Source organism: Streptomyces sp. NPDC006923, assembly GCF_040635655.1.
Lineage (GTDB): Bacteria > Actinomycetota > Actinomycetes > Streptomycetales > Streptomycetaceae > Streptomyces.
Genome location: NZ_JBEYIF010000015.1, coordinates 113,356 through 157,975, shown reverse-complemented (window position 1 = coordinate 157,975; position 44,620 = coordinate 113,356). Strand labels below are relative to the sequence as shown.

Here is a 44,620-nt window from a genome sequence, read left to right as displayed (position 1 = left end):
TCCCATAGTTCGTCCGGCACGAGCCGACGCGACAGATCAACCCTCACGGTGCAACATCATGCCGCACCAGCACACGACCACGTGAGACATCCTCTAAGGAGAGCGAAAGGTGAATTGGCGCGCGGAGGCACGTTGCCGAGACAGTGACCCCGACCTGTTCTTCCCGATAGGGAACAACTCCAGCGGTCCGACACTGGCACAGATAGGCGAGGCGAAAGCCGTGTGTGATCAGTGCCCTGTGGCGCGGCAATGCCTTGCCCGGGCCATGGATTCCCACCCCGCCGTCGAGGGGATCTGGGGCGGAACCACGGAAAGTGAGCGGCGCACCATGAGGCGCCGCCTCATGCACTGGCTCCGGGATGCGGCAGAAGGCCCGCCCGAACCGCTCAATGGATCGTCAAACGGTGCAGGAAGAGGAGAGCCGGCAGCCGAGGTCTCCCTTCTGGTCTCAGGCTGAACGTCGACGGCCCCGCCCCGCTGTCGCAACCAGCGGACGGAAGGTCAAGTGACGTACCGGACCCGGCGCGGGTTTCCGGCCCTGAGAGCAGTCCCGTAATCCCTGGTGGGCTCGCGACAACGCGGCCACGGCACGTGGCCGCGTTGTCGGGACGCCCCCATACGCCAGTATGAGGACGCCCCTCCGCCGTGCGACCCACCGCATCCGGCGCCGCTCGCCGATCCACCACGGATGACGGGAGAGTCCTTACCGCTGTTGTGCGCTCCAGTCAGCGAAGTGAGTGTCACCGATCTGCGCGTCGGAGCCGGGAAGCAGGTCGGACTCCTGGAGCGTGGCACCCCAGTACTGTCCGTCCGGGTCCGTGACGACCTTGCGGGGATCGTTCTTGACGGCAAGACCCTTGCGGATGAACTCCTCGAGCTGGAAGGTGTCGGGACCGGCGACCTCCACCGTTCCGCCGACGGGCGCGCCGACAGCGGTGCGGCCCACGGCGGCTGCGACGTCGCCGGAGAAAATGGGCTGAATCTTGATGGGCGCCACGTGCACCGTGTCACCCTCGGTTGCTGAGTCCGCAAGGCTCTTCGCGAACTCGAAGAACTGCGTCGCGTGAACGATCGAGTACGGAATCCCAGAGCCCTTGATCATGTCTTCCTGGGCCTGCTTGGCGCGGAAGTAGCCGCTCTCCTGGAGACGGTCCGTGCCCACGACGGACAGCGCCACGTGGTGAGTCACGCCGGCGTCCGCCTCTGCCTTGAGCAGGTTGGTCGTGGAGGCACGGAAGAACTCCATGACGGCGTTGTCGTCGAACGAGGGGGAGTTCGAGACATCGACGACGACCGAGGCTCCCTGCAGAACCGCTGCCAGCCCTTCGCCGGTCAGTGTGTTGACTCCGGTGTTGGGCGAAGCCGCGACAGCCTCGTGGTCGTGCTCATTGAGTCTGGCGACCACCTGCGAACCGATGAGCCCGGTTCCACCGATCACTACAACCTTCATTGTGGTTCCTTTCGAATGTCTCAGTGCGGCGCGCGTCCTGGTGAGCCGGTCACCCGCACCGATCGCATGGGCTGCGTACCAATAGAGACAGGACAGCGGTCCAACGTGTGACGTGCGATCCGGGAGCGGGCGAAAACTGTCCGGGTGACTCCCGGGCACCGAGCCCACGACCGGGCGAAGGGACCGTCATTCGACCAGTTTTCCGTCGGTGGTGACCTCTTCCATCAGGGATGTGATCTCCTGAGGAATTGCCGGAATGCTCTCGCGGGTGATGCCCGTCGTCGGGGACCACACGAGGTTGACCCGCAGGGATGGGTCCATGTCCGGATAGTCACTGCGGTTGTGGCAGCCGCGGGTCTCACGACGCTCGAGTGCCGCTTCGAGGGTCGCACGGGACGCCAGGGCAGCGGATTTGAGATCGAAGGCATGGGCGAGATCCTGGTAGCCGGCGATGTCGGGATGGACGCCGACGTTCTCCATCCTTTTCTCGATGCCTTCGAGTTCCTCCAGGCCGGCGCGCAGCCCCGCTTCGTCGCGTACCACCCCGGCGTGTTCCGTCATGGTGGTGCGGATCGCGCGCTGCAGGGCGCGGACATTCTCCGGACCGTCGGCGGTGAGGAGTGCGTCGACCTCCTCACGTGCCCGCGCTGTCGCCGAAGCCGACCGCACCTGTGCGGTAAGTCCTTGCGCGTACGCGGCGGCCGCCTGACCGGTGATGCGGCCGAAAACCAGGAGTTCGATGAGGCTGTTGCCTCCGAGGCGGTTGGCGCCGTGCAGTCCGCTGGAGGCCTCTCCGATGGCGTACAGACCACGTACGTCGGTGCTGTGGTCCTCCGGCCGCACCCAGACCCCTCCCATCGAATAGTGCGCTGTAGGCGCGATCTCGATCGGCTCGCGGGTGATGTCGAGCATTTGCAGGTCCAGCAGTGTCTGGTAGACGCGGGGGAGCCGGTTCATGATTGTCTGCCGGGGCAGATGGGAGACGTCCAGCCAGACCCCACCCTTGGGGGTTCCGCGACCTTCCTTGATCTCCGTGTACGAGGCCAGCGCCACACGATCGCGGGTGGACAGCTCCATCCGCACGGGGTCGTAGCGGTTCATGAACCGCTCACCGAGCGCATTGCGCAGGACTCCGCCTTCTCCGCGCGCGGCCTCGCTGACCAGTGTGCCGGCCGCGTTTTCAGGCTCGATGATCCCGGAGGGGTGGAACTGGACCAGCTCGGGGTCGCGCAGGCGAGCGCCGGCCTCCACGGCCAGGCGGAAGGAGTCACCGGTGTTCTCGTCGCGCCTCGAAGACGTGCGCCGCCAAATCCGCGTGTGACCACCGGCGGCAAGGATGACGGCGTCGGCGTGGATGAGATGGCGCATACCGCTGTTGACGTCGAAACCATAGGCCCCGAAGACGGCACCGTCGTGCACCAGGAGGCGGGTGATGTAGACGCTGTCCAGTACGGAGATGTCCAACTGGTTCGCTCGCCTGATGAGCGTGCGCTGGATCTCCAGGCCGGTGTAATCCCCGGCGAAAGCGGTGCGCCGAAACTTGTGGGCGCCGAAGAACCGCTGGGAGATCCGGCCGTCTTCTTCCCTGGCGAAAGCCATGCCGTAGCGCTCCAGGTCGTCGATGCCCTGAGCGGCGCCCTGAGTGACGATCTGCGCGGTGCGGGGGTCGGCGAGCAGGTAACTCTCCTTGAGCGTGTCAGCCGCGTGCTGTTGCCAGCTGTCCTCGGGATCCATCGTGGCCAGGGCGGCATTGATCCCTCCCGCCGCGAGAGCGGTGTGCGTGTCCTCCTTCGGGCGTTTGCCGACCGCGAGAACGGCGGTGCCCGCTTCAGCCAGTTCGATCGATGCCCGCAGACCGGCACCGCCGGTACCGATCACCAGCACCGTGGTGGAAAGACGTTGTTCAGTGATAGCCACGACTGCTCCGATCGCTGGGTGTGTCGCTCACTACGACCAGCCGGTACTGGGATCTGTGACACGGCAGTCGCCACGGAGCGGATCGTGATCGTCCTGCCCCGGCAGCCGTTCCGAGCGGACCGCCGACTGCCTTCGCGGCGGCAGGGTGGTGGGTGCCGGCTCGAACAGCAGGTCACCACGAACGACGTGCCGGTGCAGGCGGGCAGTGCCTGGAAGGGGCCTCACCACTCGCCTTGACAACACGCCCCAGCGGGACGGAGCGCCCTGTCACAGATCTGCCACTCGCTCGGTCATGTTGAGTAAACGGTCTTCAAGGCTGACTACGCAACCACGTGTACCGGACGGTGTGCCGCCCGAGGCCGTGGACTCATGAAAGGTGTTTTTCAGTGTCGGAGAACTCACAGCACGGTCACGGACACGGCGGGCATGGTCATGGGACCGGTGGCGAGGACGGCCCGAGCTGGACCAGGGCGGCGAAGCTGCTTCAGGACGCCGCGCCGATCACCATCCCCGAGGGTGCCTCGGCCATGACCATTCACGTTCGCTGGGAGCCCGGCGACCCCGGTACGCCGCCGCACCGCCACTCCGGCCCGGCGTTCGGTTACGTCACCAAGGGAGCGGTCCGCTTCGAACTCGAGGGCGAGCCCGAGCGGATCGTCGAGGCCGGCGGCACATTCTGGGAGCCGGGCGGCGACGCCATCCACTACCAGGACGGCAACGCCCTCACCGATGACACGACCGAGTTCGTGGTCACCATGATGTGCGCGCCCGGCAAGCCCATGCTCGAACTTGTCGACGAGGAGGAGCTCAAGCAGCGCGCCCACCTGCGCGCCCCGCGATCCACCACCTGACCCACGACGCGCCGGCCACGAACGCGGCCGGCAACCCCGGATGAGAGCGCGATCACGCATGAGTGCCTCTACCGCTGTGTACTGCATGCTGACCGCGTTGTTCGCGGCGTCCGCGGTTCACGGGCTGCGCGGAGCGGTGATGCCACGTGGCACAGGATGGCGCCGGCGCGGTGACCACCTACTGCACACCGCCATGGCCTTGGCCATGGCGGTGATGCCCTGGCACTGGGGTGCGTGGCTCCACCACCCCGTACAAGTGGCATTCTTCGGGTCGGCCGCCCTGTGGTTTCCGCTCACCGCCCTCTGCCGCCATCAGGAATCCCGGCGCGCCGCACTCGTCAGAGGACTTCCCTCCACGGTTGGCATGGCCGCGATGGCATGGATGCTATGGGCGGCACACCCGGCTTCAGGGCCTTCGCACGAGAACTTTGCCGCCCCACCGGCGGATTCACGGCACACCGTCAATCCCGGCCATGCCACGCATCCCGCGTCGGTCACCCAGACGGTCAGCGCCGTCCTGGCCCTCTACCTCCTGGCGTGTGCCCTGTGGTCGTTGCTTCGCGTCATGCCCACCTCGCGTCCACACGCGAACTCTGAGACACCGTACGACGGGCACGAAAGCTACAGACGCTTCTGGGACGGCTCGATGATGCTGGGCACGGTCATCATGTTGCTCTTTCCCCACCAGGGCGTGTTGTGAGAATCCCCCCGCCCCGCGGGCGGACGACGCTACTTCTCACACACGCCCCAGGACGTGTCCCGTCATCGCGGTCGGCGTGTGACGACAGCCCTTACTCGACGAAGTACGAATCGTGCTTGTCGAAGAACGCAGCACGCTCCTCCTCGGTGGCATGCGCAAGCTGCGACACCTGCTCGAAGTACTCCTCCCGCGGCGCGCCCGGTGTGAACAGCAGCAGCATGTCGGCCGGTTCGTCGGAGTCATTGCGGAAGGCGTGCAGCCCGCCCTGCGGCACATGCAGGAAATCGCCCTTGCGCGCGTCGACCCACCGCTCACCGTCGAACACACGCACCGTGCCGTCGAGGATGTAGAAGGACTCCGAGATGGTCTTGTGGAAGTGCGTCTTCGGGCCGCCCGCCCTGGGCTTCATCTCGACTCGGTACAGCCCGAACTCACCCCGCGTGGTGGAGGTGGTCGCCAGGTAGTGGATGGCGTCCTGACCGCTGTCGCCCTGCCCCAGGTCGGCCGGCGTGGTGGCCGGCCGGAAGGTGGCGCTGACCTCGCCGTTCTCGCCCCAGTACTTCGGCTCCGGATAAGACATGTTCACCATTCCTCTGTCGGTGGATCACTCAATCGTGGGGCGGTTCGTGGACTGGCGGATGTGCCACATACCGTGGTGTCGATGCCGCCGGCCAAGGCTGCTCCGCCATCCGTGGTGGATCAGCGAGCGGCGTCGGATGCGGTGGGTCGCACGACGGAAGGGCGCCGATCAGTGTCCGGCGCGGCGGATCCGAAGTCTCAGCCGAACATGCCGGGCTTGTAGTCCCCGGCAGGCTGCTGGTTGATGACGTTGATGCGGTTGTAGGCGTTGATGACCGCGATCAGCGAGATCAGCGCGGCGAGCTGGTCCTCGTCATAGTGCTTCGCGGCGTTCGCCCACGCCTCGTCCGACACGCCGCCGGCGGCGTCCGCGATACGGGTGCCCTGCTCGGCCAGTTCCAGCGCCGCACGCTCGGCGTCGGTGAAAGACTTGGCCTCACGCCACGCGGCCACCAGGTTCAGACGCTGCTGTTCCTCGCCCGCGGCGATCGCGTCCTTGGTGTGCATGTCGGTGCAGAAGCCGCAGCCGTTGATCTGGCTGGCACGAATCTTCACCAGCTCCTGCGTGGCCACCGGCAGAGTCGAGTCGTGCAGCACCTTGTTGGCAGAGTTCAGGTGCTTCATGACCTTGCCTGCGAGGGCATTGCCGAAGTAGTTGATACGCGCATCCATGGTGGGGTCTCCTTGCCCGTGGGTCCATTACATGTAAATGACCGTGGACCTCCCCGACCTGTGACATCGGCAGGAGGTGACGCGCGTCTCCCCGATACCGCCGTTGACCGCGTCGCGCGATGTCACGCCTTGGCCCCGTCCCCTGTCCTGTGACAGCACCCGCTCCGGTTCCGCCGATGATGACGACCTTCACGTCGGTCAATCCCTCTCGGGGCTCTCTGGTGTTGCCATCAGCACTGACAGGACAGCGGCGGCAGGTGTGACATGGCACCTTTCCGTACCCTCCCCAAGGATCGGCAGGGCCGCACGGCCCTTCGAACCTTTCGTCCAGGGGCTGCGGTACGCGGGTCCGGTCGTGGCGCCTCGGTGCTCACTCGCATGAGCGGGGGCTTCGGCTCCTGACGAGCGTCATCAGGTGCGGCCGATAGCATCAGAAGAGTAGGTGTGGCCCGTCGGTCGAGCCGCACGTCGTCATTGTGAGTCCGCAGGCCACGGGCACGGCGTGCGCACAGTCAGAGAACCAATCAAGGTGATCACCATGGCAACCGAAAGTGTCCTGCATCCCAGCCTGATCGTCCCGATCGGACACGTCGAGCCTGTACCTCGGCGCATCCGTGGAATGATCGGCGGTGGTGTCGCCTTCGACACGCGTCGCGCGCTGTATGTGTGGGAACGGCAGGCCTACCCTCAGTACAGCATCCCCGTTGAGGACCTTGTGGACGGTGTGCTCCACGACGACAACCATGTGGAGCAACTGGGCGCCGGCCCCGCGCACCGACACACCCTGCGGGTCGGTTCCGAGGTACGCGCGGGGGCGGCATGGGTCTGGGGCGAGAGCGCCCCGGGGCCCTTGCACAACACTGTGCGCTTCGTGTGGGGTGCCCTGGACGCATGGTTTGAGGAGGACGAGCCCGTCTTCGTTCATCCCAGGAGCCCCTACACCCGCGTGGACGCGCTGCGTTCCACCAGCAGCGTCCGAGTGGAGCTGGACGGTGTCGTGCTGGCAGAGGCCCCCAACTGCGTGAAACTGTTCGAAACCGGCCTCCCCACCCGCTACTACCTCGATCGTGCCTACGTCGACTGGACCCGGCTGCGGCACTCGGACACGGTGACCCGCTGCCCCTACAAGGGGACGACGAGCGGCTATTGGTCCTTCGACGGCCACACGGCATCTCACGAAGACATTGCCTGGGCCTACGACTTTCCGACCATCCACGCCAATCGCATCGCCGGTATGACCGCGTTCTACAACGAGCATGTCGACCTGTACGTCGACGGCGACCTGCTGCCGAGGCGCACCAGCGGCTAAGAGGTGTCCCGCAGGGCGTGTTGCGAAAGTGGCCGAAAGTGGCGTTGTCCGCCCGCAGGGCGGGGCCGGTGTGTTCCGGCCGGTGCGGTTCCCCTCAGATGTTTCCCCGGTGGCTCGACAAGTCCAGTGCCCATTCCCGTCGAAACACCCGACGGGGATCGGCCGTCCGCCTTCCCGGGCTTCGTCCGGACGGCCATGTCACCGGAGCGTCACGCGGCGCGACGCCTGTCAGGATGCGGAGCGTCGCACGGCGGAGGGGTGTCCTCATACTGGGCGTACGGGCGCCGGGAGGACCGGGCCGCCGACGTCTCGGATCAGGGAAGGAACCAGCGAGAGCATGGCTCACGAGGAACCCGTACTGCTCAGCAGGGCGGGCCGCACGGCCCGGATCACGCTGAACCGCCCGCGCGCGCTCAACGCCCTCACCCATGCCATGGTGCGCACGATCGACAGGGCCCTGGGTGAGTGGGAGGACGACGAGAGCGTGGCGGCCGTGGTCATCTCGGGCGCCGGGGAGCGCGGGCTGTGCGCCGGTGGGGACATCCGCGCGATCCACGAGGACGCGCGCACCGGTGGCGGTGCCTCCGCCGCCTTCTGGCGTGACGAGTACCGGCTCAACGCCCGTATCGCCCGCTACCCGAAGCCCTATGTCGCGCTGATGGACGGCATCGTGATGGGCGGCGGGGTCGGTGTCTCGGCGCACGGCAGCATACGGATCGTCACCGAGAGGTCCGCCGTCGCCATGCCCGAGACCGGTATCGGTCTGGTCCCCGATGTGGGAGGGACCTATCTGCTGTCCCGCGCGCCGGGCGAACTGGGCACGCATCTCGCCCTCACCGGACGGGCAGTGGGCGCGGCGGACGCGCTGCTGTGCGGGCTCGCGGACCACTTCGTACCCTCGGACCGGCTGCCCGAGCTGAGCGCCGCGCTCGCGGACACGGACGCGGGTGAGATCGCGCACCGCTACGCGGCGGCTCCGCCGGAGGCTCAACTCGCCGCGGACCGTGCGTGGATCGACACCTGTTACGCGGCCGATTCGGTGGAGGAGATCGTCGCCCGGCTGCTCGACCACGGCGGCCCTGCCGCGAAGGAGGCCGCCGCGACGATCCTGACCCGGTCGCCCACCGCGCTCAAGGCCACCCTCGCGGCGCTGCGTCTGGCCCGCCGGACGAGCACCCTGGAGCGGGTGCTCGACCAGGAGTACCGCGCCTCGTGCGCCGCGCTCACCACGGCCGATCTGGTGGAGGGCATCCGCGCCCAGGTCATCGACAAGGACCGTACGCCCCGCTGGTCCCCGAAGGAGCTGGCGCTGGTCACGGACGCGGAGGTGGCGCGGTTCTCCGCCCGTCCGCCCGGCGGAGACCTCGGCCTCGGGGACGGGGACCGGGTCTGACGGTCGGGGACGGGGACCGGGTCTGACGGGTGGTCAGTGGCCGCCGAGGCGGTGGCGCTTGCGCCAGGCGACCACCGCCGCGCCCAGCCCCGTGACCACGATGAATCCCATCGCGAGCAGGAACGTCGGCGACGTCGGGGAGGTCGCCCGGCTGCCCGCGACCACATAGGCCGCGGTGTTGGGAATCGACCCGATCCCCGTCGCCAGCAGGAAGGGCACCCACCGCATGTGCGAGACGGCGGCGCAGTAGTTGGCCGCCGCGAACGGCACGCCGGGGAAGAGCCGTACCGCCAGCATCGACCGGAAACCGTGTCTGCTGAGCTGGATGTCGGCGGACTTCAGCCAGCGTCCGCGCAGCAGCGGTCGCAGCGCCTCCTGGCCGAGGAAGCGGCCGAGCCCGAAGGAGATCCCGGCCGCCAGCACCGTCCCCGCGAGGGCGGCGGGCAGGCCGAGCCGGGAACCGAAGAGCGCGCCCGCGGCGAGATTGAGCAGCGGCCGGGGTACGAACGCGACCGCGCACAGCCCGTACGCCACGGCGAACAGCACCACCGCCGCACCGCCGCTGACCTGCGGCGGCCAGCCGTCCGCCAGCAGTCTCTGCGGCTCGTACAGCAGCACCGCCGTGCCCGCCGCGGCCAGCAGGGCCACGAGCAGGGCCAGCCGCGACCAGGGTGACAGCAGCGCCCTGGAACAACGGACGGCACGGGCCGGGGAGGGTGGGGGGACGGTGTCGAGCACGTGGCGAGACTAACCGACAAGCGTGTGTGATCGCCGTACGGGGAAAGGCGGGGACCGCGCACGGGGTGCCGAAAACCGTTCGACGCGACGGCGGCGGTCGGCGATGATCGGTGACATGTCCCGGTACGCCTTCCTCGCAGCGCCGTCCGCAGTCGCGGACGCGCCGAAGGCTGCCGCGTCCTTCGCGCCGCACGCGACGGCGGTACGCGCAGCGGTCGCACCCGCCGCGGCGGCGCCCTTCGGCGGCGCCCGAAGCTGACCCTTCCCGGATCGTCCGGCGGACCCCACAGGGGGAGGGTCGGCAAGGCCCAGGGGTCCACCTCACGCTTCGAGTTCCTGGAAGGAACCATGCCCAAGACGGCATACGTGCGCACCAAGCCGCATGTGAACATCGGCACCATGGGCCATGTCGACCACGGCAAGACCACCCTGACCGCCGCCATCACCAAGGTCCTCAGCGACCGGGGCACCGGCACCTTCGTGCCGTTCGACCGGATCGACCGGGCGCCGGAGGAGGCCGCGCGCGGGATCACCATCAACATCGCGCATGTCGAGTACGAGACCGGCACCCGGCACTACGCGCATGTGGACATGCCCGGTCACGCCGACTACATCAAGAACATGGTGACCGGCGCCGCCCAGCTCGACGGGGCCATCCTCGTCGTCTCGGCGCTCGACGGGATCATGCCGCAGACCGCCGAACACGTCCTGCTCGCCCGTCAGGTCGGTGTCAACCACATCGTCGTCGCGCTCAACAAGGCCGACGCGGGCGACGACGAGCTGACCGACCTGGTCGAGCTGGAGGTCCGCGAACTCCTCACCCGGCACGGCTACGGCGGAGACGCGGCGCCGGTCGTCCGGGTGTCGGGCCTGCGCGCGCTGGAGGGCGACCCGCGCTGGACCGCGTCGGTGGAAGCACTGCTCGACGCCGTCGACACTTATGTGCCGATGCCGGTCAGATACACGGACGCGCCGTTCCTCCTTCCGGTGGAGAACGTCCTCACCATCACCGGACGCGGCACGGTCGTCACGGGCGCGGTGGAGCGCGGCACGGTACGGGTGGGCGACCGGGTGGAGGTACTGGGCGCCGACTCGGGACCGGTGACCACCACGGTCACCGGCCTGGAGACCTTCGGCAAGCCGATGGAGTCCGCGCAGGCCGGTGACAATGTCGCGCTGCTGCTGCGCGGCACGGCGCGCGACGCGGTCCGCCGCGGCCATGTGGTGGCGGCCCCCGGCACCGTCGTGCCCAGCAGGCGCTTCACCGCGCGGGTGTATGTCCTCACCTCGGGCGAGGGCGGCCGTACCACCCCCGTCAGCAGCGGGTACCGGCCGCAGTTCTACATCCGTACGGCCGATGTCGTCGGCGACATCGACCTCGGCGAAGCGGCCGTCGCACGACCCGGCGACACGGTCACCATGACCGTGGAGCTGGGCAGGGACGTACCGCTGGAGCCGGGGCTCGGCTTCGCGATCCGTGAGGGCGGCCGTACGGTCGGCGCCGGAACGGTCACCTCGCTGCTCTGACCCGGCCCGCGCCCGCTTCCCGTACCGACCCACGGGAGGCGGGCGCGCTGCCGTGCGCGACACTTCTGGTGCGCCGGACGGCGGGTCCGGCGGGGGAGAGGCGGACACCATGACGCGTACGGCACTGGTCCTCGGCGGCGGCGGGGTCACCGGGGTCGCCTGGACGATCGGCGTCCTGCACGGGCTCAGCGCCGCCGGCGCGGATCTGACCGGCGCCGATCTGATCGTCGGCACCTCGGCGGGCTCGGTGGTCGGCGCCCAGATCGCCGCCGGCACCCATGACCTCGACGAGCTGTACGAGCGCCAGCTCACCGAGCCCGGCGACGCGGCGGCGGCCCGTCTCGGGGCGGCCGTACTCTTCCGCTACGCACGGGCCATGCTCACCTCCCGCACCCCCGAGGAGTACGCGCGGAAGCTCGGCAAGCACGCCCTGGCCGCCGCCACCGTCCCGGAGGCGGACCGCAAGGCCGTACTCGCCGCCGCCATCCTGACCGACACCTGGCCGGCCCGGCCGCTCAGCGTCACCGCCGTGGACGCGCTCACCGGCGAGCTGAGGTCCTTCGACAGGGACAGCGGGGTACCGGTCGTGGACGCGGTCGCCGCGAGCTGCGCCGTGCCCGGCGTCTGGCCGCCCATCACCATCGAGGGCCGCGAGTGGATCGACGGCGGGACGCACTCACCCGCCAACGCCCAGCTCGCCGCCGGCTACGACCGGGTCGTCGTGATCGCGCCCGTCGGGTCGGGCAACGGAGTGATCGCCGCGCCCCGCACCCAGGCCGCCGCGCTCACCGCGGCCGGCGCCCGGGTCGAGGTCGTCACGCCCGCCGCGGCGGCGAAGAAGGCGATCGGCCACAACGTCCTCGACCCGGCCCGCCGGGCCGGTGCCGCCCGCGCGGGGCTGGCCCAGGCCGACGCGCACGTACGGGCCGTCACCGCGGTCTGGGCGGACTGACCGGGGGCGGCCCGCGGGGGCCGGAGCACGGCGCACAATGGGACGGTGAACGAGCCCATCCCCGTGATCCGCGCCGTGGACCGCGGCACCGCCAAACTGCTGCCCGATGTGGACCGGGAGCGGGCCTGGCTGCTGACGGTGGACGGCGCCGCGCAGTCGTACGTCGATCTGGACGAGCCGACCCACCTCGAATTCGAGTACGTACAGCGCCTCGCCCATGTCATCGACTGCGCCGCCGCCGAGGGCCTGCCGCTCTCCGTACTCCATCTCGGCGGCGGCGCGTTCACGCTGCCCCGCTATGTCGCCGCGACAAGGCCCGGCTCAGCGCAGCAGGTGGCGGAGGCCGACGCGGGGCTGCTGGCGCTGGTCGCGGAGCTGCTGCCGATACCGGACGGCACGGGCATCACGGTGCACGGCACGGACGCCCGGCGCCGCCTCGAAGCGACCCCGGACCGTTCGGTGGACGTGCTGATCGCCGATGTCTTCGGCGGCTCCAGGGTCCCGGCCCACATCACCTCCGTCGAATACGCGCGGGAGGCCGCGCGGGTGCTGCGGACCGGCGGGGTCTACGCCGCGAATCTCGCCGACGGGGCGCCCTTCGACTTCCTCCGCTCCCAACTCGCCACCTTCGGCGCGGTCTTCGAGGAGCTGGCGCTGATCGCGGAGCCCGCGATGCTGCGCGGCCGCCGCTTCGGCAATGCCGTGCTGGTCGCCTCGCACACCGCGATCGACACCGGCGCCCTGGCCCGCCGCGCCGCCTCGGACGCCTTTCCCGCCCGCGTCGAGCACGGCGCCTCGCTGCGGCGGTTCACCGGGGACGCGGCGGTGGTACGGGACGCCGGCGCGGTGCCGTCACCCCGGCCGCCCGACGGCGCCTTCAGCACTGGCTGACGCCACCGGAGCCGCCGTGACCTTCTCCGTACGCCGGGTCAGCCGGCGGACGTCCGGGACGGTCAGCACCGCCGCGGTGAGCAGCACGATCAGCGCGGAGCAGCCCCACAGCGCGGAGGTACGGCCGAAGGCGCTCTCGGCCGGGCCCGCCAGGGCCGCGGCGAGGGGCACCATGCCGATCGAGCCGAGCCAGTCGTAGGCCGAGATCCGGGAGAGCTTCTCCTCGGGGATCTCCTGGTGGAGTGCCGTCATCCAGGAGACACCGAAGATCTCGATCGAGACGCCCGTGAGGAACATGACCGCGGCCAGTGCCCAGACCGGCAGCGGTACCGCGAGCCCGGCCGAGGGGAGCGCCAGCGGGAACACCGAGAGACTGCCCGCGAGCAGCAGCCGGCGCGGCCTCCAGCGCATCATCACCAGCGCGCCGCCGACGGTGCCCGCGCCGAAGGCGGCGAGGGCCAGCCCCCAGGGTCCCGGCCCGCCGAGCTCGTCCCGGGCGACCAGCGGCCCGTACACCGCCTCGGCCGCCGTGACGACCGCGTTGACCACCGCGAACTGCGTCACCACGGCCCAGAGCCAGGGCCTTCCGGTGAACTCCCGCCAGCCGTCGCGCAGATCGGCGAGCATCCCGCCACCGGCCTCGCGCGCCGGGATGTGGCCGACATCGAGGAAGGCCCGCAGCGCTCCGGCGATCAGAAAGGCCACCGAGTCGATGGCCAGCACCCAGCCGGCGCCGAGCACCGCGATGAGCGCGCCGCCCAGCGCGGCGCCGCCGATTCCGGCACCGTGCATCGCCATCCGGTACAGCGCGAAGGCACGGCCGGCCTGGTCGCCGCTGACGCTGGACATCAGCATGCCCTCGGAGGCGGGGCTGAAGAAGGCGTGGCCGGTGCCGCCCAGACCCGCCAGCAGCATCATCTGCCACAGGGCCGGTTCGCCGGTCAGGACGAGGGCCGCGAAGGCGCCCTGCGAGAGGCAGTTGAGGGAGTTCGCGGCGACCATCACCCGGTGCCGGGGCAGCCGGTCGGCCAGCGCTCCGCCGACGAGGAGGAAGAGCACGAGCGGCACCGTGCGCGCCGCCGCGACCAGCCCCACGTCCCCGGCGTCACCACCCGACTCCAGCACCGCGAACGCCGCCGCGATCAGGGCGCCCTGGCTGCCCAGGTTGGTGACGACCGCGGCGGCGGTCAGCAGCGTGTAGTTCCGGCCGGCCCACTCGGGGCGACGGGCGCGGCGGAGGCCGACGTCGGCGGGAGAGGTCACCCGAAGACTATCGCCGCGCCCGCGCCCGGTTGCCAACTCGCGTGCCGTCCACGAGGTGCTCCCGCGCCGGTCGGCCTGTCCGGCGGGGGACCGCCTCCGCCGGACGGACTCAGGAGGACTTCGCCAGCCGTACGGTACTCATGATCCTCTTGATCGTCGCGTCCGGGATCTCGCCGGGCACACCCGCGTTGGCGTAGAGCACCCAGGTCGCGTAGTCGCCCTTGGCGTTGGTGAAGGTGAACGCGATCGACTTGCCCTCGGTGTCGCACTTGTTCTTCTTGGTGAGCCCCGAGGTGGCGGCCGTCGCGAAGTGCCCCGTGAGCCCGGACGTGGTGGTGTACGGCTCGGCCGCGGTGACCTTCACCTTGTCCTTGACCGTGGCCTCGGGCTCCTGCTGCGCGTACGCGGCCCAGGCCCAGCTCCCCGCTTCGTTCTTCGCCGCCGACGCCGTGTCCTTGGCTCCCGCGCCGCCCTTGGTGCCGGTCCCGCCGAGGCTGCTGTCCTCCATCTTGCCGTCCTTGTCGGTGTCCTGGGAGCACCACGTGGACTTGTAGAAGGCGGGTGCGGAGAAGGAGATGACGGGCATGCCGTCGTTCTTCTTGCTGTCCTCGAAGCCGGAGATGACACCGGGGCTCCTGACCTCCCAGTCCGCGGGCACGTCGAACTGCGTCCCGTGCTGCGGATTGGTCACGACCTTCCAGCCGGCGATCTGCGGCTCTCCGGCCGAGGAGCCGTCCCGGGGATTGGCGGCGGACGGATCCGCCGTCGGTTCGGCGGGCGCGGACGTCCTGGAGTCGCGGTCGGCCCGGTCGGTCTTTCCGTTCTTGTCGTCCGTTTCGTTCTTGTTCAGCACCAGGAATCCGGTGACCGCGGCGGCCACCACGACGGCGGTCGCGGCCACGATCGCGACGACGGCCGTCTTCTTCCTGTTCTGCCCGGGACCGGGGCCGCCCGGCCCGCCGAACTGCGGGTCCGTCGGCTGCTGGTACGGATTGGGCTGGGGGTACCCCGGTTGCTGATAACCCGGTTGCTGAGGGCCGGGCCCCGGGTACCCGCCCTGATCGCCTCCGTACGGCGGATACCCGGGCTGCTGGTATCCCGGCTGCTGGTACGGATTCGGCTGCTGGTACCCCGGCTGCTGATACGGGTTCGCCTGCGGATTCTGGTCCTGCGGGTTCTGCTCGCCCCCGGGCGGCTGCTGTCCTGGCCACATGGCGAGTAACCATAGAGGGGTCCCCCCGTCACTGCCATGCCCGTCCGGTGAGGGGATGGCCAAGTTCACTACTCGCGGGTAACGTCGCGGTTCATGAGCCCTGATCAGAAGTCAGTCGGCGAGATGCTCGCCGCCACGGTCCCCATGGCCAGGACCCTCCGGCTGGAGTTTCTGGAGACCACCGCCGAGCGTGCCGTCGTCCGGTTGCCGGACCGGCCCGATTACCACAACCACCTCGGCGGCCCGCACGCCGGAGCGATGTTCACGCTCGCCGAGTCCGCCAGCGGCGCGATCGTGCTCGCCGCCTTCGGCGACCAGCTCCACAGGGCGGTCCCGCTCGCTGTCAAGGCGGAAATCGGCTACCGGAAACTCGCCATGGGGATGGTCACCGCCACCGCGACACTGGGCCGCCCGGCGGCGGACGTCGTCGCTGAGCTGGACAGGGGAGAGCGCCCGGAATTCCCGGTGTCCGTCGCCGTCACCCGCGAGGACGGCGCCGTCACGGGCGAGATGACCGTCGTCTGGACCCTCCGCCCGAACTCCTGACCCTCCCGCCACCAGGTAGGCTTCCCGGCGTGCGCCCGGGGCGCGCGCCGGGCCCCGGACCACGGAAGGACCGGGAACAACGGGAGGAATCGGCGTTGCACGTACAGGAGTGGCTGGAGACCATCCCCGCGGTCAGTATCTATCTCCTGGTGGGGCTGGTCATCGCGGTGGAAAGCCTCGGCATCCCCCTGCCGGGCGAGATCGTGCTCGTCAGCTCGGCGCTGCTCGCCTCCCAGCACGGCGACATCAATCCGTATGTACTGGGCGCCTGCGCCTCGGCCGGCGCGATCATCGGTGACTCGATCGGCTATGCCATCGGACGCAAGGGCGGCCGGCCGCTGCTCGCGTGGTGCGCCGCGAAATTCCCCAAGCACTTCGGCGACGCCCAGGTCGCGATGGCCGAACGGTCCTTCCAGAAGTGGGGCGTGTGGGCCGTCTTCTTCGGCCGCTTCGTCGCGCTGCTGCGCATCTTCGCGGGACCGCTCGCGGGCGTGCTGCGCATGCCGTACTGGAAGTTCCTGATCGCCAATGTGCTGGGCGGGATCGTCTGGGCGGGCGGTACGACCGCCGTCGTCTACTCGGTGGGTGTGGTCGCCGAGGCATGGCTCAAGCGTTTCTCCTGGCTGGGGCTGCTGCTCGCCGTGCTGATCGGACTCGTCTCGATGCTCGTCCTGAGGAACCGCGCCAAGAAGGCCGCCGAGCGGATGGACTCCGCGAAGGAAGAGCCCGCGCCGGCGGCGGCCGAGCCCGACGTGGTTCCCGTCGCCGACTGAGCGCGGGCCGGACGCAGGGGTGCCCCCGGGCCGGGCGCCGTGGGGGCTCAGGTCGGCCAGGAGTTGACCTTTTTCTGGTGACGGATGATCAATAACCTTAGTTATGTTGCCCGTTACCGATCCGGGCCGGTACCAACCGAGGGAGCTTCATGGCCACCGCTCAGCAAGTCCCCGACATACTGTCGCCCGAGTTCGCCGAGAACCCCTATCCGGCCTACCGGGTGATGCGCGAGAGCGCGCCGCTCATCTGGCACGAGGCCACCCAGAGCTACATCATTTCCCGGTACGACGACGTCGAGCGGGCCTTCAAGGACAAGGAGTCGGTCTTCACCACCGACAACTACGACTGGCAGATCGAGCCCGTGCACGGCAAGACGATCCTCCAGCTCAGCGGGCGCGAACACGCGGTACGCCGGGCGCTGGTCGCCCCCGCCTTCCGCGGCACCGACCTTCAGCAGAAGTTCCTGCCGGTGATCGACCGCAACGCCCGCGAGCTGATCGACACCTTCCGGCACACCGGCTCCGTCGATCTCGTGGGCGCCTTCGCCACCCGCTTCCCCGTCAATGTCATCGCCGACATGCTGGGCCTCGACAAGGCGGACCACGCGCAGTTCCACCGCTGGTACACCGCGGTCATCGCCTTCCTGGGCAATCTGTCCGGCGACCCGGAGGTCGCGGCGGCCGGCGAACGGACCCGCGTCGAGTTCGCCGAGTACATGATCCCGATCATCCGCGACCGGCGGGAGAACCTCGGCGAGGACCTGCTCTCCACGCTCTGCGCCGCCGAGGTGGACGGCGTACGGATGACCGACGAGGACATCAAGGCGTTCTGCAGCCTGCTGCTCGCCGCCGGCGGCGAGACCACCGACAAGGCGATCGCCAGTATCTTCGCGAACCTGCTGCTGCGTCCCGAGCAGCTCGCGGCCGTACGGGAGGACCGGAGCCTGATCGACCGCGCCTTCGCGGAGACGCTCCGGTTCACCCCGCCGGTGCACATGATCATGCGGCAGACCGCGGCCGACGTCGAGCTGAGCGGCGGCACGATACCGGCCGGCGCCACGGTCACCTGTCTGATCGGCGCCGCCAACCGTGACGGCTCCCACTTCCAGGACCCGGACACCTTCAATATCTTCCGGGACGATCTGACCACGACGACCGCGTTCTCCGCGGCCGCCGACCACCTGGCCTTCGCGCTCGGCCGCCACTTCTGCGTCGGCGCCCTGCTGGCCAAGGCCGAGGTCGAGGCGGGCGTCAACCAGCTCCTCGACGCGATGCCCGATCTCCGGCTGGCCGATGGCTTCGACCCGGTCGAGCAGGGAGTGTTCACCCGCGGACCGCGGTCCCTGCCGGTGGAGTTCACACCCGTCCCGGCGTAACGGCGTCCGCCGGGCCCGGGGCGTCCCCGGGCCCGGCGGAGAGGGGCTGGCAGAGAGGATCTGGCCGGCGCACCACCGGTGCCCGCCCTCCGGGCGGACGGCGCCACCTTCTAGCGCACCACCGGAGTGAACTCCACCGGCAGCGAGGTCAGTCCCCGCATCCAGATGGACGGCCGCCAGGTCAGCTCGTCCGGTTCCACCGCCAGCACCACATCGGGCAGCCGCTCCAGCAGCGTCTCGATCGCGGTACGGGCGATCACATCGGCCAGCAGCGGAGCCGGATAGGGGCAGCGGTGCTCGCCGTTGCTGAACGAGAGATGCGCGGAGTTCTCCGGGCCGATATGGCCCTCCGGCCAGATCTGCGGATCCGTGTTGGCCGCGGCGAGCCCGAGGACCAGGCAGTCACCGGCCTTGATGTGCCGGCCGCCGAGCTGGGTGTCACGTACCGCCCAGCGGCCGACGAAGTTCTGCGTCGGGGTGTCCAGCCACAGCACCTCGTTGAGCGCCTGACCGACGCTGAGCCGTCCGCCGGACACATTGAGCGCGAAGCGGTCGTCGGTCAGCAGCAGTCGCAGGGTGTTGCAGATCCAGTTGGCCGTGGGCTGCTGCGCCGCCGCGATGACGGTGATCAGGTCCTGGACGACCTCCTCGTCCGTCAGCCCGGCCGGATGGGTCAGCATCCGGGAGGTGATGTCGGCGCCGGGACTGTTCCGCTTGTCCTTGACCAGCCGCTCGATCCGGTCCTGCACCCGCAGATAGGCGGCGACCGGGTCGTCCCCCTCGGCGGCGTCCAGGGAGATCCGCAGATCCCGTACGAGATCGTCCGTGTCCACACCGTCGGCCGGCATACCGCAGAGCCGGACGACGGCACGCATGGGCAGCGCGTGCGCGTACGCGGCCATCAGCTCGGCGTGACCGCTGCCGGCGAAGGCGTCGATGAGCCCCTCGGCGATCTCCCGGCACATATGGGCGAGTTCGAACTGGTCGACCGCCTCCAGCGCCTCGCTGATCACACCGGCCCGCCGCTGGTGCTCGGCGCCCTCCGTGAACAGGACCGAGGGCTGGTATCCGACGAACGGCAGCAGCGGCCAGTCGGCGGGGATGGAATCCCACTGGTTCCAGCGGCGCGAGTCGCGGGCGAACAGCTCGTCGTGACCGGTGACGTAGGAGACCTCGGAGTATCCGAGCACCAGCCAGGCGGGGATGCCGCCGTCGAGCAGGATGGGCGCGACCGTGCCGTGCTCCCGGCGCAGCGACCGGTAGAGCTGGGACGGCGTCTGCTGGTATTCCAGGCCGCTCAGCGGCACCGCGTCCGCGTGTGCCGGGCAGCCCGGTGGCGGGCCGTCGCCGGCCGCGAGTCCGTTGGGGTCGGTCATGGGGTCATCTCCCGGGCCATGGCCATTTCGTAGAGGTGGTCCACGAGGGTGATCAGGACGTTCTTGCCGGACGAGCGCACCCGGGCGTCGCAGTCGATCAGCGGGACGTGCTCCGGCAGCGAGAGCGCCTGCCGGATCTCCGCCAGCGAGAACGCCGAGGCGTCGTCGTCGAACCGGTTGACGGCCACCACGAACGGTGTCTTGTGGTGTTCGAGCCGGTCGATGGCGTACCAGGACTCGCTCATCCTGCGGGTGTCGACCAGGACGACCGCGCCGAGAGTGCCGGAGAACAGCCGGTCCCACAGGAACCAGAACCGCTCCTGTCCCGGTGCCCCGAACAAATACAGCACCATGCGTTCGTTGAGGCTGATCCGGCCGAAGTCGAAGGCCACCGTCGTGGTGGTCTTGGAGGTCAGCCCGGCCGTCTCGTCGACGCCGATGCCGGCCTGCGTCATGACTTCTTCGGTGTTCAGCGGACGGATCTCGCTGACCGAACGGACGAGGGTCGTCTTGCCGACCCCGAAGCCGCCCACGATGACGATCTTCAGGCCGGTCTCGGCGGCATCGGCCAGCGGGGTACGCGCGGGCAGCTCAGAGGTTGCGGAGTCCATGGAGCACCTCCTTCAAGAGGGCGGAGTCGGGCAGCTCGGCGACGGACCGGGCCGAGCGCGGATGGCGGGCGGTGATCCGGCCCGTCGCGAGGAGATCGCCGAGGAGGATACGCACCACCGTCACCGGCAGCTTCAGTTCCGCGGAGATCTCGACGACCGCGGTGGGGTGGCGGCACAGGCCGAGGATCTTGACGTGTTCCGACTGCATTCCCGGCGTCGGCTCGCATTCGCTGACGATCAGGGTGACGAGGTCGAACGAGTCGTCGTCGACCCGGCTGCGGCCGCCGGTGACGGTGTACAGCCGGTCGGGATCCCCGGTGTCGACGGGCCGGCGGGTCATGACGGTGAGCTCTCCTGGGCCGGTGTGCGCGGCTCGGCCCGCAGATGTTCACCGATCTGCTCGACCAGTTCGCTCATCTGGTGGCCCACCACACCGGGGTCGGCGCCGTCCTCGGCGATCACCGCAAGATGAGCTCCGGCGCCGGCCTCCACTATGAAGAGCAGCCCGCCGTGGAATTCGGTCATCGAGTGCCGTACGCCGCCCGTGCCGTTGCCGAACTCGACGGACGCGCCCTGGGCGAGTGCCTGGATCCCGGAGCAGATGGCGGCGAGCTGGTCGGCCTGGTCGAGCGTGAGATGACGGCTCCAGCAGAGCTTCAGCCCGTCACGAGAGAGCACCAGGGCATGCCGTGTGCCGGGGGTGCGTTCCAACAGGCTCTCCAGGAGCCAGGTCAGGCTGTTGTCAGTCGTCTGCATGGTGTGCGTGGGCCGGGATGTGCCGTAAGCCGGTCACCAGCCCGTGCCTCCAATCTCGCGTTCTGGGCGGGGGGTGGGCGCCGATGCCCCGGGCGCCGTGCGGGGAGAGCGCGGCCGTTACTCGGACGGGGGGCCCGCCGGACGGTCCGGCGACGGGCGGTCCGACGACGGGCGGCGGGAGCGGTGGAAGGCCCCGAACTGGGAACCGGCGTCGCGGCCCGGCCGTGTCGTCTCGGTGTCCACGTCGGGGCGCGGCCTGCCGCGGTCCGCGGCGGCCATGGTGCGGCCGGGCGGCCGTACCGGCAGACCGTTGGTCGTCGCCGCCCGGGGTCCGTCCTGCGTCACGGGCGGGGCCGACGGGGCGGACGTCACGGGGGACGGGGCGGGGGCGGTCACCGCGGTCTCCGGGCCGGACCGGCGCGGCGACCGCTCCGGAGCCGCGCCGCGCTGCTGCGCGAGGAGCTGCGACGGGAACAGCACCACGACACCCGTGCCGCCGCGTGAGGACGGACGGTAGTTGACACTCATGTGGTACTTGGCGGCCAGCCTGCCGACCACGGCCAGACCGAGCCGTGTGCCCTGGAGCAGCGCCAGGTCGGTGACCCGGCCGGACACGGACTCCTCGGCGCGCCGCATGGCGGCGTCGGCCATCTTGAGGCCGCTGTCCTCGATGGTCACCACGATGCCCGCGGTGCGCTCCTCGACATAGACATGGACCTCGTCGATCGGCGGCGAGAAGTTCGCGGCGTTGTCCATCAGTTCGGCGAGGAGATGCATCACGCCCTCGGCCGCGAACCCGGCGATGGCGGCGTTGGTGGAGCAGTGCAGCCGCACCCGCTGGTAGGCGGCGATCCGGCCCACCGCGCCGCGCAGGATGCTCTCCATGGCGATCGGCTTGTTCCAGGCGCGGCTCGCGCGGCCGCCCATCAGCAGCGCCAGCCGGTCGGTGAGCAGCCCGAGCTGCGAGGTGTTGTGGTCGAGCCTGAGCAGGTCGCCGAAGACCTCTTCGCCGTGCCGGTCCTGCATCTCGCGCAGATCGGCCAGCATGCTCACGGCCTTCGCCTGCACCCGGCTCAGCGCCTTGGCGCCGGCCGCCTGCGCGGCGGCGGCACGCCGCTCGCTGGTGGCGAAGTCCCTGACCACCGCTTCCGCCAGGGCCCGCAGCCGGGGATCGGTGGGCAGCTCCGCCGCCAGGGAACCCAGCACGGTGCCGGCGGAACTGCCGGAGCGCAGCTCCGCGATCGCGGCGGGAAGCGTCGTGGTGGTCAGCCGGTCGAGGTCGCCGGTGACCTGTGCCAGCCGGGACTGAGCGCTCTCGGCGTCGGCCGCGGACCGGACCGCGCGCGCCTCGGAGTCGGCGATCTCCGTTGTGAACACCCCGAGGAGGCGGCGCAGTTGGGGATCGGACGGGGCGGGAGTGGCGACGAGGGTCTCCTCGGCACCCGCGCCGTCCCGAAGCCGCTTGACCACCGCCGGGAGTGTGACGTTCAGCAGATGCGCGGACTCCGCGCCGAGCTGGGCCAGTTGTGTCTGCGCCGTCCGGATCTCACTGTCGGCCGTGACCACACCGCGCCGCCCGCGCCGCAGCAGCAGGGCGCTGGTGAGGACGGTGACCGCCAGGCACACCCAGGCGACCACGACGGTGGCCGCCACCCATGTGCGGGCCGGCCCGGGGGCCGCCACGGCCACCGCGGCTCCGGCCGCGCCGGCCGGCACCAGCACGGCCAGCGGCAGGGCGAGCGACAATGACCGTTTGGTGCGTATGCGGTGCGGGGTGGGGGCGACAGGCACTGACATTCCGCGGTCCCTCGGTACTTGAGTGCGGGGGGTAACAGACCGGCCGACCAGCGCGCTTCGGCCGCACGGGCGGGAGACCGGACACCGATGGGGACGGCGATCTTCCGCAGCACATGTGGCGCTCATGCTAACCATGTGCGAAGGCGCCGGAAGACGCGGAACGGCCGGAGTCCGCACAACGCGGGAGTTCGTCCCGAAGTCGTCCACGGGCCCAGGACACCGTGGTAGATGGGACATCGGCCAGGGGCCCCGTCATATGCGGACGGTGCCGCCCGTACCCGTCGCCCCGCCGCCCGTTCGAGCGGCACGGGCGCCCGTATCGGAGGGGCAACACCCGCCGAGGGCAACCGGTTTCGGCCAACCGGCCGGGCGTTTTTGCCCTTCGATGACCGACGGACCCGCCGTGCCGGGCGGACGGCGGGCCTTCGGGCGGGGGCCACGACGGCGCCGGCGGCCCGGTGCCGTGGGGTGAACGTCACAGCGCAGGGGCCGGGCCGCCCCGGCCCGCGCGGACTACCGTGTCCGCGTGCCGAAGAACAGAAACACGTTCTCATCGCTGAGGGCCTGGCGCCGTCGTCTCGTCGCGCGGGCCGTGCGGCGCGGCTGGGGCTGGATCCAGGAGGCGGGCGCGGTCAGCGCCGAGCATCCCGGGCGGCTGCGCTTCGGCCGGATCGGCACCGGCACCCGGCTCGCCTTTCCGCAGGGCACGGTCTTCGGAGAGCCCTGGATCGAACTGGGCGACCACTGTGTCATCGGCGAACACGTCACACTGACCGCCGGCATGATGCCCGGTCTGGACCTCGGGCCCGAGACGGTCCTGACGCTGGGCGACGGAGTGGTGCTGGGCCGCGGCAGCCATGTCATCGCCGACACCGCGGTGACCATCGGCCCGGACACCTACTGCGGACCGTACGTCTACATCACCTCCACCAACCACAGTTACGACGACCCGGAGGTGCCCGTCGGCAAGCAGTGGCCCCGTATGGAACCGGTGGAGATAGGGCCGGGCTGCTGGCTGGGCACCGGCGCGGTGATACTGCCGGGCGCCCGGCTCGGCCGGAACGTCGTGGTCGCCGCCGGCGCCGTCGTACGGGGAGAGGTGCCCGACCACTCGGTGGTGGCCGGAGCACCGGCCAGGGTCGTACGGAGCTGGGATCCGGAGCGCGGCTGGCGGCCACCGCTGCGCACACCCGCGCCGGTGCCGATTCCGGAAGGCATCACTCCCGAGCAGCTCCTGGCGCTCGCCGAGCTGGATCCGGAGGCATGACGGACGGGCGTCAGCCCGCCGCGAGCAGCACCGTCCCCACCAGCGCCAGCCCCGCGCCCGCCGCCTGCACGGCGCGCAGCCGCTCCTTGAGCACTCCCCGCGCGGCGATCGCGGTGATCACGGGATAGAGCGAGGCGAGTACGGCGGCGACGGTGACGGGCCCCCGCTGCGCGGCGAGCGAGTAGGTGCCGTTGGCCGCCACATCGGCGAGCCCCACCAGGGCGAGGGCCGGGAGGGCGGCCCGTACGGCAGCCGCGCCGCCGTCCTCGGGCAGGGCCCGGTTGCCCCGGCGCACCGAGACGTACAGCGCGGTCCCGCCGACGGCGACGTTCGCCACGCGCTGGACGAAGAGCGCCAGGAAGAGCCCGGTGACCGTCGACGACGCCTCGGAGATGAGCGCCATCACCGCGCCGAACCCGAAGGCCGCGAGCAGGGTGAGCAGCAGGGCCTGGCGCCGCACCGGGGCCCCGCGCAGCTCCGGTCCGCCCGCGAGCATGATCCCGGCCACGGCCAGCGCGATCCCCGCGATCTGGAGCAGCCCCGGCCGCTCACCGACCAGGAGTCCCACGCCGACCGGTACGGCGACTCCGATGGAGCCCAGCGGCGAGACCACCCCCATCGGGCCGAGCGCGAGCGCCTTGTAGAAGCTGAGCATCGCGACCGGGCCGACCACTCCGGCCGCGACCGCGTACCAGAGCGGCGGACCCGCCTGCGACCAGGCTCCGGTGGCCACCACGATCGCGCCGAGGACCACCACCGCGACGGACTGGGAGACCACGACGACCGTCAGCGCGGGCGTACGGCGGGCGAGCAGTCCGCCGCCGAAGTCGGCGAGCCCCCACAGCACGCTGGTGGCCAGGGCGAACAGTGCGGTCATGGGGGCCTCGCAGTACAGTGCGCTGAACGATCGGGTGCACCACACCGTAGTGCAATAAACTGAACTCCACCATTAAATATATTGGACGGAATGTGTCGGACCTCGACCAGCTCACGCAGTCGCTCGCACGCAACGTCAAGCGCTGGCGCGGCGAACGGGGCTTCACCCTCGACGCCCTGGCCGCCCGGGCCGGGGTCAGCCGCGGGATGATCATTCAGATCGAGCAGGCCAGGACCAACCCGAGTGTCGGCACCACGGTCAAACTCGCCGACGCCCTCGGTGTCTCCATCACCACCCTGCTCGACTACGAGCAGGGCCCTCAGGTCAGGATCGTGCCCGCCGACCAGGCGGTGCGCATGTGGTCCACTCCCGAGGGCAGCCGCACCACACTGCTGGTCGGCACCGAGGCGCGCGGGCCGCTCGAACTGTGGTCCTGGACGCTGATGCCGGGCGACGCCAGCTCCTCCGACCCGCATCCGGCGAGCGCGACCGAACTGATCCATGTGACCGCCGGCGAGCTGACCCTGGTCGTCGACGGCGAGCCGCACGCCGTACCGGCGGGCGCCTCGGCGGCCTTCGAGGCGAATGTCCCGCACGCCTACCGCAACGACGGCACGGAGCCGGTCGAGCTGATCATGGCCGTGTCCATCCCGCCCGTACGCTGAGGCGGTCATGGGGCTACTCGGCGGGCAGGGTCTCCCGCATCGTCCTGGCGGTGGCAGTCGGGTCGTAGCCCTCGGGGACGCCCTCGACCAGGATGATGTCGCCCTCAATGTGCCGCGCGCGCAGTGGTGCGATCTCCTGGTACGCGGGTGAGTCCCACCAGGCCCGCGCCTCGGCGATGCCGGGGAAGCCGATCACCACGACATGCCCGGGCCAACGGCCCTCCTTCACCTCGTGCTGCGCGGCGTGGACCAGGAATCGGCCGCCGTACGGCTCGAAGGTGGCGGTGACGCGTTCGATGTACTCGACGATCTCCGGGACCGGGGCGGCCTCTTGCAGATGCGCTATGGCATAGGCGGGCATGGTGTCCTTCCAGTCGGTCGGGCTCCGTACGCCGCTCGATCATGGCATGCGGAGGCACCCCGGTCGATGACCCGGAGGGAAGACCGGCCGTCGTGACGGCCGGCTCGCCGACCGGAGGACCGACGACGGGACCGGGCTCAGCCGGCGTCGGCCACGCTCGGACCGCACCCGGACGCCGAGATGCCGTCAGGACGTCGTACGACGTCCTCTAGTGTGAAGGGCATGCGCGCCCCGCTCGGAAACTTCGACAACGCCCGCCCCGCCCCGGAGAGCCTCGAACTCCTCCCGCAGCCGGTGGCCGACGCCGTACGCGGCTGGCAGGGCGACATCCCCGCCGGGCAACTCGTCTTTGTGGACACCGATCCGGCGATCGCGGACACGGCGGCCTTCGTGGAGCACTACGGCCCGGAGCTGGCGGACAGTTCGGCCAACTGCGTGGTCGTGGCGGGCAAGCGGGGCGGGGAGTCGACCCTCGCGGCATGTCTGGTCCTGTCCCGCACCCGTGTCGATGTCAACGGCGCCGTCCGCAGACAACTCGGCGCGCGCAAGGCGTCGTTCGCGCCCATGGACACCGCGGTCGGCGAGACCGGCATGGAGTACGGCGGCATCACTCCGATCGGGCTGCCCGGGACCTGGCCGCTGCTCGTGGACTCCGCGGTGATCGACACCGAGTGGGTCCTGATCGGCAGCGGCCGGCGCCGGGGCAAGCTGATCGTGCCCGGCAAGGTCTTCGCCGGCCTGCCCGGCGCCGTGGTCCTGGAGGGCCTGGGCATCTGACCGGAGCCGCCGGTCCTGTGCCCTCGGCCGTCCCCGGACCCCTCAGCCGCCGAGCTTCGGAATCTCGATCGCCGGGCAGCGGTCCATGACCATGTCGAGCCCGGCCGCACGGGTGCGTTCGTACGCCGCCTCGTCGATCACTCCGAGCTGGAACCAGACGGCCTTCGCCCCGATCGCCGCCGCCTCGTCCGCCACCGGGCCGGCCAACTCGCTGTTCACGAAGACATCCACGACATCGACGGGGAAGGGGATGTCGCCGAGCGACGCATAGCCCTGTTCGCCGTGGACCGTCTCGGCCTTGGGATGTACCGGCACCACACGCTTGCCGAAGCGCTGGAGCACCGCGGCGACGCCGTACGCCGCCCGTGACCGGTTGTCGGACAGACCCACCACGGCCCAGGTGTCGCCGGTCGAGGTGAGAATCTTGCGGATCGTCTCTGCGTCTGCGTACATGTCCGCACAACGGGCCGCCCGCCCCGGCCATTCCCGGGGGCCCCGCATAGGGTGGGGTGATGCAGGAGCAGTACCAGACCATCGCCCGCGCGGGTGTGCACGAGACCGAGGTCAACCGTTCGCGCTTCCTCTGCGCGCTCGCGCCCGCCGCGTCCGAGCAGGAGGCACAGGAGTTCGTCGCACGGGTCCGCAAGGAACATCCGACGGCCACGCACAACTGCTTCGCGTATGTCGTCGGCGCCGACGCCTCCGTGCAGAAGGCGAGCGACGACGGCGAGCCGGGCGGCACGGCGGGAGTGCCGATGCTCCAGATGCTGATGCGCCGGGAGGTGCGGTACGTCGCCGCGGTCGTCACCCGCTACTACGGCGGGGTCAAGCTGGGCGCCGGCGGCCTGATCAGGGCCTATGGCGGAGCGGTCGGTGAAGCCCTGGACGCGGTCGGCACGCTGACCCGGCGGCGCCACCGGCTCGCCACCGTCACCGTCGACCACCAGCGCGCGGGAAAACTGGAGAACGATCTGCGGGCCACCGGACGCGTCGTCCGTGAGGTGCGGTACGCGGACGCGGTGACCATCGGGATCGGACTGCCGGACAGCGACGTGGCCGCCTTCCGCGCCTGGCTCGCCGACACCACGGCGGGAACGGCCGTGCTGGAGCTCGGAGGAGAGGCGTACGGCGACGGCTGACCGCCGGCCGCGTGAACCGGGTGGAAAAGTGAGGTCCGTGGGAGACCGGGCGCCCAGGGGGACTAGCGTGGTGCCGCCGGTGGCCGGATGCGGGCCCCGGGGCCGTTCTAGGGGTGGAGAAAAGACAGCATGCTGTTCGGAGCCGTCTCGTGAGGATTCTGCACACGTCGGACTGGCATCTCGGACGGTCCTTCCACCGAGTGAGCCTGCTCGACGCCCAGGCGGCATTCCTCGACCACCTGGTGGCGACGGTCCACGCCCGTGATGTCGACGCGGTGCTGGTGGCGGGCGACGTCTACGACCGGGCCGTGCCGCCGCTGACCGCGGTGGAACTCTTCGACCGGGCGCTGCACCGTCTCGCCGAGGCGGGCGTACCGACCGTGATGATCTCGGGCAACCACGACTCGGCCCGCAGACTCGGCGTCGGCGCCGGCCTCATCGAACGCGCCGGCATCCATCTGCGGACCGACCCGGCCGGCTGCGCCTTCCCCGTACTGCTCGCCGACGCTCATGGCGACGTCGCTCTCTACGGGCTGCCGTATCTCGAACCGGCCCTCGTACGCGACGAGTTCAGAGCGGCGAAGGCCGGACACGAGGCGGTGCTCGGCGCCGCCATGGAGCGCGTACGGGCCGACCTGGCGGCACGCGCTCCCGGCACCCGTTCCGTCGTGCTCGCCCATGCCTTCGTGGTGGGCGGCGAGGCCAGCGACAGCGAACGGGACATCACCGTAGGAGGCGTGGCCGCCGTGCCCGCCGGGGTCTTCGACGGTGTCGACTATGTCGCCCTCGGCCATCTGCACGGCTCCCAGACGCTCACCGAACGCGTCCGTTACGCCGGCTCCCCGCTCGCCTACTCCTTCTCCGAGACCAGGCACCGCAAGAGCATGTGGCTGGTGGACCTGGGGCCGGGCGGCGAGATCGCGGCGGAGCGGATCGACTGTCCGGTGCCACGCGCCCTCGCCAGGATCCGCGGCCGGCTCGACGAACTGCTCGCAGACCCGGCCCTCGCCCGCCACGAGGAGTCATGGGTCGAGGCGACCCTCACCGATGCCGTACGCCCGGCCGAGCCCATGGCACGTCTCGCCGGACGCTTCCCGCACACCCTGAGCCTGCTCTTCGACCCCGAACGGGCCGACGGAGATCCGCTCGCCTCCTACGCGCAGCGTCTCGCGGGCCGCACCGACCAGCAGATCGCGGAGGACTTCGTGGCGCACGTACGCGGCGGTGCCGGACCCGACGACCAGGAACGCACCGTGCTGAGCGACGCCTTCGACGACGTCCGCGTCGACGCCGGGGTGCGCGAGGTGACCCCGTGAGACTGCACCGGCTGGCCATCACCGCCTTCGGCCCCTTCGCCACCACCCAGGAAGTCGACTTCGACGCCCTCTCCACCGCCGGGCTCTTCCTGCTGCACGGCCCGACCGGCGCCGGAAAGACCTCGGTGCTCGACGCGGTCTGCTACGCGCTGTACGGCGCGGTGCCCGGCGCCCGGCAGAGCCCCGGCACCACCCTGCGCAGCGACCACGCGCCGGTCGGCACCTCCACCGAGATCTGTCTCGAACTGACCGTGGGCGGGCGCAGACTGGAGATCACCCGGCGGCCCGCGCAGCAGCGCCCCAAGAAGCGGGCCACCGGTTTCACCACCGAGAAGGCACAGAGCTCGCTCCGTGAGTACGACCAGGACAGCGGCGCCTGGCGCGCGCTCAGCCGCTCGCACCAGGAGATCGGTGAGGAGATCGGCCTGCTTCTCGGCATGAACCGCGAGCAGTTCTGCCAGGTGGTGCTGCTGCCCCAGGGAGACTTCGCACGCTTCCTGCGCGCCGACGCCGAAGCCCGTGGCAAACTGCTGGGCCGGCTTTTCGACACCCGCCGGTTCGCCGCGGTCGAGGAACGGCTGGCCGAACTGCGCCGCGCCGCCGAGCACCAGGTGCGGGCGGGAGACGACCGGCTCCTCGGTATCGCCCAGCGCATCGCCCAGGCGGCGGGCGGCAGTTCGGCCTCCGCGCCGCCCGACCGCGCACCCGGCGATCCGGGGCTCGCCGCCGCCGTCCTGGAGTGGGCGGCGCTCGCCCGCTCCACCGCCCATGAGCGCGCGGACATCGCGGAATCGGCGCTGGCCGCCGCCGAGAGCCGGCGGGCCGCCGCCCGGCACGGACTGGAAGCCGCACGGGAACTGCTGCGCCTGCAGCAGCGGTTCGAGGAGACCGCGCGCCGGGCCGAGGCGCTCGAAGCGCGCCGTCCCGAGCGTGAGCGCGACCGGGCGCGGCTCGACCGGTCCCTCAAGGCGGATCGGGTGGCCCCGGCCATGGCCCTGCGCGAGGACGCCGAGCGGGCGCACCGCGCGGCACGTGCCGAGCACGACCGCACCCGGGAGCGGCTTCCGGCCGGTCTCGCCGACGCCGGTGCGGAGCGTCTGGCCGCGCGGGCGGGCGCCGTACGCCAGGAACTCGGCGCCCTCGACGCGGCCAGGCGCGCGGAGCGGCGCAGCGCAGAGATCACCGGGGAACGCGCCGACCTGGACCGGCAGGCGCGGGCCGACGAGGAGATCCTCCAGGAGGCGGCCGGCTGGCTGGCCGGCTGGGAGGCCACGCGCCGCGCCGCACGGGAACGGATCGAGGAGGCGCAGGACGCGGCGACCCGCGCCGAGCAGCTCGCCGGACAGCTCGAACCGGCCCGGCAGCGCCTGGCGGCGGCCCGGCGGCGCGACGCGCTCGCAGCGGAAGCCACCGACGCGGGACGCCGGCTGGACTCCGCCAGGGAGCGCGCCAACACCGCCCACGAGACCTGGCTCGACCTGCGGGAGCGACGGCTGCGCGGTATCGCCGCCGAGCTGGCCGCCCGGCTCGTCGAGGGCGAGCCCTGCGCGGTCTGCGGCTCACCCGAACACCCCGGGCCGGCCCGGGCGGCGGACGGTCAGGTGGACCCGGCCGCGGAGGAGGCGGCCCTCGCCGAGTACCGACGCGCCGACCTGGCGCGGGGCGAGACCGAGCGCGCGTACACGGCGGTGCGGGAGCGGCACGCGGCGGCGGACACCGCGGCCGGGGACGCCACCGTCGCGGAACTCACCGCGCTGACCGGGCGATTGGCGCGGGAGCATGCCGAGGCGCACACCGTCGCCGCCGGGACACACGCGGCGCGCGAGGCTCTCGGCCGCGCCGAACGCGAGCACGAGGGCCGGCTCGCCGCGCGGCAGGAGGCCGAACGCCGGGTCGCGGCCCGCACCTCGCGGCGTGAGGCCCTCGAACGTGAACAGACCTCGCTGGTGGACGAGGTGCGCCGGGTCGCCGGGGAGACGGGCAGCGTCGCCGACCGCGCCGAGGAGCTGGAGCACCGGGCGCGACGGCTCGCGGAGGCCGCCGAGGCCGCACGCGCCGTCGACGCCACCGCGCTGCGGCTCAAGGAGGCCGACGACCGTCTCGCGGACGCCGCCTTCCGGGCCGGCTTCGACACGCCGGACGCCGCGGCGGCGGCGCTGCTCACCGACACCGAGCGGCGCGGCCTCCAGCGCCGTCTCGACGAAGGGGACGCCGAGGCCGCCGCGATCGCGGACCGGCTCGCCGAGCCGGACACCAGGGACGCCGGCGCGCGTCCGCCGGCCGAGGCCGGTGCGGCGGCGGCCGGGTACGACGCGGCGGAACGCGCCCTCCGGGACGCCTCGTCCGCGTATGCCGCCGCCCGGGACCGCCGCACCGAGCTGGGCCGACTCTCCCGGCAGGCCGAGGACGAGGTGCGCCGGCTGGGCCCGGTGCGCGAGGAGTACGACCGGGTGGCCCGCCTCGCCGCACTCACCGCGGGCACCTCCGCCGAGAACGAACGCAGGATGCGCCTGGAGTCCTATGTCCTGGCGGCCCGTCTCGAACAGGTCGCTGCCGCCGCCACCGTACGGCTCCAGCGCATGTCCTCCGGGCGCTACGCCCTGACGCACTCGGACGCGAGAACGGGCGGGCAGCGGCGCTCCGGCCTCGGGCTCCAGGTCATCGACGCCTGGACCGGCAGCGCACGCGACACGGCGACCCTCTCGGGCGGCGAGACCTTCTTCGCGTCCCTCGCCCTGGCGCTCGGTCTCGCGGATGTTGTCACCGACGAGGCCGGCGGAGCCCGGCTGGACACCCTCTTCATCGACGAGGGATTCGGCAGTCTGGACGACCAGACACTGGACGAGGTCCTGGACGTGCTGGACTCCCTGCGGGAACGGGACCGCTGTGTCGGCATCGTCAGCCATGTCGCCGATCTGCGCCGCCGTATCCCGACCCAACTGGAGATCGTGAAGGACCGGCGGGGCTCGGCGATACGAGCGCGCGGCGGGACGGGATGACGCCCGCGCCACGGAGGCGCGCTCAGCGCCCGAGGGAACGGCGCGGCAGCGGCGAGGAGTAGACGACGCTCGTCGTCACCGACCCCAGCGCCCCGATCCGGCCCGAGATCTCTTCGAGATGGCTCATCGAGCGGGCGGCGACCTTCAGCACGAAGCAGTCGTCGCCCGTCACATGATGCGCCTCCAGTATCTCGGAGGTCGCCGCCAGCAGATCGTGGAACGGCTTGTAGTTGCCGTTCGGATAGCGCAGCCGTACGAAGGCGAGGATCGGCCGGCCGAGCCGCTCCCGGTCGACCACCGCCGTGTAGCCGGAGATCACCCCGGCCTCCTCCAGCCGGCGCACCCGCTCGGTGACGGCGCTCGGGGACATCGAGACGGCCCGGGCCAGTTCGGCGAAGCTGGCCCTGCCGTCGCGTTGCAGGACGTCCAGAATGTGCCAGTCCGTGACGTCCGGTGAATACTTGGTCATCATCGAGAAATAACAGGGAAAGCCCCTGCCCGGCAAGGAAAACGCCGGGGAATCCGCCTTCATGGGAGCGATCGGCGCTCGTAGATTTCGGGCCATGAACACACTCTCCGGCACCGCGCCGATACCGCCCCTCTCCCACAACCCCGTCCTCCGGGTGCCTCCGGCCGCTCCCGCCGAGGCCGCCGCGTACTTCGGCGCGAGCCTGGCCTTCCACGCCGATGTGTCCGACGTGGCCGCCGCGCTGGCGGCCGGCGGCGACCCCGGCTTCGTGGTGCTCGACTCCCGCTCTGCCCCGTCGTGGGACCAGGGCCATGTCCCCGGCGCGATGCATCTGCCGACCGCGCGCATCGCCGCAGAGGCGGCGCGGCTGCTGGACCCGGCGGTGCCGGTGATCACCTACTGCTGGGGCCCGGGCTGCAACGGCGGGACCCGCGCCGCGCTCGCCCTCGCCCGGCTCGGCTACCGGGTCAAGGAGATGCTCGGCGGCATCGAGTACTGGATCCGGGAGGGGTTCGAGACCGAGACCCGGCGGGGCCGGGAACGCCGGGACGCCGACCCGCTGACCGCGCCGGCCGGGACGTCGGACTGCGGCTGCTGACGGGCCGGACGGTGTTGCGCCCGGGCCGGCGGGTGTCCGCACGCCCCGATCCGGCTCGGGTACAGTGATGCCGTCTTCCGCAATGAACGACCGAGGAGGTGGGACCCATTACCGCTGTACCAGGCTGGGTGCTCTCCTCCCATGGCGCGGTCCATTCGGCATAGGTGACCGCGGGAGCGCCCTCAGGCATCCCGAAAGGCTCCCATGTCGGTCTCATCGTCTTCCCTCCCTCCCTCCGCCATCGTCAGCAGACTCCGGGCCGCCGGCTGTGTCTTCGCCGAGGACGAGGCGGAGCTGCTCATCTCCGCCGCACGGACACCGGCCGGCCTCGCCGCCATGGTGGACCGGCGCGTCGCCGGTCTCCCGCTGGAACACGTCCTGGGCTGGGCCGAGTTCCGCGGTCTGCGGATCGCCGTGGACCCCGGGGTCTTCGTACCCCGCCGCCGCACCGAATTCCTCGTCGGGCGGGCCGCCGCTCTCGCCCGTCCCGGAGCCGTGGTGGTCGACCTGTGCTGCGGCTCAGGCGCGCTGGGCGCGGCGCTGGTCACGGCGGTGGGGCGGGCCGATCTGTACGCCACGGACATCGACCCCGCCGCGGTGCTGTGCGCCCGGCGCAATGTCGCCGCCGTCGGCGGTGAGGTGTACGAGGGCGATCTCTACGATCCGCTGCCCGCCGCGCTGCGGGGCCGGGTCGATGTACTGCTCGCCAATGTCCCCTATGTGCCCACCGAGGAGATGGCGCTGCTGCCTCCGGAGGCCCGCGAGCACGAGGCACGGGTGGCGCTCGACGGTGGCACGGACGGGCTGGACGTGCTGCGGCGGGTGACCGCCCAGGCGGCGGTGTGGCTGGCGCCGGGCGGCCATCTGCTGTTCGAGACGAGCCGGCGGCAGGCGGCGGCGGCCGTCCGGACCGTCACTCGCGACGGGCTGGTCCCTCAGGTGGCGACGTCGGACGAGCTGGACGCGACCGTTGTCGTCGCGACCAGGCCCGTCCTCCGGGACGCACCGGCCGGGCAGGACGGGTCACGGACATAGCGTCCGCGCGGGAACGGAGCGCGGCGCGTCCCGGCGGCCGGACTCGCCTCCGGGCATGTGTCGGACACAGCCCGGGTCCGGCCGCCGTGACGCGCCGAGGGGATCAGAGCTTCGACAGCTCGTCCACCAGGTCGTCGAGGCCCAGCGAGCCCTGGGAGAGCGCCGCCATGTGCCATGCCTTGGCGTCGAAGGCATCACCGTGGCGCTTCCTGGCGTTCTCCCGGCCGAGCAGCCAGGCACGCTCGCCCAGCTTGTAGCCGATCGCCTGGCCGGGCATCGACAGATAGCGGGTCAGCTCGCTCTCCACGAAGTCCGCGGGACGGCCGCTGTGGTTCCCGAAGAACTCCTGCGCCAGCTCGGGCGTCCAGCGCTCGCCCGGATGGAACGGCGAGTCCGCCGGGATCTCCAGCTCCAGATGCATACCGATGTCCACGATGACCCGGCAGGCACGCATCATCTGCGCGTCCAGATAGCCGAGCCTGCGCTCCGGGTCGGGCAGGAAGCCCAGCTCGTCCATGAGCCGCTCGGCGTAGAGCGCCCAGCCCTCGGCGTTGGCGCTGACCTGGCCGACCGACGCCTGGTAGCGCGAGAGGTGTTCGGCGACATGCGTCCACTGGGCGATCTGCAGATGGTGGCCGGGGACGCCCTCGTGGTACCAGGTCGACACCAGGTCGTACACCGGGAAGCGGGTCTCGCCCATGGTCGGCAGCCAGGTGCGGCCGGGGCGCGAGAAGTCCTCGGAGGGACCGGTGTAGTACGGGGCCGCGGGGCCGCCGGGCGGGGCGATCCGGGACTCCACCCGCCGTACTCTCTCGGCGAGTTCGAAGTGCGTGCCGTCCAGCGCCTCGATCGCCTCGTCCATCAGGTTCTGCAGCCAGTCCCTGACTTCGTCGACCCCCTCGATGTGCGCGCCGTGTTCGTCGAGATGGGCCAGCGCCTCCCAGGGGCCCGCGCCGGGCAGGATCTTGTGCGCCTCGGTCTTCATCTCGGCGAGCAGCCGGTGGTACTCGGACCAGCCGTACGCGTACGCCTCGTCCAGATCGAGATCGGTGCCGTTGAAATAGCGTGCCCAGCGGCGGTAACGCTCCCGGCCCACGGTGTCGGGCGCGTCCTCGACGGCGGGCGCGTACACCTCGCGCATCCAGTCCCGCAGCTCCGCGACGGCTGCCGTCGCCTCGGCCGCCGCGCCGTCCAGCTCGGTCCGGAGGGATGCCGGACCGGCCGACACGAACTCCTCGAACCAGCCCCGGCCGTCACCCGCCCACTCGGTGAGCTGACCGACAAAGGTCGCGGTGGGACGGGGGCCGGCGGGCAGCTTGCGGTCAAGTCCGAGCGCCAGTGAGGCCCGGTAGCCGGCCAGCGCGGCGGGCACGGCCCGCAGCCGCTCCGCGATCACCGCCCAGTCCTCGTCCGTCTCGGCCGGTGTCACGGTGAAGACTTCGCGGATGTGGTGCGCCGGCGAGTGGATATTGCTGACCAGGCGCAGACCTTCGTCCGCGTCGTGGACGGCCAGCCCGGCGGTGAGGCGTTCCCGCAGCAGCCGGCCGCAGCGCCGCTCGGCCTCGCTGTCCGCGCCCGGCAGCCGCTCGGCCTCGTCGAGCCGGGCGAGAGTGGCCCGGCCGAGGTCGGCGAGAGCCTGCTGTCCGGCCGGGGAGAAATCGGGGAGGCGGCGGTGGCTTTCCGCGACGCCGAGGAAGGTGCCGGTGATCGGGTCGAGTTCGATGAGTGCGTCGACGTAGGCGTCGGCGACCTGGCGGGGCAGCGCGCTGCCGGCTGTGTCTGACATGCGGCCATACTCGACCAAGATTGCCGTTCACGTCACATCGTTCGACTGGGCGAACGGGCGGGGATGGCTGACGAGGGCGGCATCGGCGGGTCGTGCTCCGGCTCCGGGCGCGACAACTGCCTTCCGGCGCGGGCGCCTTCGGGCCGGACGCGGTCCTCGCGGCGCCGCCGGGCGCTGCCGGGAAGCGGTGGCTCCGCACCGCCTCTGAGTTCTCTGAGTTCTCTGAGTTTGGCCGGATCGAGGCGCGACCGGCCGGTGGCGTGTGCCGGGCTCTGCGGGGATCCTGCCGGGCGACGGCGGGCGGCTGATCACTCCGCTGAGCCGGGCCGGAGACAGGGGCACGCCGTGTGGAGCCGGTCTCCGTCAGCCACCACGCTGTGGCCGGGGAGAGGCGTCCGCCGGGGCCGGGGCCGGCCGCCGGTGGTGTCACCCGCGCCGAGGGTCCGCAGGACGCCGAGGGTCCGCAGGACACGGCAGGACGCGAGCGCGATGCTCAGCGATCGGCCTGCTTGTGCCGGTCGCGCTGGTCGTTGTGCTGGGGCGTGCGCTCGGCCGTCCGGTCCAGCCGGGCCGTGATGACGAGCGTGCCCTCGTCGATCTGGTAGTCCAGCGGCAGGCCGAGATTCCGCATGGTCGCGACCATGCCGGTGTTGGACGCCTGAGTGACGGCGTACACGCTTTCGCAGCGGGCCTCGTCGGCGAGTGCGACCAGCCGGCCGAGCAGTTCGGAGCCGATGCCCCGTCGCTGCCAGGAGTCCTCGACGATCAGGGCGACTTCGGTCTCGTCGCCGTCCCAGAGCAGATGCCCGAGCGCTACCAGGCGGCCGGAGGCCGTCTGGACGGCGAGGGTACGGCCGAAGCGGGGGCTGAGCAGATGGCTGAGATAGCGGTTGGCGTCGCCCACCGGGCCGTGATAGCGCCGTCCGAGTGTGCGGTCGGAGCAGCGGCCGTGCATGGCGAGCGCGGCATCGAGATCGTCGTGGTCGGCGCGGCGGACGGTGATCTCCTCGCCCTCCGGGAGGGTGAGGACGTCGTGGCTGCGCGGGATGCGCGGACCGAGCCGGGCGTCCAGCTCGACCAGGGCGCGGGCCCTGGCGAACTCGGTGGGGGTGAAGGGGAGGTAGGGACGTTCCACGGTGATACTGCCGCCGTTCGGATCGCGCAGCCGCATCTCCGTGCCGTCCAGTACGCCCTCGACGGGAGCGCTCTCGCCGGCCACACGGCCGGTGACGGACACCGCGGGGCGGGAGTGGATGGTGCAGCGGCCGAGCAACTGGCGCAGGGCCAGCGGGAGTTCGGCGGCGTCCAGGGCCGTCCGGGTGGCGAGGCCGAGCACCCGGGTCGGGGTGTCCACCAGATCGTGGGCGTCGGCACGCTCGATCCAGGTGCCGCTGCCGCCCGCGGCGGAGACCTCCCGGGTGAGGTCCTTGGCCTGGAGCGCGGCCGGGGCCCGCAGGAGGAACTCGTCGACTGTGCCGTCGGCCAGCGGATGGGTCTGCAGGGTGAGGATGTCCACATGGTGGGCGGCGAACGTCGTGCACAGTGCGGCGAGGCTCCCAGGCTCGTCGCGGACCGTGGTCCGCATCCGCCAGAGCACGGTGTCGACGGGGACAGGACCGGCAGGCGTCTCCGGCGCGGGCGTGGCGGGGGCCGGCGACGGTGGGGCGTGACTGTGCCTCCGCGCCCACCAGGTGTGGAAGGTGGCGGTGGCGATCAGCGCCATTGCCGAGGCGACCAGCAGAAAGGCGCCGTGCGGTCCGTGCGCGATCATGTTCGCCACGGCGTCGGCGACAGCCACGGCGGTGAACAGGGCGGCGAGCTCAACAACATCCCGCCGCCAGTGGTGTCGGCGGCGGACACTCTGCGCGGAAGTCACATGGGTCATGGCTTCACTCTGACCCACAGGTGTTGCGTGATCACGAACGGTTTGTGACTGATGGGTTAAGTGTGGATCTGTTCGTTTTTGGGTGATATTCGGCCACCTTTGGCGAGGAATGATCATCTACATGATGCGTCCTGACGCGCCCTGCCGCGGGGGTGGGGCCGGGTCCCGGTCGGGCGGTGGTGCGCGTCAGGGTGATGGCGGCGAGGGAGGGTGGCAGTACGCCCGGCAGCTCGGACCCCGCACCCCTGAGCAGGGCGCGGCCACGGCGATCCGGCTCGCCACACTGCCCGACGGCGGACCGACCGGTTCGTTCTTCGAGGACGGCGGCGTCATCCCCTGGTGACCCCGAACTCGTCGTGATCATGCCGTCAGCCCCGGCGCGGCCGGGGAGCACCGGGCCGGTCCGGTGCGGTGCACCCCGGCGCGCCGCCCGGCTCGAAGCCGAGCCGGGCACCGGGCCGCCGGGGACCCCGCGGGACGGCCCCTACTGCCCGACCTTCCCGGGCTGGAGGACCTTGGTGAACAGCACCGTGCCGCCCTCGGCCCGCAGCCGGACCGTCAGCTCTCCGCTGCCGCCGTCGATGTCCACCTCGCCGAAGAGCTGCGGTGCCTCCATGGGCGAGACATTGGCCCGGTCCGGGGCCTTCACATAGACCCGCTCCGGGCCGAACGTGCCGTCCAGGGCGCTGGCCTGGAACTGTCCCGCGGCAAGCGGGCCCGACACGAACTCCCAGAACGGCGCGAAGTCCTTGAAGGCGGCCCGTGACGGGTCGTAGTGCTGCGCGGAGGTGTGGTGGACGTCCGCCGTCAGCCACAGTGTGCCGGTGATCCGGCGGTGCTTGATGTACCGCAGCAGCTCCGCGATCTGGAGCTCCCGGCCGAGCGGGACACCGGGGTCGCCCTGCGCGATCGCCTCGATGTTCTCCGTACCGTCCGGCACGACCAGCCCGATCGGCATGTCGGCGGCGATCACCTTCCACACCGCGCGCGAGCGCGACAGCTCTCGCTTGAGCCAGCGGAGCTGTTCGGCGCCCAGGATGCCGGTGGTGTCGTCGGCCTGCCGTCCGGGTGAGTTGGCGTTGCGGTACGACCGCATGTCGAGGACGAACACATCGAGCAGCGGACCGTGATGCACCACCCGGTGCACCCGCCGGTCCGTGCCGCGCGTCTGCGGCGCCGACACCGGGAAGTACTCGCGAAACGCCCGCGTCGAGCGGACGGCCAGCACATCGACGTTCTTCTCGGTGTAGCGGTCGTCGTCGAGGATCTGCCCCGGATACCAGTTGTTGCGCACCTCGTGGTCGTCCCACTGAATGATCGCCGGGACCTGCGAGTTGAAGGACCTCAGATTCGCGTCGAGGAGGTTGTAGCGGAAGTTGCCGCGGTACTCGTCCAGGGTCTCCGCCACCTTGGACTTCTCCACGGTGGTGATGTTGCGCCAGACCCGGCCGTCGGGCAGCGTCACGCTCGGTTCGATCACACCGTCCGCGTAGATGGTGTCCCCGCTGCACAGGAAGAAGTCGGGGTTGAGCCGGCGCATCTCCTCGTACACGCGATAGCCGCCGATGTCCGGGTTGATGCCCCAGCCCTGTCCCGCGACATCGCCCGACCAGACGAACCGGACCCGCCCGCCGCGCTTCGCCGGGGCGGTACGGAAGGTTCCGTACACCGGCTCCCCGGTACGGCGGGGGTCCTCGGGGTCGGCCGGCGTCACCCGGTAGTGCACCTGCTCGCCGGCGGGCAGACCGCGCAGCGCGACCGTGCCGGTGAAGTCGGTGACGGGGCCGAGCAGCGGGCCGTACCACCGGCGCGAACGGCGGAACGACTCGGTGGCCGAGGTCTCCACGATCATCCTGGCGGGCCGGTCGGCACGGACCCACACCAGCGCCGACGAAGAGGTGACATCACCGGTCTGCACACCCCAGAGGGCGCGCGGCCGGCCGGACAGGGCCTGCGCCGGGGCGGCGGTCACGACGCCGGCGGGCAGCGCCAGCGCCGCCGAGACGGCGAGCGAACCGCGCAGCACACCGCGACGGCCGGGAGCGCCGGTACCCGCGGGCCCCAGGGCCTCGCCGGACCCGGAACGGCCGTGATCGGTAGGAGAGTTGGGCGACATCGAGAAGCCTCCTGCACGCGTGGTGGGTGGGGGTGGGGCGGGAACGGGGTGCTGGGATCCATGCCCCGGTCGGGCGCCTGGCTCGCGTCTTCCGGCACGATCCAAACGAAAGGCCCCGGCCCCCGGCAACGGCCGGGGCGCGAACCCGGGATGAACAACCCCCGTGGATTCCGCGCGCCGGCACCCAGCCCGGCGCCCTTGCCCGCCGAGGCCCGGCGACGTACGAACGTCCTGTGAACGCCCTGCGTCCTGACGCGATTTCTCTGGGTAACCGGCGCAGGATTGGTCTTGACCAACGGGAAGAGCCGTCCTATGGTCGGTAGTTAGTGCAGGAACCTTTAATAAACAAGGGCACGGAAAACCCGCCGGGGACACGGCGATTGCGGAGGATCAGGGTGGGGACCACGCAGCTCGAAACAGTGCCGGAGCCGAAGTACTGGCATCTCAAGACCGTGCTCGGCGAGGCTCTCGACAGCGATTTCGCGGTGGGGGAGATCCTGCCCAACGAGCGTGAGCTGGCCGCTCGTTTCGGGGTGGCCCGCGCCACGCTCAGGCAGGCGCTCGAACAGCTTGAGCTGGAGGGCCGGCTCCAGCGCCGCCGCGGTGTCGGTACGACCGTCGCACCGCCGCGGGTGGGTGTGGACGTCTCCACCACCCAGCACGAATGGCCGGGCACCACCAATGACGCCTGGCAGCCGGTCGACTGCGCCACGGCGCCCGCGCCCGCCGCGATCGCCCGCCTCCTGGAGACGGGCACCGGTGAAGACGTGCACACCGTCCGCAGGATCCGCGTCACCCACGGCCAGTCGGTGGCGGCCGAGCTGCTCTACGTACCGCCGTCCTCCGTTCCCGAGCTGTCGGCCATCGACGCGCCCTCCGGACCCGCCCGCGCCCGCGCCGTCCTGCGTGAACTGCGGCGTCTCGGCCTCGACGGCCAGGACCGCGCGGTGGAGCTGGGCTCGGCCCGCGCGGACGACGCCAAGGAGCTGGACCGGCTCCCCGGCGCCCCGGTCCTGGTGGTCACGACGCGTTATGTCGTCGAGGGGCGTACCGCCGCCGTCTCGGTCGCCACCTACCGCGCCGACACCTGCCGGCTCACCTTCGGGGACTCCGGCGATCTGGAGATCAGCGACCACCCGCAGGAGCGGCAGGCGTCCTGAACGGCGGTCCTTGGGACACCCGCCACGCGCCCGACCCGCACGGCCCGCCGCTCAGCGGCGGGCCGTCACCGTTCCGTCCACCGCGAAGAGCTGCTCCTCGACATGGTCGAGGGCCAGCCGCAGCGCGCCGGTGGCCACCGCCGCCTCCCCGAGCAGCGACAGTGTGACCCGCGGCGGCCGGAGACAGAAGCGGGAGAGATTGTCGCGCAGCGGGTCGAGCACACCGTCGAGCCCGGCCGCCCAGCCGCCGATCACCACCACTTCCGGGTCCAGCGCCAGTACCAGCGCCGCCACATCGTGCACCAGCCGCTTGGTGAACCGCTCGACAGCCTCCTGTGCGCCGATGTCTCCTTCCCGGGCATGGGCGAAGACCTTGGCCACCGCCTGCTCGTCGAGCGGGTGGAGCGGCTCGTCGGTGGTCGACAGCAGCTTCTCCGGCGTCACATCACGGCCCAGCAGATGCAGCGCACCGATCTCTCCTGCCGCTCCGCCGAAGCCGCGGTGCAGCCGTCCGCCGATCAGGGCACCGGCCCCGGGGCTCAGTCCGGCCAGCACGAAGACGATGTCGTCGGAGTCGGTGGCGGCGCCCTTCCACTGCTCGGCGACGGCGGCGGCGTTGGCGTCGTTCTCCACCAGCACCGGGCAGCGGAAGGAGCGTCGCAGCCGCTCACCGAGCGCCAGCCCCGTCCACTGCGGGAGCGCGGTGCCGAGCCGTACGGTCCCGTCGGCCTCCACGATGCCGGGGCTGCCGACCCCGACCGCGCGCAGCGAACTGCGTGGCACCCCCGCGCGCCGCAGCACATCGGCGACGGCGAGCCGGACCCGCTCCAGGCGCTCGTCCGCGTCGGCCGTCTCCGAGACCTCGCGCGTCCCGGCGCCGATGATCCGGCCGTCCAGTCCGGAGAGCAGCGCGGCCACCCGGTGCGGGCCGATCTCGATGCCCAGCAGATGTCCGGCCTCCGCCCGGAACCGGAACCGCCGTGCCGGGCGGCCCTGTTTACGGGCCTCGCCCTCCTCCGGAGCGGACTCGACGACCAGGCCCGCTTCCATCAGCCCCTCCACCACGCCCTCGACCGTCGGCCGAGACAGCCCGGTGATCCGGGTCAGATCCGTGAGCGTGAGGGAGCCCGCGCCCCGCAGGGCATGCAGCACCACCGCGGAGTTGATCCGCCGCAGGAGAGAAGGGTCTCCGCCGGTCAGCCGCCCCACGGTATGTCCTCCCAGCTCGTGCGTGTCTGGCGGATGCTACTCGCTGGTCGGCGGCGCGGCGAGGGGCGAGTGCCACGGGGTTGGGAAGGTCTTACGCTGAAGCGCGTTGGCGACGTACGAGCGGAGGAGCCGAGATGGCACAGGACGAAGAAGTCGTGGTCAGCCCCCAGGACTGGGTGGCCCGGCAGGCCAGGGAGTACGAGGAGTCAGACGGCGCTCGCGGCGGCACCCTGCAGGGCGCGCCGTGCCTGCTGCTCGACTACCGCGGCCGGCGCACCGGGGTGTGGCGCAGGACCGTGCTGATCTACGGGCGTGACGGTGACGACGTCCTGCTCGTGGCGTCCAAGGGCGGCGCGGACACGCATCCGCTCTGGTACGTCAATCTGGAGTCCGAGCCCGACGTACGGGTCCAGGTCGGCGCAGAACGCTTCAGCGCGCGGGCGGAGACGCTGTCGCCGGAGGAGAAGGCCCGGGTCTGGCCGGGACTTGTGGACGTGTTCCCGCCCTACGCGGACTACCAGAAGAAGACCGACAGGGACATCCCGGTCGTACGGCTGCGCCGGGTGACGGACTGAGCGAACGGGACCGGGCGCACCTGACCGGGTGCGGGCGGGTTCCGTCCGCTCCCGGTCAGGCCGCTCCCGGTCCCGTTCGCCTGACGGGCCGCCAATTGTCAGTGGCCGGGGGTTTACTGGCCCTATGACCACCGCACAGCATCTCGCCGTCATAGAGCGGCTGCGCGTCCGTGAATTCCCGGCGGAGCGCGGCCCGTCCGAGGCGGGCACGAGCGGACCGGGCTATCACCTCGCCGAACTGCCCGGAGCCGGCGGCTTACAGGACGGCGGCTGCGGGGACGGCGGCGCCCACTCGGCGGCGGACGCCGATCAGTACGCGGCCGAGCACACCGCGCTGGCGGAGATCCTCACCGCGCGCTTCGGCGAGCCGCAGTACATCAGTCTCTGGAGTGGCCTGGTCCGGGGCGGCGAGGGGGAGGAGATACCGGAGCCCTGGCGGGAGTTGAGCAGCGGGGTGCCCTGGCTGCGACTGTGGCGTACGGGTGACCGCTGGCTCGCGGTGGGCCTGGCAGGCGGGACGGGGGACCGGCCGTTCCGCCTGGTCGCCGCGGTGACGGTGACGGACCCCCCGTAGGGCCGCGCGGGGACCCGCCCCTCTCAGGGGCGTTCGGCTTCCGCGCGCAGCCTGCCGTACTCCTCCGCCATCGCCGCCGTCGACCAGTGCGCGTTGAGCCCGCTCGGGTTGGGCAGGACCCATATCCGGGTGTCCCCGATCGTCCGCTGCTGCGGGCCGATCCGCGCCTTCCGGTCGTCGAAGGCGGCCCGGTACGCGGTGACGCCGACCACGGCCAGCCAGCGTGGCCGCAGCCGGATCACCTTGGCGGCGAGGAGCCGGCCGCCCTCCTGGTATTCGGCGGCGCTCAGCTCGTCGGCCCGCGCCGTCGCCCGCGCCGCGACATTGGTGATACCGAGGCCGTACGCGGGCAGCTCGTCCTGCTCGGCCGGCGCGAGCTGTCGCGGCGTGAAGCCGGAGAGATGCAGGACCGGCCAGAAACGGTTGCCGGGACGGGCGAAGTGATGGCCCGTCGCCGCCGACATCAGGCCGGGGTTGATACCGCAGAACAGCACCCGCAGCCTGTCCGCGACCACATCGGGGAGCACCCGGTCACGGGCCGCCTCCAGTTCCTCCGGCCTCATCCGGAGACCGCCCTCCGGCCCGCCGGCCGGAACGGCAGCCGACGCGTTCCCCCGCCCCGCCGACCCGCCCGCGCCCCGGTCCGCACGGTCAAAGGATCGACCCCGGCGTGTACCCCGCGGCCTCCGGGTGCTGCTTCACGATCTCGTCGATACGCGAGACCAGGGTCGCGATCTGGTCCTCCGCGGCGCCGGTGAAGGACAGCTTGTCCGCCATCAGCGCGTCGAGCTGACCCCGGTCGAGCGGCATACGCGCGTCGGCGGCGAGCCGGTCCAGCAGCTCATTGCGCTCGGCGCCCTGCTCGCGCATCGCCAGCGCCGACGCCACCGCGTGCTCCTTGATGACCTCGTGCGCCACCTCCCGGCCCACTCCCGCGCGCACCGCGCCCATCAGCATCTTCGTCGTCGCGAGGAACGGCAGATAGCGGTCCAGCTCACGCGCCACGACCGCCGGGAACGCGCCGAACTCGTCCAGGACCGTCAGGAAGGTCTCCAGCAGCCCGTCGAACGCGAAGAACGCGTCGGGCAGCGCCACCCTGCGGACCACGGAGCACGAGACGTC

General features: G+C 71.3%; 44 protein-coding genes and 2 pseudogenes (1 of these 46 cut by a window edge). 24 read left to right on the top strand and 22 right to left on the bottom strand.

What is annotated here, in order from left to right; translation table 11 throughout:
- Positions 1-109: 109 nt before the first annotated feature.
- Positions 110-340 (top strand): annotated as a pseudogene (locus tag ABZ707_RS26490) (WhiB family transcriptional regulator); the annotation flags it as partial.
- 363 nt (positions 341-703) lie between these two features.
- On the opposite strand, the gene ABZ707_RS26485 reads toward ABZ707_RS26490, so the two are convergent.
- Together ABZ707_RS26485 and ABZ707_RS26480 are read right to left on the bottom strand one after the other, a co-directional pair.
- Positions 704-1,450 (bottom strand): SDR family oxidoreductase, encoded by a 747-nt coding sequence (locus tag ABZ707_RS26485; protein WP_360179598.1) that lies wholly within the window; start codon positions 1,448-1,450, stop codon positions 704-706.
- A 186-nt stretch (positions 1,451-1,636) separates the two neighbouring features.
- On the bottom strand, positions 1,637-3,367 hold the full coding sequence (locus ABZ707_RS26480) for an FAD-binding protein (RefSeq protein ID WP_360179596.1): 1,731 nt from the start codon (positions 3,365-3,367) through the stop codon (positions 1,637-1,639).
- Between the two features lie 386 nt (positions 3,368-3,753).
- Between ABZ707_RS26480 and ABZ707_RS26475 the strand changes: the two genes are divergently transcribed.
- Together ABZ707_RS26475 and ABZ707_RS26470 are read left to right on the top strand one after the other, a co-directional pair.
- Positions 3,754-4,218 (top strand): cupin domain-containing protein, encoded by a 465-nt coding sequence (locus ABZ707_RS26475; RefSeq protein WP_360179594.1) that lies wholly within the window; start codon positions 3,754-3,756, stop codon positions 4,216-4,218.
- A 58-nt stretch (positions 4,219-4,276) separates the two neighbouring features.
- Positions 4,277-4,918 carry a DUF5134 domain-containing protein gene (locus ABZ707_RS26470; RefSeq protein WP_360179592.1) on the top strand — a complete coding sequence of 214 codons (642 nt, stop codon included), beginning with the start codon at positions 4,277-4,279 and terminating at the stop codon, positions 4,916-4,918.
- Between the two features lie 91 nt (positions 4,919-5,009).
- Here ABZ707_RS26470 and ABZ707_RS26465 read toward each other — a convergent pair whose 3' ends face one another.
- Both ABZ707_RS26465 and ABZ707_RS26460 read right to left on the bottom strand, forming a co-directional pair.
- On the bottom strand, positions 5,010-5,504 hold the full coding sequence (locus ABZ707_RS26465; protein WP_360179608.1) for a cupin domain-containing protein: 495 nt from the start codon (positions 5,502-5,504) through the stop codon (positions 5,010-5,012).
- Between the two features lie 191 nt (positions 5,505-5,695).
- Positions 5,696-6,169 carry a carboxymuconolactone decarboxylase family protein gene (locus tag ABZ707_RS26460; protein WP_360179590.1) on the bottom strand — a complete coding sequence of 158 codons (474 nt, stop codon included), beginning with the start codon at positions 6,167-6,169 and terminating at the stop codon, positions 5,696-5,698.
- 538 nt (positions 6,170-6,707) lie between these two features.
- Between ABZ707_RS26460 and ABZ707_RS26455 the strand changes: the two genes are divergently transcribed.
- Together ABZ707_RS26455 and ABZ707_RS26450 are read left to right on the top strand one after the other, a co-directional pair.
- Positions 6,708-7,478 carry a DUF427 domain-containing protein gene (locus tag ABZ707_RS26455; RefSeq protein WP_360179588.1) on the top strand — a complete coding sequence of 257 codons (771 nt, stop codon included), beginning with the start codon at positions 6,708-6,710 and terminating at the stop codon, positions 7,476-7,478.
- A gap of 337 nt (positions 7,479-7,815) precedes the next feature.
- Positions 7,816-8,871 carry an enoyl-CoA hydratase/isomerase family protein gene (locus ABZ707_RS26450; protein ID WP_360179586.1) on the top strand — a complete coding sequence of 352 codons (1,056 nt, stop codon included), beginning with the start codon at positions 7,816-7,818 and terminating at the stop codon, positions 8,869-8,871.
- Positions 8,872-8,904: 33 nt separating this feature from the next.
- Here the strand turns inward: ABZ707_RS26450 and ABZ707_RS26445 are convergent, their stop codons facing one another.
- Positions 8,905-9,609, bottom strand: coding sequence for a TVP38/TMEM64 family protein (locus ABZ707_RS26445; RefSeq protein WP_360179584.1), 705 nt, complete (start codon positions 9,607-9,609; stop codon positions 8,905-8,907).
- A 115-nt stretch (positions 9,610-9,724) separates the two neighbouring features.
- Here ABZ707_RS26445 and ABZ707_RS26440 point away from each other — a divergent pair, with 115 nt between their 5' ends.
- From ABZ707_RS26440 to ABZ707_RS26425, 4 genes are all read left to right on the top strand, one after another.
- Positions 9,725-9,868, top strand: a complete 144-nt coding sequence (locus ABZ707_RS26440; RefSeq protein ID WP_360179582.1) for a hypothetical protein — start codon at positions 9,725-9,727, stop codon at positions 9,866-9,868.
- A gap of 89 nt (positions 9,869-9,957) precedes the next feature.
- Positions 9,958-11,136 (top strand): elongation factor Tu, encoded by a 1,179-nt coding sequence (gene tuf / locus ABZ707_RS26435; protein WP_360179580.1) that lies wholly within the window; start codon positions 9,958-9,960, stop codon positions 11,134-11,136.
- Positions 11,137-11,245: 109 nt separating this feature from the next.
- Positions 11,246-12,088 carry a patatin-like phospholipase family protein gene (locus ABZ707_RS26430; protein WP_360179578.1) on the top strand — a complete coding sequence of 281 codons (843 nt, stop codon included), beginning with the start codon at positions 11,246-11,248 and terminating at the stop codon, positions 12,086-12,088.
- A gap of 45 nt (positions 12,089-12,133) precedes the next feature.
- Positions 12,134-12,979, top strand: a complete 846-nt coding sequence (locus tag ABZ707_RS26425) for a fused MFS/spermidine synthase (RefSeq protein ID WP_360179576.1) — start codon at positions 12,134-12,136, stop codon at positions 12,977-12,979.
- On the opposite strand, the gene ABZ707_RS26420 is transcribed toward ABZ707_RS26425, so the two are convergent.
- Positions 12,941-14,242, bottom strand: coding sequence for an MFS transporter (locus tag ABZ707_RS26420; protein WP_360179574.1), 1,302 nt, complete (start codon positions 14,240-14,242; stop codon positions 12,941-12,943). The two genes, ABZ707_RS26425 and ABZ707_RS26420, sit on opposite strands and share 39 nt — an antisense overlap.
- Before the next feature lie 109 nt (positions 14,243-14,351).
- Positions 14,352-15,455, bottom strand: coding sequence for a hypothetical protein (locus tag ABZ707_RS26415; protein WP_360179572.1), 1,104 nt, complete (start codon positions 15,453-15,455; stop codon positions 14,352-14,354).
- 93 nt (positions 15,456-15,548) lie between these two features.
- Between ABZ707_RS26415 and ABZ707_RS26410 the strand changes: the two genes are divergently transcribed.
- The 3 genes from ABZ707_RS26410 (at position 15,549) to ABZ707_RS26400 (ending at position 18,150) form a co-directional block, all read left to right on the top strand.
- On the top strand, positions 15,549-16,001 hold the full coding sequence (locus tag ABZ707_RS26410; RefSeq protein ID WP_360179570.1) for a DUF4442 domain-containing protein: 453 nt from the start codon (positions 15,549-15,551) through the stop codon (positions 15,999-16,001).
- Positions 16,002-16,096: 95 nt separating this feature from the next.
- Positions 16,097-16,774 carry a DedA family protein gene (locus tag ABZ707_RS26405; RefSeq protein ID WP_360179568.1) on the top strand — a complete coding sequence of 226 codons (678 nt, stop codon included), beginning with the start codon at positions 16,097-16,099 and terminating at the stop codon, positions 16,772-16,774.
- Between the two features lie 149 nt (positions 16,775-16,923).
- Positions 16,924-18,150 (top strand): cytochrome P450, encoded by a 1,227-nt coding sequence (locus ABZ707_RS26400; RefSeq protein ID WP_360179566.1) that lies wholly within the window; start codon positions 16,924-16,926, stop codon positions 18,148-18,150.
- 110 nt (positions 18,151-18,260) lie between these two features.
- Here ABZ707_RS26400 and ABZ707_RS26395 read toward each other — a convergent pair whose 3' ends face one another.
- From ABZ707_RS26395 to ABZ707_RS26375, 5 genes are all read right to left on the bottom strand, one after another.
- Positions 18,261-19,526: a cytochrome P450 gene (locus ABZ707_RS26395; protein WP_360179564.1), complete on the bottom strand. Its 1,266-nt coding sequence runs from the start codon at positions 19,524-19,526 to the stop codon at positions 18,261-18,263.
- Positions 19,523-20,137 (bottom strand): ATP/GTP-binding protein, encoded by a 615-nt coding sequence (locus ABZ707_RS26390; protein WP_360179562.1) that lies wholly within the window; start codon positions 20,135-20,137, stop codon positions 19,523-19,525. The genes ABZ707_RS26395 and ABZ707_RS26390 overlap by 4 nt, the downstream gene beginning before the upstream one ends.
- Positions 20,118-20,477 carry a DUF742 domain-containing protein gene (locus tag ABZ707_RS26385; RefSeq protein WP_360179560.1) on the bottom strand — a complete coding sequence of 120 codons (360 nt, stop codon included), beginning with the start codon at positions 20,475-20,477 and terminating at the stop codon, positions 20,118-20,120. Before ABZ707_RS26385 ends, ABZ707_RS26390 begins: the two co-directional genes overlap by 20 nt.
- Positions 20,474-20,893 (bottom strand): roadblock/LC7 domain-containing protein, encoded by a 420-nt coding sequence (locus ABZ707_RS26380; protein WP_360179558.1) that lies wholly within the window; start codon positions 20,891-20,893, stop codon positions 20,474-20,476. Before ABZ707_RS26380 ends, ABZ707_RS26385 begins: the two co-directional genes overlap by 4 nt.
- Before the next feature lie 117 nt (positions 20,894-21,010).
- A complete protein-coding gene (locus ABZ707_RS26375; RefSeq protein WP_360179556.1) occupies positions 21,011-22,690 on the bottom strand; it encodes an ATP-binding protein in 1,680 nt (559 codons plus the stop codon).
- 526 nt (positions 22,691-23,216) lie between these two features.
- On the opposite strand from ABZ707_RS26375, the gene ABZ707_RS26370 reads away from it, so the two are divergent.
- Positions 23,217-23,957, top strand: a complete 741-nt coding sequence (locus ABZ707_RS26370; RefSeq protein WP_360179554.1) for an acyltransferase — start codon at positions 23,217-23,219, stop codon at positions 23,955-23,957.
- Positions 23,958-23,967: 10 nt separating this feature from the next.
- Here ABZ707_RS26370 and ABZ707_RS26365 read toward each other — a convergent pair whose 3' ends face one another.
- A complete protein-coding gene (locus ABZ707_RS26365) occupies positions 23,968-24,834 on the bottom strand; it encodes an EamA family transporter (protein ID WP_360179552.1) in 867 nt (288 codons plus the stop codon).
- 92 nt (positions 24,835-24,926) lie between these two features.
- Between ABZ707_RS26365 and ABZ707_RS26360 the strand changes: the two genes are divergently transcribed.
- Positions 24,927-25,499 carry an XRE family transcriptional regulator gene (locus tag ABZ707_RS26360; protein ID WP_360179550.1) on the top strand — a complete coding sequence of 191 codons (573 nt, stop codon included), beginning with the start codon at positions 24,927-24,929 and terminating at the stop codon, positions 25,497-25,499.
- A 13-nt stretch (positions 25,500-25,512) separates the two neighbouring features.
- Here ABZ707_RS26360 and ABZ707_RS26355 read toward each other — a convergent pair whose 3' ends face one another.
- Complete coding sequence (locus tag ABZ707_RS26355; protein ID WP_360179548.1) at positions 25,513-25,860, bottom strand: DUF1330 domain-containing protein; 348 nt, start codon at positions 25,858-25,860, stop codon at positions 25,513-25,515.
- Positions 25,861-26,082: 222 nt separating this feature from the next.
- Between ABZ707_RS26355 and ABZ707_RS26350 the strand changes: the two genes are divergently transcribed.
- Positions 26,083-26,637 (top strand): YbaK/EbsC family protein, encoded by a 555-nt coding sequence (locus ABZ707_RS26350; protein WP_360179546.1) that lies wholly within the window; start codon positions 26,083-26,085, stop codon positions 26,635-26,637.
- 42 nt (positions 26,638-26,679) lie between these two features.
- On the opposite strand, the gene ABZ707_RS26345 is transcribed toward ABZ707_RS26350, so the two are convergent.
- On the bottom strand, positions 26,680-27,090 hold the full coding sequence (locus tag ABZ707_RS26345; RefSeq protein WP_360179544.1) for a CoA-binding protein: 411 nt from the start codon (positions 27,088-27,090) through the stop codon (positions 26,680-26,682).
- A 59-nt stretch (positions 27,091-27,149) separates the two neighbouring features.
- Between ABZ707_RS26345 and ABZ707_RS26340 the strand changes: the two genes are divergently transcribed.
- The 3 genes from ABZ707_RS26340 to ABZ707_RS26330 all read left to right on the top strand — a co-directional run bounded on the left by ABZ707_RS26340 (position 27,150) and on the right by ABZ707_RS26330 (position 32,091).
- On the top strand, positions 27,150-27,776 hold the full coding sequence (locus ABZ707_RS26340) for a YigZ family protein (protein WP_360179542.1): 627 nt from the start codon (positions 27,150-27,152) through the stop codon (positions 27,774-27,776).
- 149 nt (positions 27,777-27,925) lie between these two features.
- Positions 27,926-29,092 carry an exonuclease SbcCD subunit D gene (locus ABZ707_RS26335; protein WP_360179540.1) on the top strand — a complete coding sequence of 389 codons (1,167 nt, stop codon included), beginning with the start codon at positions 27,926-27,928 and terminating at the stop codon, positions 29,090-29,092.
- Positions 29,089-32,091, top strand: coding sequence for an SMC family ATPase (locus ABZ707_RS26330; RefSeq protein WP_360179538.1), 3,003 nt, complete (start codon positions 29,089-29,091; stop codon positions 32,089-32,091). The genes ABZ707_RS26335 and ABZ707_RS26330 overlap by 4 nt, the downstream gene beginning before the upstream one ends.
- 22 nt (positions 32,092-32,113) lie before the next feature.
- Here the strand turns inward: ABZ707_RS26330 and ABZ707_RS26325 are convergent, their stop codons facing one another.
- Positions 32,114-32,560, bottom strand: a complete 447-nt coding sequence (locus ABZ707_RS26325) for an Lrp/AsnC family transcriptional regulator (RefSeq protein WP_360179606.1) — start codon at positions 32,558-32,560, stop codon at positions 32,114-32,116.
- Positions 32,561-32,654: 94 nt separating this feature from the next.
- Here ABZ707_RS26325 and ABZ707_RS26320 point away from each other — a divergent pair, with 94 nt between their 5' ends.
- Positions 32,655-33,158 (top strand): rhodanese-like domain-containing protein, encoded by a 504-nt coding sequence (locus tag ABZ707_RS26320; RefSeq protein ID WP_360179536.1) that lies wholly within the window; start codon positions 32,655-32,657, stop codon positions 33,156-33,158.
- 204 nt (positions 33,159-33,362) lie between these two features.
- Positions 33,363-34,193 carry a putative protein N(5)-glutamine methyltransferase gene (locus ABZ707_RS26315; RefSeq protein ID WP_360179534.1) on the top strand — a complete coding sequence of 277 codons (831 nt, stop codon included), beginning with the start codon at positions 33,363-33,365 and terminating at the stop codon, positions 34,191-34,193.
- 103 nt (positions 34,194-34,296) lie between these two features.
- On the opposite strand, the gene ABZ707_RS26310 is transcribed toward ABZ707_RS26315, so the two are convergent.
- Together ABZ707_RS26310 and ABZ707_RS26305 are read right to left on the bottom strand one after the other, a co-directional pair.
- Entirely contained in the window at positions 34,297-35,979 is a 1,683-nt protein-coding gene (locus ABZ707_RS26310; protein WP_360179532.1) for a DUF885 domain-containing protein, read from the bottom strand.
- Positions 35,980-36,472: 493 nt separating this feature from the next.
- On the bottom strand, positions 36,473-37,864 hold the full coding sequence (locus ABZ707_RS26305) for a GNAT family N-acetyltransferase (RefSeq protein ID WP_360179530.1): 1,392 nt from the start codon (positions 37,862-37,864) through the stop codon (positions 36,473-36,475).
- 232 nt (positions 37,865-38,096) lie between these two features.
- On the opposite strand from ABZ707_RS26305, the pseudogene ABZ707_RS26300 reads away from it, so the two are divergent.
- Positions 38,097-38,207, top strand: a pseudogene (locus ABZ707_RS26300) (dehydrogenase); the annotation flags it as partial.
- Between the two features lie 141 nt (positions 38,208-38,348).
- Here ABZ707_RS26300 and ABZ707_RS26295 read toward each other — a convergent pair.
- Positions 38,349-39,980 carry an alkaline phosphatase D family protein gene (locus ABZ707_RS26295; protein WP_360179528.1) on the bottom strand — a complete coding sequence of 544 codons (1,632 nt, stop codon included), beginning with the start codon at positions 39,978-39,980 and terminating at the stop codon, positions 38,349-38,351.
- A gap of 395 nt (positions 39,981-40,375) precedes the next feature.
- On the opposite strand from ABZ707_RS26295, the gene ABZ707_RS26290 reads away from it, so the two are divergent.
- On the top strand, positions 40,376-41,140 hold the full coding sequence (locus tag ABZ707_RS26290; RefSeq protein ID WP_360179526.1) for a GntR family transcriptional regulator: 765 nt from the start codon (positions 40,376-40,378) through the stop codon (positions 41,138-41,140).
- A gap of 51 nt (positions 41,141-41,191) precedes the next feature.
- Here ABZ707_RS26290 and ABZ707_RS26285 read toward each other — a convergent pair whose 3' ends face one another.
- Positions 41,192-42,349 (bottom strand): ROK family transcriptional regulator, encoded by a 1,158-nt coding sequence (locus ABZ707_RS26285; RefSeq protein ID WP_360179524.1) that lies wholly within the window; start codon positions 42,347-42,349, stop codon positions 41,192-41,194.
- A gap of 134 nt (positions 42,350-42,483) precedes the next feature.
- Here ABZ707_RS26285 and ABZ707_RS26280 point away from each other — a divergent pair, with 134 nt between their 5' ends.
- Entirely contained in the window at positions 42,484-42,924 is a 441-nt protein-coding gene (locus tag ABZ707_RS26280; protein ID WP_360179522.1) for a nitroreductase family deazaflavin-dependent oxidoreductase, read from the top strand.
- 124 nt (positions 42,925-43,048) lie between these two features.
- Positions 43,049-43,498: a hypothetical protein gene (locus ABZ707_RS26275; RefSeq protein WP_360179520.1), complete on the top strand. Its 450-nt coding sequence runs from the start codon at positions 43,049-43,051 to the stop codon at positions 43,496-43,498.
- A gap of 23 nt (positions 43,499-43,521) precedes the next feature.
- Here ABZ707_RS26275 and mug read toward each other — a convergent pair whose 3' ends face one another.
- Together mug and purB are read right to left on the bottom strand one after the other, a co-directional pair.
- The gene (mug, locus tag ABZ707_RS26270) at positions 43,522-44,061 is read right to left on the bottom strand and encodes a G/U mismatch-specific DNA glycosylase (protein WP_360179518.1); all 540 of its coding nucleotides are present in this window, start codon (positions 44,059-44,061) and stop codon (positions 43,522-43,524) included.
- A gap of 88 nt (positions 44,062-44,149) precedes the next feature.
- Positions 44,150-44,620, bottom strand: partial view of an adenylosuccinate lyase gene (purB, locus tag ABZ707_RS26265; protein WP_360179516.1) — the final stretch only. 972 nt of this gene lie beyond the right edge of the window; only the last 471 of its 1,443 coding nucleotides appear in the window; the start codon falls outside the window, past its right edge; it ends in the stop codon at positions 44,150-44,152.

What these genes read in the sequence shown, in the direction of transcription:
- ABZ707_RS26485 (WP_360179598.1), bottom strand. Translation starts at nt 1,450, where the DNA reads ATGAAGGTTGTAGTGATCGGTGGAACCGGGCTCATCGGTTCGCAGGTG.
- ABZ707_RS26470 (WP_360179592.1), top strand. Translation starts at nt 4,277, where the DNA reads ATGAGTGCCTCTACCGCTGTGTACTGCATGCTGACCGCGTTGTTCGCG.
- ABZ707_RS26460 (WP_360179590.1), bottom strand. Translation starts at nt 6,169, where the DNA reads ATGGATGCGCGTATCAACTACTTCGGCAATGCCCTCGCAGGCAAGGTC.
- ABZ707_RS26455 (WP_360179588.1), top strand. Translation starts at nt 6,708, where the DNA reads ATGGCAACCGAAAGTGTCCTGCATCCCAGCCTGATCGTCCCGATCGGA.
- ABZ707_RS26450 (WP_360179586.1), top strand. Translation starts at nt 7,816, where the DNA reads ATGGCTCACGAGGAACCCGTACTGCTCAGCAGGGCGGGCCGCACGGCC.
- ABZ707_RS26440 (WP_360179582.1), top strand. Translation starts at nt 9,725, where the DNA reads ATGTCCCGGTACGCCTTCCTCGCAGCGCCGTCCGCAGTCGCGGACGCG.
- tuf (WP_360179580.1), top strand. Translation starts at nt 9,958, where the DNA reads ATGCCCAAGACGGCATACGTGCGCACCAAGCCGCATGTGAACATCGGC.
- ABZ707_RS26430 (WP_360179578.1), top strand. Translation starts at nt 11,246, where the DNA reads ATGACGCGTACGGCACTGGTCCTCGGCGGCGGCGGGGTCACCGGGGTC.
- ABZ707_RS26415 (WP_360179572.1), bottom strand. Translation starts at nt 15,455, where the DNA reads ATGTGGCCAGGACAGCAGCCGCCCGGGGGCGAGCAGAACCCGCAGGAC.
- ABZ707_RS26410 (WP_360179570.1), top strand. Translation starts at nt 15,549, where the DNA reads ATGAGCCCTGATCAGAAGTCAGTCGGCGAGATGCTCGCCGCCACGGTC.
- ABZ707_RS26400 (WP_360179566.1), top strand. Translation starts at nt 16,924, where the DNA reads ATGGCCACCGCTCAGCAAGTCCCCGACATACTGTCGCCCGAGTTCGCC.
- ABZ707_RS26395 (WP_360179564.1), bottom strand. Translation starts at nt 19,526, where the DNA reads ATGACCGACCCCAACGGACTCGCGGCCGGCGACGGCCCGCCACCGGGC.
- ABZ707_RS26390 (WP_360179562.1), bottom strand. Translation starts at nt 20,137, where the DNA reads ATGGACTCCGCAACCTCTGAGCTGCCCGCGCGTACCCCGCTGGCCGAT.
- ABZ707_RS26385 (WP_360179560.1), bottom strand. Translation starts at nt 20,477, where the DNA reads ATGACCCGCCGGCCCGTCGACACCGGGGATCCCGACCGGCTGTACACC.
- ABZ707_RS26380 (WP_360179558.1), bottom strand. Translation starts at nt 20,893, where the DNA reads ATGCAGACGACTGACAACAGCCTGACCTGGCTCCTGGAGAGCCTGTTG.
- ABZ707_RS26375 (WP_360179556.1), bottom strand. Translation starts at nt 22,690, where the DNA reads ATGTCAGTGCCTGTCGCCCCCACCCCGCACCGCATACGCACCAAACGG.
- ABZ707_RS26365 (WP_360179552.1), bottom strand. Translation starts at nt 24,834, where the DNA reads ATGACCGCACTGTTCGCCCTGGCCACCAGCGTGCTGTGGGGGCTCGCC.
- ABZ707_RS26355 (WP_360179548.1), bottom strand. Translation starts at nt 25,860, where the DNA reads ATGCCCGCCTATGCCATAGCGCATCTGCAAGAGGCCGCCCCGGTCCCG.
- ABZ707_RS26350 (WP_360179546.1), top strand. Translation starts at nt 26,083, where the DNA reads ATGCGCGCCCCGCTCGGAAACTTCGACAACGCCCGCCCCGCCCCGGAG.
- ABZ707_RS26345 (WP_360179544.1), bottom strand. Translation starts at nt 27,090, where the DNA reads ATGTACGCAGACGCAGAGACGATCCGCAAGATTCTCACCTCGACCGGC.
- ABZ707_RS26340 (WP_360179542.1), top strand. Translation starts at nt 27,150, where the DNA reads ATGCAGGAGCAGTACCAGACCATCGCCCGCGCGGGTGTGCACGAGACC.
- ABZ707_RS26325 (WP_360179606.1), bottom strand. Translation starts at nt 32,560, where the DNA reads ATGACCAAGTATTCACCGGACGTCACGGACTGGCACATTCTGGACGTC.
- ABZ707_RS26320 (WP_360179536.1), top strand. Translation starts at nt 32,655, where the DNA reads ATGAACACACTCTCCGGCACCGCGCCGATACCGCCCCTCTCCCACAAC.
- ABZ707_RS26315 (WP_360179534.1), top strand. Translation starts at nt 33,363, where the DNA reads ATGTCGGTCTCATCGTCTTCCCTCCCTCCCTCCGCCATCGTCAGCAGA.
- ABZ707_RS26310 (WP_360179532.1), bottom strand. Translation starts at nt 35,979, where the DNA reads ATGTCAGACACAGCCGGCAGCGCGCTGCCCCGCCAGGTCGCCGACGCC.
- ABZ707_RS26305 (WP_360179530.1), bottom strand. Translation starts at nt 37,864, where the DNA reads ATGACCCATGTGACTTCCGCGCAGAGTGTCCGCCGCCGACACCACTGG.
- ABZ707_RS26295 (WP_360179528.1), bottom strand. Translation starts at nt 39,980, where the DNA reads ATGTCGCCCAACTCTCCTACCGATCACGGCCGTTCCGGGTCCGGCGAG.
- ABZ707_RS26280 (WP_360179522.1), top strand. Translation starts at nt 42,484, where the DNA reads ATGGCACAGGACGAAGAAGTCGTGGTCAGCCCCCAGGACTGGGTGGCC.
- ABZ707_RS26275 (WP_360179520.1), top strand. Translation starts at nt 43,049, where the DNA reads ATGACCACCGCACAGCATCTCGCCGTCATAGAGCGGCTGCGCGTCCGT.
- mug (WP_360179518.1), bottom strand. Translation starts at nt 44,061, where the DNA reads ATGAGGCCGGAGGAACTGGAGGCGGCCCGTGACCGGGTGCTCCCCGAT.